The sequence below is a fragment of the Brachybacterium sp. AOP29-B2-41 genome, assembly GCF_052378395.1.
In the GTDB taxonomy this organism is placed as follows: domain Bacteria; phylum Actinomycetota; class Actinomycetes; order Actinomycetales; family Dermabacteraceae; genus Brachybacterium.
In genome coordinates this window covers 1-41028 of sequence record NZ_JBQSXR010000024.1, presented here as the reverse complement: position 1 = coordinate 41028, position 41028 = coordinate 1, and the positions used below count along the sequence as shown (strand labels likewise).

The window sequence follows — 41028 nt, the reverse complement described above, 5'->3', positions numbered from 1 at the left end:
GGCCCGCCTGCTCGTCACCGTGCCCGAATGGTTCGGCCGTCCCGAGTCGAACGCCGAGTACGTCGAGGCCGCCCGTACCAAAGAGACCTGGACCGTCCGCGACGCCTCGGATGTTGTCGTCGGCGTCACTCTGGTGGATCGTCACTTCCCGTCGGCCGCCGAGGTGCACCTGATCGTCGTGGAGCGCGCCGCGCACGGGGCTGGCATCGGTACGGCGATGCTCTCCGCCCTCGAGGCCGATGCCCGTGCCCGGGGCGTGCGGCTGCTGGAGGTGAAGACCCTCGGTGCATCGCATCCTGACCCTGCCTATGCACGCACCCGGCACTTCTACGAGAAGCAGGGCTTCCTGCCGCTGGAGGAGACCGAGCTGTGGGGCGAAGGCACTCCCTGCCTGATCATGGTGAAACCGCTGCCCACCGGTCGGATTCACGAGGGAGCGGAGCGACGTTGAGGCGTGCCCCTGAACCAGATGACACGCGGATCTGGAGCGCGAGGGCACGTCGATCGCGGTCACCGACCTCGGTGGCGAAGGGCCGACGCACTGACGCGATGGTTGCGGTGAGATCGCCCAGCTGGCCCCGCAGTGACCACGCACCCCGGGACCGCGCGGGTGACGATACTCGCGTGCCGTCTCAGCCCAGCGGCATCTGATCCTCGCCGAACTCGACGCCCTCCGACTCGAGCCGCTCGCGCGCGGCATGGTGGACGACCCCGCGACGCCTCGGGTCGGGCTCGAGGAGCCCGATCACCGTCTCGCGAGAGGTATTGGGGTGCTGCGCCACGACGACCCGGGTGCTCCAGAACTTGTCATGCGCGAATCGGGCGAGCAGTGCCGCGCTCGCGTGCCGATTCGCCGCCGCGTCATTGCGGATCGCCTGGTTGGTGTCGCTGAGGAACGGTGCGAGCTCCTCATCGGTGGTCGCGCTGGCGGCGAGCGCGTACCGCCGCTGCTCGTCCGCCACCTCCTCCGGCGTCTTCTTCTTCCGTGCCATCGGTCGTCCCCGTCTCGCGTCGGTCCGTCGGATGCACACCGTAACCCTTCGCACCGACGGGCGGACGAGACCGACTGCCGGAGACTGCCATCTGCGCGATAGCCTGGGGCGATGCGCTATGACTCCCTCGGCTCCAGCGGTCTCGTCGTCTCGGCACTCGGTATCGGATGCAACGCCTTCGGGCGCCGGATCGACCAGGACGCGGCCACCGCCGTCGTCCGGGCCGCACTCGATGAGGGCGTGACCTTCTTCGACACCGCCGACACGTACGGCATCGGCGAGTCCGAGACGATGCTCGGGAAGGCGCTCGGGGCTCGGCGCGAAGAGGTCGTGATCGCGACCAAGTTCGGCATGGACATGGGGGAGACCTATCCCGGAGCGCGGGCGAACCGAGCCAGCCGCGGCTACATCCTCCGCGCGGTCGAGGGATCCCTGCGCCGCCTCGGCACCGACCACATCGACCTCTTCCAGCTCCACTCCCCGGACCGCATCACACCCATGGAGGAGACGCTCGACGCCCTCGGCGACCTGGTCCGCTCCGGCAAGGTGCGCTACCTCGGCTGCTCGAACCTCGCGGCCTGGGAGGTCGCCGACGCCGCGCACCTCGCCTCTGCGGTGGGGGCGCCCGCGTTCATCACCGCCCAGAACGAGTACTCCCTGTACAACCGCAGCGCCGAGGCCGAACTGGTCCCCGCTCTCGAGCACTTCGGGATGAGCCTGCTGCCCTACTTCCCGCTCGCCTACGGGCTGCTCACCGGCAAGTACTCGCAGACGGGCGGCGCCCCCGAGGGCAGCCGTCTCGCCACCGAGACGGCCCGCTTCGACAACGCCCGCTGGGACGTGGTCGAGGGCTTCCGGACGCTCTCCGAGGAGTCCGGTCGCAGCATGCTCGAGATCGCGCTCGGAGGCCTGCGTGCCCAGTCCGCGGTGGACACCGTCATCGCCGGTGCGACCCGCCCCGAGCAGGTCGCTGCGAACGCACGCGCCGTGGAGTGGGAGCCGACGGCGGAGGAGCTCGACGCGATCGACACCGTCGTGGCCCCGGGTTCGGGCCCCGGCCACTCGACCTTCGCCGCGTCCCGCCGCTGAGCGGGGCGCGACTGCTTTCTCAGACTATGCTCGGGTGGTCGATCGTCAGCAGCGAGTCAGGGCGGATCTACCTCCAGCGCGTCATCGCCGGGGACGCCACTTCCCTCGGGTCCGGGGAGGTCACCGGCAGGTTCGAGACGATCAGCCACTGCGGGGATCTGGTGGTCGCCTCCACCGACCGTGCCGACCCTCGGGCGCGCCTCGGAGGGAGTGCGCGAGGCGGCTATGGTGAGCCGAGCTTCATCCGGCAGTGGGACCGCCCTGCCCGGGGCATCGAACGCCCTGATCGTCGGGACCAGAAGGACACCCGCCATGCGCATTGACGGCCTGTTCTCCCTGAGATCTGGCGAGGTCCTCCTCCCCGACGGGCAGCCTGCGACTCTCGAGGTGACCGAGCTCGGCACCCTCCGCGTGCCCTCGGGTCGGCTCGCCGTGTGTGATGCCTTGTGGCTCCAGTTCCCGAATGTGGTGCCCATCCCGCCTGGCGACCACCCCGTCGCGGTGACGATCGCCCGGGTCCCCGAGCACTACGAGTACCGCGGTTGTCGCGAGGTCTCGCTCAGCCTGATCCTCTCCGAGGAGCCGACCGTCTCCGTGCACCCGGCCGTCTTCGAGCGGGACAGCCTTGACCTGGACGAGCAGCCCATCGGCGGCATCGCTGGGGTGAGAGGCCTGTACGGCGTCGGGACGTCACGGTTCGCGACGGTGGCGATGGCGGACGCGGAGGCGAGTGCCCATAGCGTGCCGTCGGAGGCCGATCGCTGGCTGGAGGAGGTGCTCAGACCCGAGGGGGGGCGAGGGCTGGTACAGCCGGATGGACATCGAGGTCGACGGCCCGCTCGGCACGCTCCTCGCCGCCCTCCCGGGCGCGAGCGACGGCGAGAACATCGCGATGCTGATCGCGCGCGCCCACCGTCTCTTCCCCGTGCTCGAGACCCGTGACGCGCAGGGACGGGCCACCGGGATTCATATCGACCTGCTCGTGCTCGGAGAGCTGAGTGAGAGGCTCGGCGCCTTCGACAGGGCGAACGAGTACGCGGCCGAGCTCGTCGCCGAGGACGAGGCGGAGGCCCGGCGCCTCGAGGTACTGGCGGAGCCAGCGACCGGCCGTGGGCTCGGGGCGGCGCTGCGGAGGATCTTCGGTCGCTGAACGGCCACGGGGGAGGGGCGGTCTCAGAAGCGGCACGAGCGCTGCGGGCTGGACGCGCATCCGGACGCCTGGACCGGTACACCGCCCTCCCTCCTTACGATGGCCACATGTACACCCACGAGTACGACGCGCAGCTCAGCTGGACGGGAAGCACCGGTGAGGGGATCCGCTCCTACTCCCGCGAACATCATGTGAGCGTGGCCCCCGGGGTCGACATGACTCTCAGTGCCGACCCGGCCTTCCGCGGGGACCCGGCGCTGGCGAACCCTGAGCAGCTGCTCGTGGTCGCGGCGAGCTCCTGCCAGATGTTGTCCTTCCTCGGCGCTTCCGCCCGCGCGGGCGTCGACATCGTCTCCTACGAGGATGCCGCTTCCGGGGTGATGCCCGAAGACTCCGAGCCGATGTCGATCACCGAGATGGTGCTGCGCCCGCGGATCCGCGCCCGCGGCACGGACGCGGCGACGCTGCAGGACCTGGTCGAGCAGGCGCACGAGCGCTGCTTCATCGCGAACTCCCTGCGCAGCACGATCACCATCGAGCCGGAGTTCGAGATCATCGCCTGAGGTGTGCCGTTCGCGGAAAGCGTGGCCGATAGGCTCTCGGCTCCGCGCCCAGCATGCGCGGCGTACCCCTCGAGGAGCACCCTTGGAGCGACTGCCCACCGGGGCGAAGCCCGCCCGCCCGTCGGCCCCGCAGCCGTCATGCTGCGAGGCGGCATGAGCGGGTCCTCGGGCGGCGCGCGGATCCCGGCGAGGGATCTCTGGGTCCGGCTCCGCGCCGACGGCAGAGTCCTCCTCGAGCTCGTCGGGCGACGGGATGTTCGGCTGTGCTCCGCGGTGAGCATCGCTGAGGGGGCGGAGGAGATCGCGGAGATCCTCGTGTCCTGGGCGTGCGATGCGGGCGGGCCGGGCGGCACCTGGAGCCCCGAGCTGCTGCAGGCAGACGCGGAGGCCTTCTCCCGCCCCTCTCACCGGGCGCTGTTCATCTCCGATCAGCGCAACCAGGAGTGGAACCGCGCCAGGCTGCTGCCGGCGAAGGATGAGCACGGCTTCGCGGAGTTCTTCGGAGCTGTGCGTCCCACCGATCGTGCAGGCTGCGAGGAGTTCTGCAGAAAGTTGGCCGACGCGGTGCGCACTCGGTGCCGGAGCGGACTGTCACTGGCGGAGCAGCGACTCGCTGGCGGTGCATACCGCCCGGTGCTCGAGTCCTACGTCGATCAGCTGCGAGGACTGGCATCGGACCAGCAGGGCTATCACCGGGTCCCGAAAGAGCTGCAGATGCTCGTACGTGACGAGGGGTATCTCTTCCTCGCGGAGGACGTTCGAGTCCGCCGCCTCATGGCTGAGTTCTATGAGGTGCTCGAGGTCATGTACCAGCAGACTCAGGACCTCGATCGCGCGGGAATCGTCGGGCTGCGCGATCTGCCTCCGAGGCGCAGAAATGCATGAAGGAGCCGATGCCATGAGCCGAGCTCCCGCTACTGGACGCACTCCGGCGACCGAGCTCCGGGTGAGGCTCCGCGCAGACGGCAGGGTGCTCCTGGAACTGTTCGATGCACCCGGCCGCCTGCTGTGCTCCGCCGAAGGGCTCGCCGCAGAGGTCGAGAAGATCGCTGAGATCCTGACCTTCTGGGCGTGGGACCCAGGCCGGTCCGACGGCGCCTGGAGCCCGGAGCTGCAGCAGGCGGACGGAGTCGAGTTCCGCCGCCCCTACGGTGAGGGGCTCCTCATCGCCCATCGGCACCGGGCATGGCGCAACGGCGCCGATCTCCTGGAGTCGAAGGCCGACGTGCTGCAGTTCAGGGAGATCTTCGGAGCCGTGGGTCCTGCCGACACAGAGGCTTGCAGGATCTTCTGCGCGAGGCTCGCGAACGAGATCTCCCGACGATGCCGAAGCGCTCGGATCATGGCCGTGCAGCGGCTCGCCGGGAGCAAATATCTCAAGGTGCTCGATGCCTACGTCGAGCAGCTGCGGGCACTGGCATCTGACCAGCGTGGATATCGCCGGGTCCCCGAATCGCTGAAGCAGATCATCGAGAACGAGGAATATCTCCTCATCTCCACAGAGGCCCGCGCCAGGGAGCTCATGGAGGAGTTCTACGAGGTGCTCCATGTCCTGTATGGGCAGTGCCAGGACCTCGAGCGAGGGGGAGTGGTCGGTCTGCGCGACCTCCCGAAGAGACGCCGGCCGGGCTGTTGCACGCCTCCCTGCTGAGCTGGTGGGGGTACGAGCACGGTGGGAACTACTCCATCCTCTCCTCGATCGATCCCGAGGACCCGGACGGGACGGCAATGGTCGGTCAGCGTGGGATGAGCCGCATCGGTCGGGAGCAGTCGGCGAGACGCGGCCTCCTCGCCCGGGCCGCACAGCGGAGGGACACGTGGCTGGCGACGGAGCCAGCCTCGGGCAGGCTGTCGCGGCGACGGCCACGCCGCGGAGACAACGATTTGGTCAAGGTGACTGCGACCTCGGGGAATGCTGGGGCGGACCAGATACTCTCGGCGCTATGACGCAGACCACACCGGAGTCGGAGGGCGTCGCTGCCGCCGCCGCGACCTCGAAGCGCCCGCTCGTCGAACTGACGGGCGTCAACAAGCACTTCGGCTCCTTCCAGGCCCTCACTGACATCACCCTGACCATCCCCGAAGGACAGGTGGCGATCGTGATCGGCCCGTCGGGATCGGGCAAGTCCACTCTGTGTCGGACCATCAACCGACTCGAGACCATCGACGAGGGCGGGACCATCAGCATCGACGGCAAGGTGCTGCCCGAGGAGGGCAAGGCGCTCGCCACGCTGCGCGCCGAGGTCGGGATGGTGTTCCAGTCCTTCAACCTCTTCGCCCACAAGTCGATCCTGGAGAACGTCACGGTCGGCCCGATAAAGGTCAAGGGCATCAAGAAGGCTGAGGCCACCAAGGAGGCCATGGCGCTGCTGGAGCGCGTCGGGGTGTCCGCGCAGGCCAAGAAGATGCCGGCCGAGCTGTCCGGCGGTCAGCAGCAGCGGGTGGCCATCGCCCGGGCCCTGGCGATGAAGCCGAAGGTCATGCTGTTCGACGAGCCCACCTCCGCGCTGGACCCGGAGATGGTGCAGGAGGTCCTGGACGTCATGGTCCAGCTCGCCCGCGAGGGAATGACCATGGTCGTGGTCACCCACGAGATGGGCTTCGCCCGGAAGGCCGGGGACCGCGTCATCTTCATGGACGAAGGGCGGATCCTCGAGGACACCGATCCGGAGACCTTCTTCACCGACCCGCAGCACGACCGCGCCAAGAATTTCCTCGGAAAGATCCTGGCGCACTGAACACCCCGCGTGAATCGTCTTTTGCACCGCACCATCACTCCCCACCCAACTGGAGGAACCATGCGCAAGAAGCTCGCATCAGCAGCGGCGATCGCCGCCGCAGCCGTACTGGTCATGTCCGCCTGCGCCCCCTCGCAGTCCGGCGACGAGGGCGGTGGTGGCGGTGGCGGTGAGAGCGGCGGCGAGAGCCTCCGCATCGGCATCAAGTTCGATCAGCCGGGTCTCGGCTTCCGCGAGGGGGACGGCGACCCCACCGGCTTCGACGTCGAGGTCGCGAAGTATGTGGCCGGAGAGCTCGGCTACGGCGCGGACCAGATCGAATGGGTCCAGACCCCTTCGGCCAACCGGGAGAACGCCCTCGAGGGCGGCGAGGTCGACATGATCCTCGCGTCCTACTCCATCACCGACGAGCGTGACGAGCGCGTCGACTTCGCCGGCCCCTACTTCGTGGCCGGCCAGGATCTCCTGGTCCGCGCCGACGACACCGAGATCACCGGACCCGACGTCCTGGACGGCAAGAACCTCTGCTCGGTCACCGGCTCGACCTCCGCTCAGAAGATCAAGGACGACTTCTCCCAGGGCGTGGAGCTGGTCGAGCAGGGTGGCTACGCCGAGTGCGTCACCTACCTCGAATCCGGGCAGGTGGACGCCGTGACCACGGACGACATCATCCTCGCCGGACTCGCTGCCACCCCGGAGAACACCGGCAAGTTCAAGGTCGTGGGCAACACCTTCTCGGTGGAGCGTTACGGCGTCGGCATCCCCACCGGCTCCGACAAGTGCGAGGACATCAACGCCGCCATCACGAAGATGAAGGAAGACGGGGCCTGGCAGGAAGCGCTGGACACCGCCACCGAGGGCACCGGGTACACCCCCGACGAGGAGCTGAACAGCGGACCCGAGTCCGAGCTCGAGTCCTGCGACGACTGAGCGGCCCCGCCGCACCTCGCAGCTTCGCTGCACTTCGCAGTCTCGCTGCACTTCGCGGTCCCGCCGTACTGCGGGGCCCCGCCGCACCTCGTGACGGCGGCAGGAAGGGCATCTGCCCGACCTGCCGCCGTCCGCCCCGGCGCCGGACGGTCCCTGCCCTGGGCCATGGGCCACCCAGACAGGAAGCACATGAACGGATTCCTCGAACTCTTCGCCGAGTACGACGTGCTCGGCGCCTTCTGGATGAACATCAAGCTGACGGCGATAGCCGCCGTCGGCTCCTTCCTCCTGGGCACAGTCCTGGCTCTGTTCCGGATCTCGCCGGTGGCTTCCTTCCGCGCCGTCGGCACCGCGTACATCAACATCGTCCGCAACACCCCGCTGACGATCATCATGGTGCTCGGTGTGCTCGCGGTCTGGGGCCAGCTGAAGGTCGAGTTCTTCTCGAGCTTCGACCTGAACTTCTTCACCTACGCCGTGATCGCCCTGACGATCTATCACGCCGCGTTCGTCTGTGAGGCGATCCGCTCGGGCGTGAACACGGTGCCGCTCGGCCAGGTGGAGGCCGCGCGGGCCATCGGCCTCACCTTCCTGCCAGCGGCCCGGATCGTGGTGCTCCCGCAGGCGCTGCGCGGCGCGATCACGCCCCTGGGCAACACCCTGATCGCCCTGACCAAAAACACCACCGTCGCCGCTGCCGCCTCTGTGGCCGAGGCTTCGGGCCTGATGAGCACGATGATCGAGTTCAACCCCAACCTCATGGTCTACATCTTCCTCACCATCGCGATCGGCTTCTGCTTGATCGTCATCCCCATGGGCATCCTCACGACCTGGCTCTCCGACAAGCTGGCGGTGGCCCGATGAGCGCGCAGGCGGGCATCCTCTTCGACGCGCCCGGCCCGCGGGCCAAGCGCAATGTTCTGCTGACGAACCTGATCGCTCTCGCGGTGATCCTGGCGATCGGGGCGCTGGTGCTGCTGCAGCTGGATCGGCAGGGGCAGCTGGCGCCGCATCAGTGGGCGAACGCGCTGAACGGCAACGCGTGGACGAACTACTACCTCCCTGGTCTGCAGTTCACCCTGCAGTCCTCGGGCATCGCCGTGATCACCGCGACCGTCTTCGGTCTGGTGTTCGGCTTCCTGCGGCTGGCCCCGTTCGCGATCATCCGCGTCGCTTCGAGCGTGGTCGTGGAGTTCCTCCGCGCGGTGCCGGTGCTGGTGATGATGTTCTTCCTGTACTTCTTCCTCTCCCGGCGGATCGCGCCGACGGGGCTCTTCGCCTCGGAGGACTCCGCCTACTTCGCGGTGATCATCGGGCTGACCCTCTACAACGGGGCGGTCATCGCCGAGCTCATCCGCTCCGGAGTGCATTCGTTGCCGAAGGGGCAGCGGGAGGCAGCCGCCGCCGTCGGCATGACGCGCAACCAGTCGCTGCGGATCATCGAGGTGCCGCAGGCCCTCACCGCCATGCTCCCATCGCTGCTCAGTCAGTTCGTGGTGATCCTGAAGGACTCCGCGCTCGGCTTCCTGATCGGCTTCTACGAACTGCTGCAGTACTCCCGCCAGCTGGGCTCGGGCTACTCCAACATCTTCCAGACCCTCGTGGTCGCAGCGCTGATCTTCATCGTGATCAACTACCTGCTCACCAAGGTCGCGACCTGGCTGGCGGGGATGCTGTCCTCCCGTACCGGCGGCTCCACGGCCCCGACCACGTCCACCACGATGGTCTCCACCATGGGGCTGGACGTGAAGTGACGTGAGCGCCATGGTCTGCACCATGGGGCAAGACGCGACATGAGAGACCGCGGGACGGCGCCGAGCGTGCCGCAGATCCTGTGATCTCCCGCGCACCGTGCTCGACGAGAGGCCCGGCCATTTTTCTCCGTCCGGGGAGTCTCCTAGGCTTTCTCGACGATGGTCGCCGATACCCAGATTTCGACCGACGCCATGATCGACACCCCGCTCGACCGGCGTCCGCTCAGGGAACTCGATCTGAGCTGGTTCGACCGGGTGACGTCGGTCCCGGCTCTTCTCCTCGCCCTGGTCGCGGTGAGCCTGCTGGCGGTGGGCCCCCTGCAGGAAGTGGACCGGCTCCTGGCGCGGCGCTGGCTCGTGCAGATCGACCCGTCCTCCCTGGCGTTCGCCCAGAACGTGTTGGACCGGATCGCCGGCCAAGCCGTGTGCCTGCCCGTGCTGGCAATAGTCGCGATCGTTCTCGCACGACGACGGCGCTCGTGGCGACCGGTCGTGATCGCCCTGCTCGCCGAGGCGGGCTTCCTCGGCGGGGTGGGAACGCTCAAGGTGCTGCTCGGCCGCGGAGCGTCCTCCACGGGTGACCCCCGCTTCTTCGAAGCGGGCCTGCTCGAGATGGGCACCCTGGGGATCAGCTTCCCCTCAGGTCACGCCGCGGAGGCGGTGCTGATCTACGGCACGGCCGTGCACCTGATCTCGCACTACAGCAGCGCTTCCCAGCATGTGGTGCGGAACCTGCGCTGGATCGTGGTGCTGCTCTGCGTGAACTCCGTGAGCGTGTCCTTCCTGCTCGGCTGGCACTGGATGACCGACCTCAACGGCGGTCTCCTCGCCGGCGGTCTGCTCCTGCGACTGCTGGTCGAGGCGGATCGGCGCTCGGGGGACGCGACGGCAGCGCGGCGCACCTCACCGGGCGCTCACACCGAGCTTCCTGCCGATCGTCGAGTCATCCGCGAGCACGTCCAGCAGCAGGGCGGCCAGATCGCTGCGGGAGATCGACCCGCGCAGGGTTCCCTGCTCTGAGGGCTCGAGTGCGCGCCATGCCCCGGAGGCGTGCCCGTTCGTGAGACCTGTCGGACGCACCAGCGTCCAGTCCAGCCCGGACTCGACCACCGCCGATTCCTGCTCGTCATGGTCGGCCAGCGGCTTCGCGAGCAGAGTCTTCATGGCCCACCCGACGATGCCGGGCAGCTGAGAGCCGGAGTCTCCCGCTCCCAGCGAGGACTGCACGACGAGTCGGCGGGCGCCCGCGGCCTGCATCGCGGTGACCACCGCCCTGGTCACGGCGGCGCGCTGGTGAGGGACACCCTTGGCTCCGCCGACGGTCACCACCACGGCATCGGCGCCGGCCACGGCCTCAGCGGCGATTCCCGGCGCCAGGGCGTCGCCGGAGAGCGCGCGGGCACCGGCGGGAGCTGCGCCGCGGCGGGAGAGCGCGGTGACCTCATGGCCCTGCTCATGCGCCAGGGAGGCCAGCAGCGCTCCAGTGCCCGTCGAGACGCCGATCACAGTGATCTTCACAGAATTCCCCTCCCGTCATCGATGCCTGCGTGAATCGTAGCCACCCTGCTCGCAGGGTGCGGCGGGCTCACGGCGCGCAGTCGATGCAGGTGGTCGCCTCCGGTCGGGCCACCAGGCGTGCCGGCGCGATGGGGCGACCGCAGGCGCTGCACCGGCCGTCCTCGCCGCGCGACCAGCGAGCGTGCGCGTCGTCGATCGCGGCGAGAGTCTCGAGCGTGTTCTGGCGCAGGCCTTCGAGCCGGGACCACTGGGCGGACAGCGGGACCCCGTCGGGATCGTGCTCATCATCGTCGCTGAGGCCCTCGCGCGTGCGCCGCAGCGCGAAGAGCTCCTGCTCGATGTCCGTCAGGCGCGCGAGCGCCTCCTGCCGACGGGCCGCGATGCTCGCTGCCCGTGACGGTGACGAGTCCATTGCGAGCTCCCTTCAGGTCTGCGGCGAGAGGCTGCTGCCCCCGGTGCGCTGCTCCCAGTGTGCCCCGCCGTCGCGCTGATGACAGATCTTCCCTCGGCGGCTGGGTGCTCGTGTTGCCCCGCGCCCCCGCTCGCCGGGCGGGGCAGGCGAGAGCGCATGACTTCACCCGTGAGCGCGGGCGGGGAGAGGCGCAGGATCTGACTTCGAATGGCCCGCGCCGGGCCGTCGAACCGGCGGTGGCCTCAGGGCCGGATCGCCCGTTCCTCGGCCGCGTGGCCCGCTCGCAGATGCGCGACCTGGGACATCCGCAGCGGCTCGAAATAACTCGGCGAGCGGGCCGAGCGCAACGTCGTGGTGACGCACATATGGTCCCCGCTGTCGTCGAGAAGGGTGAGTCGCTCGACGAGCATCCGGTGCGGGCAGGCTTCGAGGAGGGGGACCCCGCTCTCGTCGATGCTGATCTCGAGCCCGGAGAACTTGTCCTCGTCCTCGCCGGAGAGGGTCCCGAAGCGCTTCGCGAGGTCGAGGTCCTCGGCGGTGAGGAAGTGGATCGCGAAATGGGTGGCCCGCAGCCCGACCCGGTAGGTGTGGTTCGCCTTGGACAGCCACAGGCAGTAGTGCGCGGCCGAGATGCTCGACTGCGCATGGAAGCCCACCAGGCAGCCGGCCTGCTCACCGTCGGCCGCGGTGGTGACCACGACCATCGCGGGATCGGCTGCGGCCATCAGCTGTGTGAAGGCGTCGTCATTCATCGGCTGAGCCCTTTCGCGGGAGTGTCTCGTAGCGGAGGAACAGCGTGTCCTCCTCGACCATCGCGGCCTTCAGCGCGAAGCTGCTGAGCGGTGCACCCGGAGGGGTGACGCTGACCGGCAGCGGGTCCCCGCCCATCAGGGGGGAGAGGGACAGGCACAGCTCGTCGAGGCGGTCGGCGGCGACCAGCTCGCCGAGCCATCGCGGGCCGCCCTCGCACAGCACCACCCGATCTCCGCGTTCGGCCAGTGCGCGCAGCGCGGTCGCCGGGTCGACCCGGTCCTGGCCGGCGATGATCACCGTCGCCGTCTCACGCACTGCGGCCAGGCGCCGCGGATCGGCGGCGGCGCAGCTGATGACGAGGGTCCGCGCGTCCGCGGGCGCGCCCGCGAAGACGCTCGCGGTGAGATCCAGGTCGAGGCTGCGGCTGACGATCGCGACCGGCGGGGTCGCGGAACGACCGCTGAGCCGACGCTGCTCGCGTGCCTGCTCGGACAGCCGGATCGGCGCGTAGCCCTCGCGGCGCACGGTCTCGGCACCGATCAGCACCACATCGGCGATCTGCCGCATGCGGCGGAACAGCGACTGGTCGGGGGCGGTGGACAGGGCCCCGACGCGCCCGTCGATCGCGGCGGTGCCGTCCAGGCCGGCCACCATGTGCCCGGTCACCCAGCATTCATGTCGGGGTCGGGAGCGGTCCACAGCGAGGTAAGGCTCGAGGGGGTCGGGAACGTGCGCGCCGTGCTCGAGGAGCTCCATCAGGGCACCCTACGCCGCCGGCTGCGGGACGCGATGACGGTGCAGCGGGGGGAGCGGGCGCTCAGCCTGTCGCGCTGGTCGCAGGCCAGGCGTTCGGCGCGCATCCTTCGAGGTCCATGGACTGCTGCAGCATCACGGGCGCGGGTTGCTCGGCTCCGCCGCACTGGGCATGGCTGTGGCCGAGGAGATGACCCACTTCGTGATTGATCATGTAGGCGCGGTACTCCGTGAGGTCGCCATAGGTCGGGGTGGCGTGGAGCCAGCGGTCCGAGTTCAGCGCCACGTCCGGGCCGATGCGGCAGCTCCAGGTCCCTCCGGTCTTCGCCGGCAGGCAGAGCGCATCCACGGTGGGCGGGGACCCCAGTGAGATGGTGAACTCGGCCTCCTCGGCTGTCGCCAGCTGATGGAACGCCACTCCTTCGAGCTCCTGCCAGCCACGGGGATCGGCGAGGACCCGGGCGATCTCCGCCGAAGCCTCCTCGGCACTGACTCCGATGCCGTCCTCGACCCGCACGGCGTAGGTGCGCACCGTCGCACCCTCCGCGGCTGCAGGCGCGGGGGAAGGCTGAGCGAAGGTCCAGGTGCCGGCGCCCACGGTGCCGGTGCGCACCATCGCCTCCTCGTCGGCCGGGCCGTCTCCTTCAGCCTCCGGGGTGCCTTCGGCCTCCGGGGTGAGCGTCTCCACGGTCGCTCCGCCAGCATCCGACGGGCCCTAGCCGCCGGCGTCGTCGGTCGCGGACGCGGTGCGGGAGCTCGAGCCGGGGTTCTGAGAGTCCTCGTCCCCGCCGAGTGCCCGGACCACGGCGACCAGCGCCAGGATCAGCAGCGCGACCAGCAGCAGCACCAGGCCGGAACGGACCAGCCGGCCGCGCCGGGTGAGCCGGAGCTGGGGACGAGGAGCGGAGGGCGGGGGCACAGGCTCACGCTAGAGGACCGGACCGGCTGCGCGACGGAGAAACGCGGGACCCGGGAAGCGGTCTCCACCCTGATAGCCTGGGGCGATGAGCTGCCGCGTCGTCGGCATCGACTCACCGTGCCCGCGACGCCGGGGCTCCTGGCCGCTCGATTCAGGCGGGGTCGGGAGATGCGGGGTCCGTGGTCGTGCCCTCTTCCCGCAGACGCGGTTCGACCCGCATCGACGGGTGATAGCCGGTCTTGTCCGCGTAGAAGTCACGGATCCGGTCCATGTCCGCACCGATGTCGCCGGTGAGTTCGAGGCTCGGGCCCAGTCCGGCGGTCATCGTGGTGCGGTCCACATATCCGAGCACCACCGGCAGCCCGGTGGTGCGGGCGATGCGGTAGAAGCCGGACTTCCAATGGGTGTGCGCGCCGCGGGTCCCGTCGGGCGTGACCACCAGGCCGAACACCTCACCGGCGTGCACCCGGGCCACCACTTCGTCGACCACCTTGCTCGGGTCCGAGCGGTCCACCGGGATCCCGCCCAGAGCCCGCATGATCGGGCCCCTCCACGAAGTGAACAGCGTGTGCTTCCCCAGCCAGCGCAGCGGCAGCCGCAACTTCCAGGAGATCGCGAGCATGAACGCGAAGTCCCAGTTGGAGGTGTGCGGGGCGCCGAGGATGACAGCGGGCTGGCGCGGAGCCGGTTCGGTGACGAGCGTCCAGGGGCTGAGGGCCCAGAAGGCGCGGGCGAGGAGGCGACGGAGCATGGGCTCAACCTAGACGAGGTGGGGGAGCCGAGGGAGCAGAACGCGCAGGCCGTCGCCGCATCTCCAGGAGATCACTCCCCTCCGGGCCGGCGCCTGGTGCGTTTGAGGTCCGCCCGTCGGCTCTTCGCCTCGAGCCGCCGACGTTTCGAGCCCTTCGTGGGGCGAGTCGCCCGGCGCACCACGGGAGGGGCGACAGCCTCCCGCAGCAGTGCTGCGAGACGCTCCCGTGCCGCCCGGCGGTTCTGTCGTTGTGAGCGCTGCTCCGATGCGGTCACGGTGAGGACTGTGCCCGCGAGCTTCCCGGAGAGCCGGGACAGGATCCGTGCCCGCTGGACCGCGTCGAGCGCGGTGGTGGTGGCGAGGTCCAGGCTCAGCTGCACCCGGGAATCGGTGGTGTTGACTCCCTGCCCGCCGGGGCCGGAGGCGTGGGAGAACTGCTCGTCCAGCTCAGCGGCCGGCACCCGCAGGCCGCGCGGTGCGCCGGGGCCCGGGGTGACCAGCAGATCGTCCATACCTCCAGTCTGGCCGACGGGCGGGCGGGAAGGCGCCGGCCGGAGCGTGGGATTGCACGCGTCGACCGCTCCTGACGCGAGCTGCCGGTCAGCGCGCGCCGCCAGTCACCGCGCACTGCTGGCCACCGCGGACTGCTGGCCACCGCGGGCCATGGACGCGGCGGCGCGCAGCGGGCACGATGGCCGTATGACTGAGTCAGCGGGGGCGGCGCACAGTCCAGAGTCGAGCGCCGAGGGGACGGCGCGCACTCGTCGCCCGGCGGTGGCATGGGATCCGGGCGCCGACACGCTCATCGCACTGCTCACCCTCCTGGGATTCTGGGCCTCCTACTGGGCGGGAACCACGATCCATTCCGTGTTCCTCTACGCCGGGATCCTGCTGCTGGGCACTCTGGTGCCGGCGTGGGTGGTGCTGCATCGCCGCCGCGAGGGGCTCGCGGGACTCGGCATCACCCGCCGCTTCCTGGCTCGGTCCCTGGTCATCTCCGCGGTGCTGGGAGTCGGCTCCGCCTATCAGCTGGTCATGCTGTCCGCCGAGCAGGGGATCCCGGTGCTCCCGCACCTGCTCGGGAACCTGATGGTGCTGTGGGAGCCACTGTTCGTCTTCGGCTGGCTCTTCCTACGCTGGGAGCGCGCCTTCGGCTGGCTGCCGGCGATCGGACTGACTGGCGCGGGCTTCACGCTCCAACACGTGGGCAGCGTCCCGCTGCTCGCGGCACTGAGCTTCGGCGCCTTCGCACTCGTCTTCGCCGTCGTGTTCGCCCTGGTGCGGAACCTGCTGATCCTGTGGCCGCTGTTCTACCCGGTCGCCAGCGGGATCGGCACTCTGCAGTCCGGCTTCGCGATGGACTGGGGCGACGTGGTGATCGGGGCGGCGCTGCTGGTGGTCCAGCTTGCGATCATCCTCGGGGTGTGGAGGACTCGCCGCCTATAGTCGCCTCGGCACCGCTCGTCGCTCCGGCACCGCTCGTTGCCTCGGCACCGCCGAGACCGGTATCGGTGCCGGTGAGACCGTCAGGAGTCGAGCAGGTGGAACCGATGACCCTTCCGTTCCAGCGCAGCGAGCGCGCGGCACCGATGGCACCCGCGCTCGCCGCCGCGCTGCGCGATGCCGATCTCGGCGTGCGCCGAGGCGTCGTGGAGCTCTCGGAGCCCTCGCCCCGCTGGGCCCGGACATTCGCCGGGCTGGTCGACGCGCTGACACCCACCCGCCCGGTCGACGCCCTCGCCCTCGAACACATCGGGTCCACCTCAGTGCCCGGCCTGCCCGCCAAAGCGATCCTCGACGTGGCGATCGGTCAGCGGCCCGGCTCGGACCCGCTGCCGCTGCACGGGTGGCTGATGCGCGCCGGGCATCTCTACCGCGGCGAAGCCGATGGGAACCGCCCCGATCGGATCTACGCCCTCGAGCTCGAGCCTGGAGTGCGGCTGGTCAATGTCCACGTGCTCGACCACGGTGATGAGCAGTGGCGCCGCTATCTCGCCTTCCGCGATCACCTGCGCACCCACCCGGCGGAGCGCGATGCCTATGCGAAGTGCAAGCGGCGCCTGGCCAGGGAGCACCCCGAGGACCGGCTCGCGTACGTGCAGGCCAAGGGCTCGTTCATCACCGGCCGAGATACCGGAACCTCCGAGGGGTAGCCGCGCGACCACCACCGGGGCACGATGGAGCCATGGCTGATTCGAAGAAAGTTCTGTCCTCCACCGAGATCGCCGACGCCGCCCTCGAAGGCTGGCAGCAGGACGGCGAGACGCTCACCGCCGGCTTCGCCACCGGTGATTTCGCCACCGGTCTCGATCTTGTGAACCGCATCGGTGCCGCCGCAGAGAAGGCGAACCATCACCCGGACCTCACCCTCACCTATCCGGAGGTCACGGTGACGCTGACGAGCCACGACGTCGGTGGCGTCACCAGCCGCGACCTGGAGCTTGCCCGCGTCATCAGCGGTTATGCCGCGCAGCTCGACATCGCCGCCTCGCAAGGCTGAACCGCCTCGCCCGGCTGAACCCGCCTCGCCATGCTGAACGGCCGTGCCAGGCTGAATGGCTGCGCCAGGCTGAATGGCTGCGCACAGCTGAACGGCCGCGTGACGCTGAACGGATTCGGGGCGGGGTGCAGCGAGCGGTGAGCAGGAGCTCGCCGCTCACACGCGATGCGCCCCGGCGACCCCGGTCTCGATCACGAAGGAGGCGTCCGTCTCGCGCGGCGCATCCGCAGTGGAGACGTACTCCACGGTGTGGAAATCAGCCCGGAACTGCTCGGGGGAGACCTCACAGGTGACATAGCCGCGACGATCCTGGCGGTAGTGCATGTACGGCATGTCGCTCTGCCACAGCTCGAGCTGGCCGTCGGAGACGTTCATCCCGTCGCCGTTGGAGGTGACCGAGGTGACCACCACCTCGCTTCCGAGGACAGGGCTCGCATCGTCCTCGAAGTCTCGGCGCAGGTCGTTGAGGTAGTGGCAGTGGACATCCCCGGTGAGGACCACGAAGTTCTCGATCTCACGCTCGGCGACGAGGCCGAGGACCCTGTCGCGGGACCCCTGGTACCCGTCCCAGCCGTCGTTGTACGCGCCGGGCCCGCCGACCTTGTAGTCCATGTTCGCGAAGAAGATCTGCTGCGGCACCACATTCCACACAGCGCGTGATTCCACCAGACTCTGCTCGAGCCAGCGGTGCTGCTCCTCGCCGAGCATGTCGGTGGCCCACTGCTCGGGGCCCACCATGTCCTTCTTCCCGCCGTAGGGCTGCGGGTCGCGGTACTGGCGGGTGTCCAGCACGCTGAACCGCGCGAGATCCCCGTAGTCGAATCCGCGGTACAGCGGCAAGGCGGTGTCCACCGGCTTGCGGAAGCGGCGCAGGGGCATGTGCTCCCAGTACGCCTGGTAGGCCGCGGTGCGGCGCGCTGTGAAGTCCGCGGTGGAGGCATTTCCCTGGCCCGGGTCGTCGTTCTCCGGGGACATGCCCGCGTAGTTGTTGTCCACTTCGTGGTCGTCCCAGGTCACGATCCAGGGCGCGGCGGCGTGGGCCGCCTGCAGGTCCTTGTCGGTCTTCTGCTGGGCGTGGCGGCGGCGATACTCGCCCAGGGTGTGAATCTCATCGCCCTCGTGGCGTCGCACCCCGCCCTGCTTCCCGGCCGCGTACTCGTAGAGGTAGTCGCCCAGGCAGAACACCACGTCCAGATCGTCCTGGGCCAGGTGCTTGTAGGCGGTGAACCACCCCTGCTCGAAGCTCGCACAGGAGGTGACGCCGAAGGAGATCGGGCTCAGGGATCCGGCCGCCGGTGCGGTGCGGGTGCGACCTGCGGGGGAGATCTCTCCACCGACCCGGAAGCGGTACCAGTACGGCGTCCCCGGTGCGAGCCCTCCCACCTCGACGTGCACGCTGTGGGCCTCCTCGGGCAGTGCCTGCACGGTCCCGCTCTGCAGGACGGTCGCGAAGTCGTCGTCCTCCGCGATCTCCCACTCGACCTCGACGGTGCGCTGCGGCATCCCGCCGTCCTCGAGCAGCGGTTCCGGGGCGAGGCGGGTCCACAGCACCACCGAGTCCGGCAGCGGATCACCGGAGGCGACCCCGAGGGTGAACGGTGCGGCGACCCGGCCGGCGGTCAGCGCGAGGATCGAGGCGGGGACGGCGAGACCCGCACCGAGCGCGGCACCGCCGATGAGCATGGTGCGGCGGCTGGGACGGGTGAGGAGAGGAAGGGGCACGGGTACTCCAGATCGGGAACGAGCCGTGTCGTCAACGGCCCCGACCACCGTAGGAGCGCACCCCTCCGCAGTTCACGGGAGGGACCATGACCATGCGGTGAACATCCTCGGAACGGCTGAGTTCAGGTTCCATCAGCACGGCGGCCTGCGCCCCGCCGGATGCGCCGAAAGGGTATTCCTGGGGGCCGATCGCGGCTACAGTTCGCGCACCAGGTCCGTCGTGCCCGATGACGAGCGCGGCGGGATGAAGGACCCCATACCCACGACGACGTGCGGAGGACCTCATGACACCGGATTCCCTCACCCTCTCCCCGGCGAGCCTCACCACGGTCGGGGTGATCGTGGTGATCGCCCTGATCGCGATCGCGATGGCCCTCCGATTCCGCACCGAGGTGCTGCGCGCCAAGACCGGCACCGACGCCATGAACGAGGTCGCCGCGGCGGTCCAGGAGGGCGCCGCCGCGTACCTCCGTCGTCAGCTGCGCACCCTGGGCGTCTTCGCCGTGCTCACCTTCCTGCTGCTCCTGCTGCTGCCCACCCACGGCGCCACCGGCACCGAGGGGATGCTGCTGCGCGTCGCCCGCTCGGTCGCCTTCCTGGTCGGTGCGGGGTTCTCGGGCCTGATCGGCTACCTCGGGATGTGGCTCGCAGTGCGCGCGAACGTGCGGGTCGCCGCAGCGGCGCACGAGGTCGGCCGAGATCCGGCGATGCTCATCGCCGTGCGCACCGGGGCCTGCGTCGGGATGGCGACGATAGGCTTCGGCCTGCTCGGCGCGGGGATCGTGGTGCTCCTCTTCCGCGGGGACGCCGCCCTGGTGCTCGAGGGCTTCGGCTTCGGCGCCGCGATGGTCGCGATGTTCATGCGCGTCGGCGGCGGCATCTTCACCAAGGCCGCCGACGTCGGCGCCGACCTGGTCGGCAAGCTCGAGAAGAACATCCCCGAGGACGATCCCCGCAACGCCGCGACCATCGCGGACAACGTCGGCGACAACGTGGGGGACTGCGCCGGGATGGCGGCGGACCTCTTCGAGTCCTATGCCGTGACCCTCGTCGCCGCGCTCATCCTGGGCCGGGCCGCCTTCGGGGAGGCCGGCATGGTCTTCCCCCTCATCGTCCCCGCGATCGGTGTGCTCACCGCCCTGATCGGCATCTACCTCACCACCCCGAAGCGGGGCCAGAGCGCCCTGACCACGATCCGCCGCTCCTTCCTGGTCTCCGCCGCGATCTCCGCGGTGCTGTGCACGATCGCTGCCTTCCTCTACCTCCCCGGCACCTTCGCCGAGCTCGGGATCGAGGAGACCACCGCCGCGATCGACGATCCGCGGATCATCGCTGCCGGAGCCGTGGCGATCGGCATCGCCCTCGGTGTGCTGATCCTCTACCTCACCGGCTACTACACCAGCACCGAGGACCGCCCCGTGCGCCAGGTCGCCGCGACCTCCCGCACCGGCGCCGCGACCGTGGTGCTCTCCGGCTTCTCCCTCGGGCTGGAATCCGCGGTGTTCACCGCGCTGGTCATCGCCGCCGCCGTGTTCGGCGCCTTCCTGCTCGGCGGCTCCGGCATCGCCGGCCTGTTCGCGATCGCGCTCGCCGGCTGCGGCCTGCTCACCACCGTCGGCGTGATCGTCGCGATGGACACCTTCGGCCCGGTGACCGACAACGCCCAGGGCATCGCCGAGATGTCCGGGGACGTCGATGTCGAGGGCGCCCAGGTGCTCACCGAGCTCGACGCCGTCGGCAACACCACCAAGGCCATCACCAAGGGCATCGCGATCGCGACCGCCGTGCTCGCCGCGACCGCCCTGTTCGGCTCCTACACCGACGCGATCCGTGATGTGCTCGGGGACCGCTACCAGGACTTCCTGGATCAGTCCGTCGTCTTCTCCCCGCAGACCCTGGTCGGCGTGATCATCGGCGGCGCCGTGGTGTTCCTGTTCTCCGGCCTCGCGATCAGCGCCGTCGGCCGGGCCGCCGGTGCTGTGGTGTATGAGGTGCGCCGCCAGTTCCGCGAGATCGCCGGGATCATGGAGGGCACCGCGAAGCCCGAGTACGGGCGGGTGGTGGACATCGTCACCCGCGACTCGCTGCGGGAGCTCGCCACCCCCGGCCTGCTCGCCGTCGCCGCCCCGATCGCCGTCGGCTTCGGCCTCGGAGCGCCGGCCCTCGCCGGCTATCTCGCCGGCGCCATCGCCACCGGCGTGCTGATGGCGATCATGCTCGCCAACTCCGGCGGAGCCTGGGACAACGCCAAGAAGCTCGTGGAGGACGGCCACCACGGCGGCAAGGGCTCGCTCGCACATGAGGCCACCATCATCGGAGACACCGTCGGCGATCCGTTCAAGGACACCGCCGGCCCCTCCATCAACCCGCTGCTCAAGGTGATGAACCTGGTCGCGGTGCTGATCGCCCCCGCCGTGGTCGGGATGAGCGCGCTCAGCGGCGAAGAGAACCCGCTGCGCTACCTGATCGCCGCCGCGGCCGTCCTCGCCATCGCCGTGACGGTGACGATCTCCATCCGCCGCGGCGTGGTCCTGGATGCCGAGGTGGAGAACGGCGCCAGGTCGGACCTCTCCTGAACCGAATCCCGGCGGTGGTCGCTCCGCTCGAGGACACCCCCGGGGCCGCCGAGACCGCCGAGGATCGACGCCTCGACGTCCGGGAGGGCGAGCCGGGCTCAGGCCCGCGTGACTCGCCCTCGAAGGGGTAGCGCCGGAGTGCTTAGCATGAGCCCATGAACCACTTGCCTGCCAGCAGCTCCGCCGATGCAGCCGCAGCCGACTCCCGTCGCGTCCAGCAGGAGCGGCAGCGCTTCTTCATCGCGTTCGCCGTGATGGAGGGGATCGTGCTCGCGCTCGCGGCCGTCCTGATCTATGTCCTCGAGCTGATCGACCCCGCGCTGGGGCACTGGGTGCTCATCGCGATCGCACTCCTCGGGGGCGGCATCCTCAGCACTTACCTGGTCATCTCCATGCGCCCGAGTCGGCAGGGGTCGGCACCTGTGTCCGGTGCTGGGGATCGCAGCGTGTAGACGAGGGGACGGTTCCGAGGTCCGTCAGGAGTCCGCCCTTGTCGAAGAGCCTCGGGTTCGCCGCGAACCGGGGCCCTCCGGCACGGCGCAGATCCATCGGCATCTCGCGGGGGCCGCGAGCGCAGGCGCGGCGCGGGGAGCTGCTCGGCGCCGGGCCGCATCGTCCCGACGGCCGGGCTCACGGCGCGCAGTCGATGCACCTCGTCGCCTCGGGCCGGGCCACGAGCCGGGCCGGAGCGATGGGCCTGGGCCGACCACACGGTAAGGGCCTTGGTCCCTGAGGTACGCCCTGCCTTCTTACTAACATGACAACATGATCGAGAACTCAAAACTCACCGTCATCGGAGCCGGCGCCGTCGGCTCCAGCGTCGCCTACGCGGCCCTCATCCGCGGGTCCGCCCGCCACGTCGCGCTGTATGACATCAACGCCGAGAAGACCGAGGCGGAGGTGCTGGACCTCGCCCACGGCACTTTGTTCACCCGCGGCGGCGACATCATCGGCGGCTCGGACATCGCTGTGGCCGAGGGATCGCACGTCGTGGTCATCACCGCCGGTGCCAAGCAGAAGCCCGGCCAGACCCGCATCGAACTGGCCGCGACGAATGCGAAGATCGTCCGCTCCCTCATGCGTCAGACTCTCGAGGTCGCGCCCGACGCCGTCTTCGTCATCGTCACCAACCCCTGCGACGTGCTGACCATGCTCGCCCACGAGGGCTCCGGGCTCCCGGCCGAGCGCGTCTTCTCCTCCGGCACCGTGCTGGACTCCTCGCGGCTGCGGTGGGAGATCGCGCGCCGCACGAACGTGGCGTCCACCAGCGTGCACGCCCAGATCGTCGGCGAGCACGGGGACACCGAGTTCCCGCTGTGGTCCGCCGCCCGCATCAATGCGGTGCCGATCCTCGACTGGACCGGCGAGGACCGGACGCCGATGTTCACCCCCGAACAGCTCGACCAGATCGCGGTCGACGTGCGCGACGCCGCCTACAAGGTCATCCAGGGCAAGGGCGCCACGAACTACGCCATCGGCCTGTCCAGCGCCCGCATCGTCGAGGCGATCCTCGGCGACGAGAACGCCGTGCTGAACGTCTCCACGGTGCTCTCCGACTTCCACGGCATCGACGGCGTCGCGCTGTCCGTGCCGAGCATCGTCAACTCCTCCGGCGCCCACCCCATCTACGAGACCCCCTTCGACGAGCAGGAGATCGCGAAGCTGCGCGAGTCCGCCGCGGCGCTCGAGAAGGTCGCCGCGGACCTGCGCGACTGATCCGCCGTCGCGATCCACGGGAGGAGCGAGGGACTCCCGCGGATGACCCCACCCCCGACCCCCGGGGACCGCGATCCGGTCGCCGCGGGTCGATCCCCTCGTGCCCGCCGGCGTGACACCGTCCCCGGCCCCGATCCAGAGGAACCCCGCACATGTGGATGCAATCCATCGACCCCCTCGGCAACCTGACGCTCTCCGCGCTGGTCGCCGCCCTGCCCATCCTCGTCTTCCTCCTCCTGATGGTGGTCTTCAAGCTCTCGGGAGTGATCTCGGGACTGATCGCCCTGGTGGTCGAGGTGCTCGTCGCACTGCTCGTCTTCGGCATGCCGGCCTCGGCCGTGGCCGGCGCCGGGCTCTCCGGCCTGCTCACCGCGATCTGGCCGATCGCCTACATCATCGTGATGGCGGTGTGGCTCTACCGCCTGGCCGTGTTCTCGGGCCGCTTCGACATCATCCGCTCCTCGATCGGAGCGATCTCCGCTGACCAGCGGGTGCAGGTGCTGCTGATCAGCTTCGGCTTCGGCGCCTTCCTCGAGGGGGTGGCAGGCTTCGGCGTCCCCATCGCGATCTGCGCCGCCCTGCTGGTGCAGCTCGGTTTCACGCCCATCAGGGCCGCGGTGATCTCGCTGGTCGCGAACGCCGGTGCCGGCGCCTACGGCGCGATCGGCATCCCGGTGCTGGTCGGCGCCCAGGTGACCGGCCTGGACGTCATGGAGCTCTCCCGCGCTCTGGTCATCGTGCTGCAGCCGCTGACGTTCCTGATCCCGTTCTTGCTGGTGGTGATGATGGACGGGCTGCGGGGACTGCGCGAGACCTTCCCGCTCACCCTGGTGGTCTCCGTGGTCTTCAGCGGGGTGCAGGGCGGGGTGCTGTGGTTCCTCGGCCCCGAACTGGCGGACATCGGCGCGGGCCTGGCGGCGATGGTGGCCGTCTTCGCCGTGAGCCGGGTGTGGAAGCCGCGACGGATCTACCGCGAGAACGACTCCCCGATCCCCGAGGCCGAGAAGCACAGCTTCCACGAGGTGGTGGTGGCCTGGAGCCCCTTCTACATCCTCTCCGGCTTCATCCTGCTATGGTCGCTGCCCCCGGTGAAGGAGCTGTTCGCCACCGGCGCCCTCGCCGCCACCACCCTCCGCGTCCCGCTGCCCGGCCTGACCGGGGAGGTCTCCACCGCCGCCGGCGACCTCGTCGAGTACACCTGGAACGTCTCGATCCTCGGCGCCACCGGTACCGCGATCCTGCTCGCCGTGATCCTCTCCTTCCTCACCACCCCGCAGGTCTCCCTGCGCGAGCTGCTCCGCGAGCTGGGCGGCACCCTCAAGAGCCTGGGCAAGGCGATCGTGCTGATCGCTGTGATCCTGGTGCTCGCCAACATCGCCAACTACTCCGGGGGCTCGACCTCGATGGGCTCGGCGCTGGCCGCCGTCGGACCGCTGTTCCCGCTGATCGCTCCCGTGATCGGCTGGATCGGGGTGTTCCTGACCGGCTCCGTCGTCAACAACAACACCCTGTTCGCTCCGCTGCAGGTCGCCACCGCCGAGGGCATCGGGGCGGCGCCCGCGCTGCTGGTGGGCGGCAACACCGCCGGCGGCACCACCGCGAAGGTCATCTCCCCGCAGTCGATCGCGATCGCCGCTGGCGCGGTGGGCCTGTCCGGCCGGGAGGGCGAGATCCTGCGCCGGGCGATCGCTCCGAGCCTGGGGATGCTGGCCGTCATCTGCGTATGGAACTTCGTGCTCGCGCTGCTGCTGTGAGCGGCGGCGTGGTGCCGGTGCGCGTGGTCTCCACCTGCAGCAGCCGTCCGCGCCAGGTATTCGGCAGCGGGGTCGAGGCCTCCGAGCACATCGACCGGCTGCGCGGCGATCAGGGCTGAGGCACCCGGCCCCGGCACCGCAGTCGTCGGTCCTCGTCACCGCAGCCGTCGGTCCCCCGTGAGCAGCAGTCGCAGCCAGTGGTGGCCGTATCCGCCGACGTCCAGGGTGAGCCGCCCCTCCTGACCGATGGTGTGCCGCTCGCCGCTGAAGAGGTCGAGCACCTCGGTGCCGTCCTCGACCTCGGCAACGTGGACGGTCAGCGTGGTGGCCGCGGGTGCGAGGTTGTGCACCAGCACGGAGGAGGAGGTGCCGCCGCCGAAGGGGTTCCAGGTGCAGCGATGCACGAGCACCGCGGGGGCGTCCGACGCGAGGACCTCGTAGTCGCCCATCCCGACCTCGGGGCATTCCCGGTAGCGGCGGGCGAGCTGCCCGATGAAGGACAGCAGCGAGTCCGGGTCGGAGCGCTGATCCTCGGCGTTGACGTGCTCTGCCCCGTAGGGTCCCCCGGTCACAGGGGCGACGAGAGCGGACGGCTTCGCGACGGAGAAGCCGCCGTTCTTGCCCGCCGTCCACTGCATCGGGGAGCGCACCGAGAGTCGACCGGGGATGTCGAGGTTCTCGCCCATGCCGATCTCCTCGCCGTAGAACAGCACCGGCGTGCCGGGCAGGGCGAACAGCAGCGAGTAGACCATCGTGAGCCGCCGAGGATCGCCGTCGAGCATCGGAGGCAGCCGTCGCCGCAGCCCGCGACCGTACAGCTGCATCTCCTCCTCGGGCCCGAAGGCGTCGAAGACCTCCTGGCGCTCGTCCTCGCTGAGCTTGTCGAGCGTGAGCTCGTCGTGGTTGCGCACGAAGGTCGCGAACTGCCGGGTGGGCTTCAGCGACGGCCGACGGTTCAGTGTGCGCGCCATCTCGGTGGCATCATGCCGAGCCAGCGACAGGTACATCCGCTGCATCAGCTCGAAGTCGAACATCATGGTCAGCTCATCGGCGTCGTCGCCCCCGAAGAACGCCATCTGCTCCTCGTAGGGCAGGTTCACCTCGCCGAGCAGGATCGCATCGCCGCGTCGGCGGCCGATGAAAGCGGAGAGGCTGCGCAGGTACTCGTGGGGGTCGGAGTAGTCGGCGGAGGCGTCCGGCACGATGCCGCGGCTCTCGATGAAGTACGGCACCGCGTCCACCCGGAAGCCGTCCAGGCCAAGCTGCAGCCAGAACCCGATGATCTTCGCGACCTCCTGCTGCACCGCCGGATTGGTGATGTTGAGGTCCGGCTGCTCGGAGTAGAAGTTGTGCAGGTAGTACTGGCCGGCCTTCTCGTCGTAGGTCCACAGCGAGTCCTCTGCGTCGGGGAAGACCACCTGGTCGGAGGTGTCCTCGGGCGGCTCGTCCCGCCACACGTAGTAGTCGCGGTACGGGCTGTCGCGGGACGAGCGAGCCGCTGTGAACCACGGATGCTGGTGGGAGGTGTGGTTGACGACCAGGTCCATGATCACGCGCATCCCGCGGTCCTTCGCCGTGCGGAGCAGCTCCACCAGGTCGCCGTGGTCGCCCAGACGGGGATCCACGCCGTAGTAGTCGATGATGTCGTAGCCGTCGTCACGGCCCTTGGTGGGGTTCAGCGGCATCAGCCACAGACAGGTCACCCCGAGTCCGGCCAGGTAGTCCAGACGCTGCGAGAGGCCGTCGATGTCGCCGACGCCGTCGTCGTTGCCGTCGAAGAACTTCTCGATGTCCAGGCAGTACACGACGGCGGACTTCCACCATTGGTCCGAGGTCTCGGTCTTCAGCACGGGGTCTCCTCACGGGGACGGGAACGGGGCCGGGGTGCGGGGCCCTCACTGCGGGCGGTCGGTCACCGCAGCTGGGGCAGGACCTTCTCGCCGAAGGCCTCCAGGAACGGTCGCTGCTGCTGGCCGACGTGGTGCAGGTACACCTCGTCGAAGCCGAGGGACGCCAAGTCGTGGATCTGCTCGGTGAGCTCGCCGAGGTCGGAGGAGACCAGCACCGCCTCGCGCAGCTGCTCGGAGCCGACTCCGTGCTCGCTGACCGCGTCGTAGGTCGCCACGCGAAGGTCGGTGGAGGCGGGGGAGGGGAAGATGTTGGAGCGCCACTGGTCGTGCGCCACAGCGAACGCCTCCTGTTCGGTCGGGGCCCAGGCCAGGTGGACCTGGAGGATGCGGTGCGGCGCGCCACCGGCATCCGCCCAGCGGTCGAGCATCTCGCGCAGCAGGGACGGATCCTGGTTGATGGTCGCGAGCCCGTCGGCCCAGCGCGCCCCGCGCATCGCGGTGGCCACACTGATCGCCGGCGCGATCAGCGGCGGCCGCGGCTCGGCGAGCTCCCAGACGGTCGCCTCCTCGACCGTGACCAGGCCGTCGTGGGAGACCGTCTCGCCGGCGAGCAGACGACGGATCACCTCGACACTCTCCTCGAGGCGCTGCTGTCGGACGTCCTTGCGGGGCCACCCCTGCCCGGTCACGTGCTCATTGGCGAACTGGCCGGTGCCCAGCGCGGTCCAGAAGCGTCCCGGGAACATCTGCCCGAGGGTGGCGATCGCCTGGGCGACGATCGCGGGGTGGTAGCGCTGCCCGGGGGCGGTGACGGTGCCGAAGGTCAGCTCGGTGGTGGCGAGCGCCGCGCCCAGCCAGGGCCAAGCCATCCCGGCATGCCCCTGCCTCTGCGACCACGGCTCGAGATGGTCCGAGCACATGGCCGCCTGGAATCCGACCTGCTCGGCCAGCTGGACGTCCGCGAGCAGCTGGCGCGGGGAGATCTGCTCGTGGGAGGCATGGAAGCCGTAGACAGTCATGTCGTCGTTCCTAGCAGAGCGCGGCACCGTTCGGAAGTGGTCCGACCGAGAGGCCGGGGAGCCGGGACTCAGCCCGCCGCGGCCTCCAGACGCGCGATGTCGAGCTTGACCTGGGTCATCAGCTCGGCGGTCACCGCCTCGGCGTGGGGCCCGGTGAGCAGGGCGGTGAGCTGCTGCGGCACGATCTGCCAGGACAGCCCGAACCGGTCGACGCACCACCCGCATTGCGACTCGCGCCCGCCGCCGCGACGAGCGCCTCCCACAGCCGGTCGATCTCCGCCTGCGAGTCGACGGTGACCACGATCGAGACCGCTTCGGAGAGGGGGAACTGCGGCCCGCCGTTGAGCAGCATGTACGGGACACCCATGAGTTCGATCTCCACGGTCAGCGCCTGACCGGTCATATCGGGACCGTCCGGTGGTCCGCCGCCCGCCTCGTAGACGCTGCGGCCCAGGAGCTTCGAGCCGGGCAGCAGGGAGACGTAGAACTCGGCGGCCTCGTCGATGTCGCCATCGAACCAGAGACAGGTGCTCACTGTGGTCATGGCGGCATCATCCTCCCTGACCTCGTGGCTACGGAACGGTCAGCACGAAAGATCTGGGAAGGTCGCCTCCTGGTTGACGGTGACGGTGATGTGTGGCATCAGTCCTGAGCGGGATGAGCAGGAGCGGTCACTCAGACCGCGGTGACCAGCCCAGCAGCGGACCGAGCCGCGTTGCGATATCGGTGAGGATCTGCACGTAGTCCTCGTGCTCGAAGCTGAAAGGGAGGGCGAAGGCGACCTCGTCCACCTCGCGGAATCCGGCGTGAGCCCAGAGCTGCTCGGCGATCTCCTGGCTGGTGCCCAGGAGATCCGGGGCGAACATCATGCCGCGGGGTCCCTGCGGGCTGTGGGTGCGAGGCAGTCGCTCCTGGACATAGTCCCGGTACTTCTCCCGCTGCTCCGGGCTCGCCGAGTCCGTGGGGATGACGACCAGGCCCTGGGAGACGCGGGCAGCGGCATTCGGGGCATGTGCCGTGGCGGCCTCCCTGAACGCCCGGATCTGAGCGGCCTGGACGGCGGCGAAGTCCGGATCCTGCCCCTGGTCGGGGAAGATGACGCTGCTGCTGAGCAGGTTCAGCCCATGCTTCCCGGCCCAGGCCGCTGAGCTCATGCTGCCGGCCCCGTACCAGAGCCGGTCTCGCAGCCCGGGGGAGTACGGCTCGACCCGGGAGGAGTACTCCTCGACCACGCCCTGCTTGCCGGAGAGGTCCCGCACCGGCTCACCGGCGAGGAAGCCGGCGAGCTGCTCCACCCGGGCCTTGCTGAAGTCCTCGAGCTCTGCGGTGTGCGGGTAGAGAGCATGCTTGAGGGTCTCGTACTGCATCGGGGTGCCCACGCTGACCCCTGGATTGATCCGGCCCCCGGAGAGCACGTCCACCGTGGCGAGATCCTCGGCCAGCCGCAGCGGGTTCTCCCAGCCCAGCGGGGTCACCGCGGTGCCCAGCTCGATCCGTCGGGTGCGCTGACTGGCCGCGGCCATCACGGCCACGGGGGAGGAGATCCCGAACTGCAGGTGGCGGTGGCGCAGCCAGGCGCTGTCGAACCCCAGCTCCTCACCGAGCTCGATGATCCGCAACGTCGACTCGTGCCCGGCGGCGGGGTCCTCCGGATCGAACAGCCCGATGGTGAGGAAGCCGAGGCGCTGCAGAGACTGGGAACGATCGGGCATCGGGCACCTGTTTCGAGAGGGGAGAACGGGGTGTGGCCAGAGTCCGCATCGTATCGAGCGCGGTCTGGGTCTGGGTCTGGGTCTGGGTCTGGGCCTGCCCGCCCGGTAGCCGGTACGGTCGAGGGCGACCACCATCAGGAGGTGCAGATGCTGAACTGGCTGTTCCGCGCACGACGGATTCGGGGCGATGTCCGTGCCGCCCAGCGAGGGCCGGAAGCGATGGGGGAGCGTGCGGGCCGACGCGCCGCGCACCGCCTGCTCTCACGCCTGCTGCGCTAGCGCCCTCGTCCGGGCGCCGCAGCCGACCGACGGGGAGTGACCTGGTCCCCGTCGGCCGGGCGACGATCAGGCGCCGACGGACACCGTGGAATGGACGGGCACCGGGGAATCGACGGACTCTGTGGAGTCGACGGATGCCGTGGAGTCGACGGGCACCGCGGAAGCGAAGCTCGCTTCCGGGGACTGGCCGCTCACCGTGCCGATCGCCCACTGGAACCCCGGCTCGGTGCCGTTGACCTCCCACGCGCCGATCTCTTTGGCCTTGTACACCCACGGATTATGGGAGGCGGCGGTGCGAGCGTTGCGCCAGTGGCGATCCAGCGCCGCAGTCTCGCGCACGGCGGATGCTCCCAGGGCGTCGAACAGTCGGGTCGCCGCCTCCGGCACCAGTCGCGAGGTGACGACCTGGGCACGGGCCGAGGCGATCTCCGCCTCGACCACGGCGGCGCGCGCCTGTTCTCCTCCGTGCAGCGCGGCGTCGTGCGCCGCCTGCACGGCGTCGGCCACCTGAGCGGTGAGGGCGCTCGCGGTATGCGCGACGGCCGAGATCTCCCCGACCACCTGGAGGATCTGCGGATCCTCCCGGACCCGATCGGCGTTGCCGTGACTGTAGGTGCGGGTGCGGGCGGCTACTGCCGCGACCGCATCCGTCTCGATGGCAGAGGCGATCCCCGCCTGCACGGCGAGCAGCACCAGCTGGTAGACGGCCGTCTGGTAGTCGAAGCGATCGGCGAAGGGGATCACATCGCGGGCCTCGAGGCGGGCGTGGTCATAGATGATCGTGCCGGTGCCGGTGAGCTTCTGGCCGAAGCCGTCCCAGTCATCGCTGATGCGCACCCCGGGCTGGGCGAGCGGGACCACGGCGATGTGCTGGCCGCCGTCCGCCGCTTCGACCAGGGTGTCGGAGTAGTCGGCGTAGATCGAGCCGGTCGTGTAGAACTTCTGCCCGGTCACCCCAGCGTGCTCGCCGTCGACAGTGAGCCGAGTGCCGAAGGAGCCACGTTCCACCGAGCCGATCTCCGACCACGCATTGCCGATCACCGCGCCGTCGGCGATCTTCGCGAGCCACCGATCGCGGAACTCGGTGTGCGGAGTGACCAGCAGATCCTCGACGAAGGCGATGTGTCCGCGCCAGATCTGCGGGAGGTTGGAGTCCGCGGCGGCCAGGTCGACCAGCAGCGCGGTCAGCTGCGGGATCGTCGCGCCGAGGCCCCCGGCGTCCACGGGGAGCCGCACGCGCCCGAGACCGGCGTCGGCGAGGGCGCGCACCTCGGCCACCGGCAGGGTCCGGTCCCGTTCCCGGTCCAGGGTGCCGGCGGCGATGGACGTCAGCACGGGGGAGAAGCGGTCACGGAGCTCAGCGATCGTGGTCATAGCGGGCCTTTCGTGGACTCTTACGGTGGGTGATGGCCGACTGTAGGAGCCGCAGAGCGTGGAGGCCAGAGAGCTGTCGCATGCCGTCATGTGGTGACTTCCGGGGTGACGCCCGGGGATGCATCGCAGACGAAGCCGCCCGGTTCTTCGCAGAGCTCTTGGACGGTCTGAGCCCGCGGCGTGACAATATGGTCACGGCGCCGTCGCGTCGAGGCGCCCTCGTCAGTCCCGCAGGGATCTGCCGTCGGGGCCGCCCCAGGTGTCCAGCACCTCGAGCACCCGGCCGACGAGCTCTCCGAGCGAGCTCGTCTCGTGCAGGGCGGGGGACTGCGGATGAGGGATGCCGAGGACCCAACCGGCGCTCGACTCCCCGTCCGTCTTCGCGACGACGATGCCTGCCCCGTGGGGCAGCGGGATGCGCAGCAGGGGCCGCTCCTCATCGAGCATGAGCCGGCCGTCCAACTCGGGACGGGCTCTGACGAGAGCATCGTGGATCCGTTCACGCTCGAGCCAGTCGCCGAAGGCAGCTGCCATGTCGTGGGTGAAAAGCATGCAGGTCCTTCCACAGGGGCGAGTGATCGCGGTGGCCGGGAGCGGCCGTCGCGGGGGAGCTGCCTGCCGATGCTGCGCAGGAGCACGCCCCCATCATGCGCCAAAAGTCGGACATTTCGGATAAGTGTCCACGTGATGCCATGGCGTGAGGTGGCTCTCGTCGGTCGCGAGCGGTCAGCCCCGCAGGCGGGGCTCCGTCCCGTCGGGAGTCGGAATCGGCAGGGCCAGCAGATCGAGCGTCAGCGCCACCACGTCGTCGGCGGAGTCGAGCTCGTGGAGCACCGGTGCTGAAGCGTCCGAGATCCCCACGACCCACGAGGTCGGCTCTGCCTCATGCATCCTTGCCATGACCACCACCGCTCCGCTCTTGCGAGGGATCCGCAGCAGCGGCCGCTGGGCGTCGAGCATCAGGGTGCCGGCGAGCTCGGGCCGAGCGGCGATGAGGGCGCGCCGGATCCGGTCGCGCTTGATCCAGTCGCCGAAGGCGACGGCCAGGTCAGGGGTGAAGCGCATGAGGGGTCCTTCCGCAGAGGCGAGCTCGCGACTGGACCGGGTGGGTCGGCGCGAGGGAGGTGCGTCGTCCCTCCAGCAGTCCGACACCTGTCCACAATGCAGCCGATGGCTGACAAGTGAACTACCGCAGGGCGAGCAGAAGGGTCATCACCCGGAGCTCCACGCGGCAGCGGCGGCGAGTGCTGCTCGCCGCAGTGGGAGAATGTGCGGATGACCGCCACTCTCGTCGCCCACGGCCTTGCCGGCGGGTACGGCCACCGTGTCCTGTTCGAGGATCTCGACCTCACCGTCGCGCCCGGGGACGTGATCGGCGTGGTGGGTGCCAACGGTGCTGGCAAGTCCACCTTGCTGCGCCTGCTCGCCGGGGTCAATGCCCCGCACGCCGGTGCCCTCTCCCTCTCGCCGTCGGACGCCTTCGTGGGTTGGCTGCCGCAGGAGCACGAACGCCGTGACGGCGAGACCGTCGCCGGCTACATCGCCCGCCGCACCGGCTGCGCGCAGGCCACCGCGGAGATGGACGCGGCGGCCACCGCCCTCGGGCAGGAGTCGCCGCGCGGCGGCCCCGACCCGGCTGATGTGTACGCCACCGCCCTGGAGCGCTGGCTCGCCAGCGGCGCCGCAGATCTCGAGGAGCGGATCCCCGCGGTGCTCGCGGATCTCGGCCTGCCCTACGGCGCACAGGGTGTGCAGCACACCGAGATGACCTCGCTCTCCGGCGGTCAGGCCGCCCGGGTGGGACTGGCCGCGTTGCTGCTGAGCCGCTTCGACCTGGTGCTGCTCGATGAGCCCACCAACGACCTCGACCTCGACGGCCTTCAGCGGCTCGAGACCTTCGTGCAGGGACTGCGCGGGGGAGTGGTGCTGGTCAGCCATGACCGGGAGTTCCTCGCCCGCTGCGTCACTGATGTGCTCGAGCTCGACCTCGCCCAGAATTCTCACCGGCTCTACGGCGGCGGCTACGACGCCTACCTCGAGGAGCGGGCCACGGTGCGCCGCCATGCCCGTGAGCAGTACGAGGACTTCGCCGCGACGAAGGCCGATCTCGTCTCCCGGGCACGTACCCAGCGCGAATGGTCCAGTCAGGGCGTGCGCAACGCGATGAAGAAGTCCCCGGACAATGACAAGCTCCGTCGCCGCGCGCAGTCCGAGTCGAGCGAGAAGCAGGCCCGCAAGGTGCGCCAGATGGAGAGCCGGATCGCGCGCCTGGACGAGGTGGAGGAACCCCGCAAGGAATGGCAGCTGCAGTTCACGATTGGTGCCGCACCGCGTTCGAGCAGCGTGGTCGCCACCCTCACCGGCGCGGTGGTGAGGCAGGGCGACTTCACCCTCGGACCGATCTCGACCCAGGTCGCCGCCGGGGAGCGGATCGGGATCACGGGGCCCAACGGAGCGGGCAAGTCGACGCTGCTGCGGGCGCTGCTGGGCAGGCGCGCGGTGGACGAGGGGTCGTCGTCGCTCGGCGCGAGCGTGCGGATCGGCGAGATCGACCAGGCCCGCTCGCTGTTCATGGGGTCTATCCCGCTCGCTGACGCCGTCGAGGCCCAGCTGCCGGAGCAGTCCCCGGCTGAGGTGCGCACCCTGCTGGCGAAGTTCGGGCTCCGCGCCGACCACGTGGGCCGTGCCGCCGCTGAGCTGTCACCGGGGGAGCGCACCCGTGCCGCCCTCGCCCTGCTGCAGGCCCGCGGCGTGAACCTGCTGGTGCTCGATGAGCCCACCAACCATCTCGACCTCCCCGCGATCGAGCAGCTCGAGCAGGCGCTGGAGTCCTATGAGGGCACCCTGCTGCTGGTCACCCATGACCGGCGCATGCTCGAGACAGTGCGCACCGACCGCCGTTGGCACGTCGAGAGCGGGACGCTCGCCGAGCTGTGAGATCGCCGTCTCCTGTCCCGGGCAGCGGATTCGCTGATTACAGTAGGCGCTCGAATGCCTGCGGCGTGCGACGCGCAGCGGTCGGAAAACAGCCGGCGACTGCACGCGATGACTCCGTCTCGCGGCCCGCCGTACTGGAACCGTCCCGCCTTCCCCACCCGAACGGAGTCACGACGTGACGAACCTGGACGAGCCCACCGCCCCGAGGGAGAAGGGCGAGCGCGGCGGATCCCCAGGGCGCCCACCCGGCAACCCGCTGGCGAGCTTCGACTACTCCCGCCCCCAGTACCCCCATGACATCCACCCGGCCCTGGTGCCGGGGATCGGCATCGACGAGCAGCGCCGTCGCTACAGCATCGACAAGATCGTGTTCGGCGTCGCCGGCGTCCTCGCCGTCGCCTTCGTGATCTGGGGGATCGTCAGCCCCACCAGCGTCGGCGACGTCGCGAACGTCGCCTATGCCTGGGTCATGACCCACCTCGGCTGGCTCTTCAACGCCGTCGCCACGGTGGTGCTGGTGACCCTGCTGATCCTGGCCTTCTCCCGGTACGGGAAGATCCCGCTGGGCAAGGACGGGGAGACCCCGGAGTTCTCCACCTTCTCGTGGGTGGCGATGCTGTTCGCCGCCGGCCTCGGCATCGGCGTGATGTTCTGGGGACCCTCGGAACCGCTGACATACTTCCTCACCCCGCCGCCGCTGACGAACGAGCCCGAATCGGTCGAGGCGCTGCACACGGCCCTCGCCCAGACCTATTACCACTGGGGCTTCCACGCCTGGGCGATGTACGCCCTGGTGGGTGGCGCGGTGGCGTACGCGGCCTATCGCCGAGGGCGCACCCTGCTGATGTCCTCGATCTTCGAGCGCCTGTTCGGCAAGAAGCACTCCGAGGGCTGGGCGGGGCAGCTGGTGGACATCTTCGCGATCATCGCGACGCTGTTCGGTACCGCCGCCGCGCTCGGCATCGCTGTGCTGCAGATCGGCGAGGGCTTCGTGATCGTCTCGGGTGCCTCGGAACTGACCAACACCATGATGATCGTGATCATCGCGGTGCTCTCGGTCGGCTTCGTTCTCTCGGCGGTCTCCGGCGTCTCCCGCGGCATCCGCTACCTCTCGAACACCAACATCGTGCTCACGATCGGCTTCGCCGCAGCGCTGTTCATCCTGGGTCCGACCCTGTTCCTGCTGAACCTGCTGCCCTCGGCCGTGATGGAGTACCTCGGCTCGCTGCTCGAGTTCATGGGGCGCTCGGCCTCATGGGGCCAGGACACCCTCGACTTCCAGTCCGCCTGGACCGTGTACTACTGGGCCTGGTGGATCTCATGGTCGCCCTTCGTGGGCATCTTCATCGCGCGCATCTCCCGCGGCCGCACCATCCGCCAGTTCGTGCTCGGCGTCATCCTCATCCCCTCCTCCCTGCTGTTCCTCGCGTACGGGATCATGGGCGGCACCGCGATCTCGATGTACCGCGACGGCTCGCTGGGCCAGATGGACTCGGTGAACCCGGCCCAGGTGCTGTTCACGATGGTGGAGAACCTGCCCTTCGCCGAGTTCCTGCCGATCCTGATCATGTTCATCCTGGGGATCTTCTTCATCACCGCAGCGGACTCCGCCTCCGTGGTGATGGGCATCCTCACCACCAAGGGCAGCCAGAGCCCGCCGAAGCCGGTCGTGGTCTTCTGGGGAGTGGTGATGGGCGGCATCGCGGTGGTGATGCTGCTGCTGGGCGGTGAGACCGCGCTGCAGGGGCTGCAGTCGCTGGTGATCATCACCGCCGTGCCCTTCGCCGTGGTGATGCTCCTGATCATCGTGGCCTGGCTGCGGGAGCTGCGCAGCGACCCCCTCACCCTGCGCCAGCAGTACGCCGCGGCGGCGATCGACAACGCCGTCGTGGACGGCGTGGACAAGTTCGACGACGACTTCAGCCTGCAGGTGGTCCGCACCGAACCGGGTGAGGGCGCCGGCGCCGTGGTCGACTCCACCGACGGGGAGTTCACCGAGTGGTACCAGCGCACTGACGAGAACGGCGAGCCTGTCGGCTACGACTTCGACACCGGGGAATGGGCCGACGGCTGGATCCCTGAGACGGGGGAGAGCAAGGTCGTCTCCGTCGACGATGCGGATCCTGCTGACCAGGCGGACGCACTTGAGGATCCGAGCGGCACGGGGTCAGACCCCGAACCTGTCCGCTGACCGTCCAGGGGTGTCAGGCGGCAGGGTCCTCGTGCGCCAGCTCCTTGAAGCGGCTGCGATGGAAGACCACTGCCTCGGCTTCGGGGGTGCTGTCGATGGAGAGCACCTCGAGCAGCACCAGGTCGTGGTCCCCGGCCCGCATCTGGTCGTGCACCTGCACGGTCATCCAGGCGGGGGCGTGCTGCAGGGTGAGTGCGCCGTGGGGATCCACCGTCACGTCGATGCCGTCGAAGCGTCGCTCCCGATCGGTCGCCGAGAGCTGGCGCGCGAACGGCGCCTGAGCACGGCCCAGCACCGTGACCCCGAGATGCCCCTGTTCGTGCAGGGCCGGCCAGGTTTTCGAGCTGTGCTGCACTGCGAGGGACACCAGCGGCGGATCCAGGGAGACGCCGACGGTGAAGGTCGAGGCGATCAGCCCGTGTCGGACTCCGCCGATCTCGGCGGCCACCAGGACCAGGCCCTGCGGGAAATGGGAGAACGCCTCACGGAGCGCGATGTCGGACAGCATGGCTTTCACTGTAGGCCTCCCACCGCCTCCGAGTCAGGGGAGGAGTTCCATCGCGGACGCGCGGCGTCACGCAGCGTCATATGCGGCGCGCACCTGACCCCCGCGGGAATGACCCCGCGGGGAATGCTCCGCCGCCGCGACGCGTTGTCCCCGCATGCGTGCAATGACCTACTCCGAATACGGCGACCCCTCCACCCTTGAGCTCACCGACGCCCCGCGGCCCACTCTCGGCCCGGGCAACGTGCTGATCCGAGTGGAGCGTGCTTCCGTCAACCCGGTCGACTGGAAGGTGATGAGCGGCGGCCTGGACTCCCTCATCGATGCGGTCTTCCCGGTGATCCCGGGCTGGGACGTGGCCGGAGTGGTCGAGGCCGTCGGCCCCGACGCCCCCGAGTTCACGCCTGGCGACCGCGTTGCGTCGTACGGCCGCAAGGACGTCATCCACGGCGGCACCTTCGCCGAATACGTCGCGCTGCCGGCCACCTCGGTCGCCCAGATCCCGGAGGGCGTCCAGTTCGAGGCCGCCGCGGGCTTGCCGCTGACCGGGCTGACGGCGCTGCGCAGCCTCGACACCCTGGAGCTGACGGCGGAGGACACCCTGCTCATCCATGCCGCCTCCGGCGGCGTCGGCTACCTCGCCGCGCAGCTCGCCCGTGAGCGGGGCGCGACCGTGATCGGCACCGCCTCCGAGCGCAACCACGGGAAGCTGCAGGCCATCGGCGTCACGCCCGTCTCCTACGGCGAGGGCCTGGTCGAGCGGGTGCGCGAGATCGCGCCCGACGGCGTGAGCACGGTCGCGGACTTCGTGGGCGGGGTGCGTGAGGAGACCCTCGCGCTCCTGGCCGACGGCGGCCGGCACGTCTCGATCGCCGACCCCTCGGTCGAGGAGGTCGGAGGGCGCTGGGTCTGGGTGCGGCCCGACGGTGCGCGCCTGCGTGGCTTGCTCGAAAAGGTCGCGGCCGGCGCGCTTCACGTCGAGATTGCCCGCACCTTCCCGCTCGCCGAGGCGGGGGAGGCCTTCGAGGCGAGCATGGAGGGATCGGAGTCCGGCAAGCTCCTCATCGACGCGACCCGCTGAGCCTCGCGGACGAAGGACGGCCCTGCACCGCGCGGTGCAGGGCCGTCCTCGTCTTCGGCTTGGGCCGGGCCGTCCTCCATCACCAGCTCCGGGCCGGGCCGACGGGTCTTACCGGTTCTGCCGAGCCTGTTCTGCCGAGATGGGCTCATCCCTCGGGTTCGGCCTCGCCCATCGCGCTGATCTGGAAGGTCGCCCCCTCGGGGTCGGCGATCGTGGCGATGGTCCCGAAGGGGGAGGGCGTCGGGCCGTCCAGCACCGTTCCGCCGAGCTCCTTCACCCGGGCGATCGCCGCGTCGCTCGAGCCGACGCCCAGGTAGACGCGCCAGCCGGTGGCGTCCTCGGGCATCGTGGCAGTCGCGTCGCACAGCCCCCAGCTCGCGCTTTCGCCGGGGCCGTTGGTGGCGTAGCGGAAGTCTGGCCCGGACATCTCCTCCGCCATCGGCACCAGCTGGGCGTCGAACACTTCGGTGTAGAACGCGGCGGCTTCGTCGTACTTGTGCGTCATCAGCTCGAACCACACCGGCGAGCCGGGCGTGCCCGTGAATTCGTAGCCCTCGAGGTTCCCCGCCTGCCACAGGCCGATAGACGCGCCAGTGGCATCGAGGACCACCGACATCCGCCCCGAGTCGCTGATCGCATCGGGCGGGACGATGACCGTGCCGCCGGCCGCAGTCGCCTTCGCGGTGCGGGCATCGGCGTCGTCGACTGCGAGGTAGACGCCCCATTCAGGCGGCAGCGGATCACCGGCCGGGCAGGTCATGCCCGAGACGTTCATCAGGCCGCCCACCAGGGAGCCGCTGTTGCGGATCAGGTGGTAGTGGTTGAAGCTCGCACCGAGGTCCTCGAACTCCCAGCCGAACAGGCCTCCGTAGAAGGCTTTCGCCGCGTCGGTGTCGGTGATGCTGAGATCGAGCCAGGTGCTGGTGCCGGTGCTGCGAGTCATCATTCCTCCTGGGGTGCGTTGGGCCCGTGGGCCCTGGTGCCTCCAACCTAGAGGGAGCGGGTCGCGCAGGAGTGTCCGATCCTGCGCACCTGGAAGGTGACCCGGGGTGCATGAGCAGGGTGCGCCACCAGGGTGTGCGGCCAGAGATGCGTGGCTCCGTGCCGGGATGCTCGACGGCGAGGGCGGTCCTGCGCCACCCGGGACTCAGCGATGGCAGAGGCTCGGCAGGGCCGAGAGCAGAGGCGGCCGCATCGCCGACCCTCCCGCGGCGAACTCGAGCGTCACCTCACCCGGAGCGGTGAGAGGTGCGGGGTGCACCGCCACCACGGGCTGCTCCGGCACCAGCATGTCCAGCGGGTCGGAGTGCGCGGGCACCAGGAATCCGAGGAGGAACGGGGCCCCCTCGCACAGCGGCAGATCCAGATGGGGGACTCCGGAGACGAGGGCACCCGAAAGGGGCAGTCCGATCGGCGCAGGCTGCGGGTACCAGCCCACCCACACCGAGGCGTCGCCGCGCGTCTGCGCCGTCGCGGGGAGCGACAGGTGCACACGGACTGACTGAGGGTGCGGGCGCAGCAGCGCGAAGGGGCGCGGCGGCCGATCGCTGATCCGGTCGGCGAGTCGGCGCAGCTGCCCCGGCGCGATCCCGACGGTGCTGCGGAAGCGGCGGCTGAAGCTCGAGAGGGAGTCGAAGCCGACGGCGCTGGCCACGTCGATCACCGCATCGTCCCCGGCCAAGAGCATCCGCTTCGCGGTGTCGATCCGCAAGGCAGTGAGGTACTGGCCTGGACCGATACCCATCCGGGCGCTGAAGATCCGAGAGAAATGGAAGGGGCTGTACCCGGCGTGCGCGGCCAGGTCGGCGACGTCCAGGGTGGCGGCATTCTCGTGCGCGAGGCGCAGCACGGAAGAGAACCTATCCTCCGCGACAGCAGGCGTGAGCGTGGTCACAGTGCAGAGTGTACGGTCCCGGCTGGACGTTGCAGAAGGGTCTCGCGGGACACCGGGACACCGGGACACCGGGACACCGGGACATCGGGACGGCGGAGGCGCGGTGCCGGTCGAGGGCCGGCGCCGCGCCTCCGCGCTCACGTGCTGAGGATGCCCCGGGCCGCCGCGCGACCCCGGACCGTGCTCAGGCTGACTGCTCGCCGCGGATCAGCTCCGCAGCGCGTTCACCGATCAGCATCGTGGTGATGTTGGGGTTCACTGCGACCAGCTGCGGCATGACCGAGCCGTCGACCACCCGCAGGCCCGTCACCCCCTTGACCCGCAGCTGCGGATCCAGCGGCGACATGTCGTCATCCACTGCCCCCATCCGGCACGAGCCGGCGGGGTGGTAGACGGTGTTGTGGGTCTTGGAGACGTAGTCGGCGATCTCCTCGTCGGTCTGCACGTCCTCACCGGGGAACAGCTCCCGGCCGCGGAACGCATCCATGCCCGGCTGCGCGACGATCTCGCGGGCCTTGCGGATCCCGGCGACGGCCACGCGCATGTCATGGCCCTCCTCGTCCGTGAAGTAGCGCGGATCGACCTTGGGCTTGTCGCGGTAGTCGATCGAGCGCAGGCGCACCGTGCCGCGCGAGCGGGCATGGGTGACGTTCGGCGTGAGCGCGAAGGACTCCGGCGAGGTGGGGTAGCCCTGGCGCCGGGTGTGCATGTCGAAGGGCACCGAGCCGTAGTGCATCATCAGGTCCGGCAGGTCCAGGCCCTTCTGGGTGGTGGCGAAAATCCCGATCTCCCACCACTGGGTGGTCTCCCGGGTCATCTTCTGCGTGGACTCCCACGAGATGACCGCTTCCGGGTGGTCCTGCAGGTGGGAGCCGACTCCGGGGGAGTCGACCCGCACCTCGATACCCACCTCGCGCAGGTGGTCGGCCGGGCCGATGCCGGAGAGCATCAGCAGCTTGGGCGAATCGATCGCCCCGGCGGAGAGGATCACCTCGCGGCGGGCATGCATGATCGAGGAGCGGTCGAAGGCGTTGTCGATGTACTCCACGCCCGTGGCCCGCTGCTCCTCATCGAAGAGCACCTGCATCGCCTGCAGGCCGGTCAGGACATGCAGGTTCTCCCGCTCCAGGTTCGGATGCAGGTAGGACACCGAGGAGGAGGCGCGGGTGCCGTCGGCCTGACGATTCACCTGGAACCAGTTGGCGCCGTTGACCACCGTCTCGAAGTCGTTGAACGTGGCCGTCGGGATGCCGGCCTGCTCGCAGGCCTCCAGCAGCGCGACCCCGACCGGGTCCTCGGGCGGGACGTCCATGAGGTGCACCGGACCGTCGGTGCCGTGGCCCTCACCGGAGCGGTCCAGGTTCGTCTCCAGACGGGCGATGAGAGGCATGACCGTCGCGGCGTTCCAGCCCTCCGCGCCGAGCTGCTCCCACAGGTCCATGTCCTCCGCCGGCGGGTGGAAGGCGATGCAGGAGTTGTGGGACGAGCAGCCGCCCAGCACCTTCGCGCGGGAGTGGCGCATGAAGGAGTTGCCGTTCTCCTGCGGCTCGATCGGGTAGTCCCAGTCCAGCCCGGACTGCAGCAGCTCGGGCCAGC

45 protein-coding genes and 1 pseudogene are annotated in these 41028 nt (G+C 69.7%); 24 read left to right on the top strand and 22 right to left on the bottom strand.

What is annotated here, in order from left to right:
- Positions 1-451, top strand: a 451-nt coding sequence (locus ACT3T9_RS16930; protein ID WP_444607116.1) for a GNAT family N-acetyltransferase, incomplete at its 5' end; no start/stop codon positions are given.
- A gap of 181 nt (positions 452-632) precedes the next feature.
- Here ACT3T9_RS16930 and ACT3T9_RS16925 read toward each other — a convergent pair.
- Positions 633-992 carry a hypothetical protein gene (locus tag ACT3T9_RS16925; protein ID WP_441445676.1) on the bottom strand — a complete coding sequence of 120 codons (360 nt, stop codon included), beginning with the start codon at positions 990-992 and terminating at the stop codon, positions 633-635.
- Between the two features lie 111 nt (positions 993-1103).
- Between ACT3T9_RS16925 and ACT3T9_RS16920 the strand changes: the two genes are divergently transcribed.
- From ACT3T9_RS16920 to ACT3T9_RS16870, 11 genes are all read left to right on the top strand, one after another.
- Positions 1104-2081 carry an aldo/keto reductase gene (locus ACT3T9_RS16920; RefSeq protein WP_444592494.1) on the top strand — a complete coding sequence of 326 codons (978 nt, stop codon included), beginning with the start codon at positions 1104-1106 and terminating at the stop codon, positions 2079-2081.
- Positions 2082-2107: 26 nt separating this feature from the next.
- Positions 2108-2404: a hypothetical protein gene (locus tag ACT3T9_RS16915; protein WP_444592495.1), complete on the top strand. Its 297-nt coding sequence runs from the start codon at positions 2108-2110 to the stop codon at positions 2402-2404.
- A gap of 491 nt (positions 2405-2895) precedes the next feature.
- Positions 2896-3231, top strand: coding sequence for a hypothetical protein (locus ACT3T9_RS16910; RefSeq protein ID WP_444592496.1), 336 nt, complete (start codon positions 2896-2898; stop codon positions 3229-3231).
- Between the two features lie 107 nt (positions 3232-3338).
- Complete coding sequence (locus tag ACT3T9_RS16905) at positions 3339-3794, top strand: OsmC family protein (RefSeq protein WP_444592497.1); 456 nt, start codon at positions 3339-3341, stop codon at positions 3792-3794.
- Positions 3795-3947: 153 nt separating this feature from the next.
- Positions 3948-4679, top strand: a complete 732-nt coding sequence (locus ACT3T9_RS16900; protein ID WP_444592498.1) for a hypothetical protein — start codon at positions 3948-3950, stop codon at positions 4677-4679.
- 13 nt (positions 4680-4692) lie between these two features.
- The gene (locus tag ACT3T9_RS16895; protein ID WP_444592499.1) at positions 4693-5445 is read left to right on the top strand and encodes a hypothetical protein; all 753 of its coding nucleotides are present in this window, start codon (positions 4693-4695) and stop codon (positions 5443-5445) included.
- A 292-nt stretch (positions 5446-5737) separates the two neighbouring features.
- Complete coding sequence (locus ACT3T9_RS16890) at positions 5738-6532, top strand: amino acid ABC transporter ATP-binding protein (RefSeq protein WP_444607115.1); 795 nt, start codon at positions 5738-5740, stop codon at positions 6530-6532.
- 60 nt (positions 6533-6592) lie between these two features.
- Complete coding sequence (locus ACT3T9_RS16885; RefSeq protein ID WP_441445686.1) at positions 6593-7462, top strand: glutamate ABC transporter substrate-binding protein; 870 nt, start codon at positions 6593-6595, stop codon at positions 7460-7462.
- Between the two features lie 189 nt (positions 7463-7651).
- Positions 7652-8326: an amino acid ABC transporter permease gene (locus ACT3T9_RS16880; RefSeq protein ID WP_441445687.1), complete on the top strand. Its 675-nt coding sequence runs from the start codon at positions 7652-7654 to the stop codon at positions 8324-8326.
- Entirely contained in the window at positions 8323-9216 is an 894-nt protein-coding gene (locus ACT3T9_RS16875; RefSeq protein WP_444607114.1) for an amino acid ABC transporter permease, read from the top strand. Before ACT3T9_RS16880 ends, ACT3T9_RS16875 begins: the two co-directional genes overlap by 4 nt.
- A gap of 159 nt (positions 9217-9375) precedes the next feature.
- On the top strand, positions 9376-10236 hold the full coding sequence (locus tag ACT3T9_RS16870) for a phosphatase PAP2 family protein (RefSeq protein WP_441445689.1): 861 nt from the start codon (positions 9376-9378) through the stop codon (positions 10234-10236).
- Here ACT3T9_RS16870 and ACT3T9_RS16865 read toward each other — a convergent pair.
- The 8 genes from ACT3T9_RS16865 to arfB all read right to left on the bottom strand — a co-directional run bounded on the left by ACT3T9_RS16865 (position 10120) and on the right by arfB (position 14834).
- Positions 10120-10734, bottom strand: coding sequence for an NAD(P)-dependent oxidoreductase (locus tag ACT3T9_RS16865; RefSeq protein WP_444607113.1), 615 nt, complete (start codon positions 10732-10734; stop codon positions 10120-10122). The two genes, ACT3T9_RS16870 and ACT3T9_RS16865, sit on opposite strands and share 117 nt — an antisense overlap.
- A 67-nt stretch (positions 10735-10801) precedes the next feature.
- Positions 10802-11146, bottom strand: coding sequence for a TraR/DksA family transcriptional regulator (locus tag ACT3T9_RS16860; RefSeq protein WP_441445691.1), 345 nt, complete (start codon positions 11144-11146; stop codon positions 10802-10804).
- Positions 11147-11388: 242 nt separating this feature from the next.
- Positions 11389-11898: a flavin reductase family protein gene (locus tag ACT3T9_RS16855; RefSeq protein ID WP_441445692.1), complete on the bottom strand. Its 510-nt coding sequence runs from the start codon at positions 11896-11898 to the stop codon at positions 11389-11391.
- Complete coding sequence (locus ACT3T9_RS16850) at positions 11891-12655, bottom strand: dihydrofolate reductase family protein (protein ID WP_441445693.1); 765 nt, start codon at positions 12653-12655, stop codon at positions 11891-11893. Before ACT3T9_RS16850 ends, ACT3T9_RS16855 begins: the two co-directional genes overlap by 8 nt.
- 61 nt (positions 12656-12716) lie before the next feature.
- Positions 12717-13340: a DUF3152 domain-containing protein gene (locus tag ACT3T9_RS16845; protein WP_441445694.1), complete on the bottom strand. Its 624-nt coding sequence runs from the start codon at positions 13338-13340 to the stop codon at positions 12717-12719.
- 27 nt (positions 13341-13367) lie between these two features.
- Entirely contained in the window at positions 13368-13571 is a 204-nt protein-coding gene (locus ACT3T9_RS16840) for a hypothetical protein (protein ID WP_441445695.1), read from the bottom strand.
- A gap of 151 nt (positions 13572-13722) precedes the next feature.
- Positions 13723-14322, bottom strand: coding sequence for a 1-acyl-sn-glycerol-3-phosphate acyltransferase (locus ACT3T9_RS16835; protein ID WP_441445696.1), 600 nt, complete (start codon positions 14320-14322; stop codon positions 13723-13725).
- A 71-nt stretch (positions 14323-14393) separates the two neighbouring features.
- On the bottom strand, positions 14394-14834 hold the full coding sequence (arfB, locus tag ACT3T9_RS16830; RefSeq protein WP_441445697.1) for an alternative ribosome rescue aminoacyl-tRNA hydrolase ArfB: 441 nt from the start codon (positions 14832-14834) through the stop codon (positions 14394-14396).
- A gap of 187 nt (positions 14835-15021) precedes the next feature.
- Between arfB and ACT3T9_RS16825 the strand changes: the two genes are divergently transcribed.
- From ACT3T9_RS16825 to ACT3T9_RS16815, 3 genes are all read left to right on the top strand, one after another.
- On the top strand, positions 15022-15768 hold the full coding sequence (locus tag ACT3T9_RS16825; RefSeq protein WP_441445698.1) for a hypothetical protein: 747 nt from the start codon (positions 15022-15024) through the stop codon (positions 15766-15768).
- Between the two features lie 104 nt (positions 15769-15872).
- Positions 15873-16475: a GrpB family protein gene (locus ACT3T9_RS16820; RefSeq protein WP_442331894.1), complete on the top strand. Its 603-nt coding sequence runs from the start codon at positions 15873-15875 to the stop codon at positions 16473-16475.
- A 32-nt stretch (positions 16476-16507) separates the two neighbouring features.
- Entirely contained in the window at positions 16508-16822 is a 315-nt protein-coding gene (locus ACT3T9_RS16815) for a 4a-hydroxytetrahydrobiopterin dehydratase (RefSeq protein ID WP_441445700.1), read from the top strand.
- Between the two features lie 156 nt (positions 16823-16978).
- On the opposite strand, the gene ACT3T9_RS16810 is transcribed toward ACT3T9_RS16815, so the two are convergent.
- Positions 16979-18544, bottom strand: coding sequence for an alkaline phosphatase D family protein (locus ACT3T9_RS16810; protein ID WP_441445701.1), 1566 nt, complete (start codon positions 18542-18544; stop codon positions 16979-16981).
- Between the two features lie 284 nt (positions 18545-18828).
- Here ACT3T9_RS16810 and ACT3T9_RS16805 point away from each other — a divergent pair, with 284 nt between their 5' ends.
- Positions 18829-21120, top strand: a complete 2292-nt coding sequence (locus ACT3T9_RS16805) for a sodium-translocating pyrophosphatase (RefSeq protein ID WP_441445702.1) — start codon at positions 18829-18831, stop codon at positions 21118-21120.
- Positions 21121-21275: 155 nt separating this feature from the next.
- Positions 21276-21572 (top strand): hypothetical protein, encoded by a 297-nt coding sequence (locus tag ACT3T9_RS16800; protein WP_441445703.1) that lies wholly within the window; start codon positions 21276-21278, stop codon positions 21570-21572.
- A gap of 178 nt (positions 21573-21750) precedes the next feature.
- Here the strand turns inward: ACT3T9_RS16800 and ACT3T9_RS16795 are convergent, their stop codons facing one another.
- The gene (locus tag ACT3T9_RS16795) at positions 21751-21879 is read right to left on the bottom strand and encodes a TraR/DksA C4-type zinc finger protein (RefSeq protein ID WP_441445704.1); all 129 of its coding nucleotides are present in this window, start codon (positions 21877-21879) and stop codon (positions 21751-21753) included.
- A gap of 6 nt (positions 21880-21885) precedes the next feature.
- Here ACT3T9_RS16795 and ACT3T9_RS16790 point away from each other — a divergent pair, with 6 nt between their 5' ends.
- From ACT3T9_RS16790 to ACT3T9_RS16780, 3 genes are all read left to right on the top strand, one after another.
- Positions 21886-22836 carry an L-lactate dehydrogenase gene (locus ACT3T9_RS16790; protein ID WP_441445705.1) on the top strand — a complete coding sequence of 317 codons (951 nt, stop codon included), beginning with the start codon at positions 21886-21888 and terminating at the stop codon, positions 22834-22836.
- 152 nt (positions 22837-22988) lie between these two features.
- Positions 22989-24590 carry an L-lactate permease gene (locus ACT3T9_RS16785; RefSeq protein ID WP_441445706.1) on the top strand — a complete coding sequence of 534 codons (1602 nt, stop codon included), beginning with the start codon at positions 22989-22991 and terminating at the stop codon, positions 24588-24590.
- The gene (locus ACT3T9_RS16780) at positions 24560-24709 is read left to right on the top strand and encodes a hypothetical protein (RefSeq protein WP_441445707.1); all 150 of its coding nucleotides are present in this window, start codon (positions 24560-24562) and stop codon (positions 24707-24709) included. Before ACT3T9_RS16785 ends, ACT3T9_RS16780 begins: the two co-directional genes overlap by 31 nt.
- Positions 24710-24745: 36 nt before the next feature.
- Here the strand turns inward: ACT3T9_RS16780 and ACT3T9_RS16775 are convergent, their stop codons facing one another.
- From ACT3T9_RS16775 to ACT3T9_RS16760, 4 genes and pseudogenes are all read right to left on the bottom strand, one after another.
- A complete protein-coding gene (locus ACT3T9_RS16775; protein ID WP_441445708.1) occupies positions 24746-26440 on the bottom strand; it encodes an alpha-amylase family protein in 1695 nt (564 codons plus the stop codon).
- Positions 26441-26502: 62 nt separating this feature from the next.
- Complete coding sequence (locus tag ACT3T9_RS16770) at positions 26503-27459, bottom strand: TIGR03885 family FMN-dependent LLM class oxidoreductase (RefSeq protein ID WP_441445709.1); 957 nt, start codon at positions 27457-27459, stop codon at positions 26503-26505.
- 68 nt (positions 27460-27527) lie between these two features.
- Positions 27528-28003, bottom strand: a pseudogene (locus tag ACT3T9_RS16765) (VOC family protein).
- A 127-nt stretch (positions 28004-28130) separates the two neighbouring features.
- The gene (locus tag ACT3T9_RS16760) at positions 28131-29171 is read right to left on the bottom strand and encodes an LLM class flavin-dependent oxidoreductase (protein WP_441445711.1); all 1041 of its coding nucleotides are present in this window, start codon (positions 29169-29171) and stop codon (positions 28131-28133) included.
- A 141-nt stretch (positions 29172-29312) separates the two neighbouring features.
- Between ACT3T9_RS16760 and ACT3T9_RS16755 the strand changes: the two genes are divergently transcribed.
- Positions 29313-29450: a hypothetical protein gene (locus ACT3T9_RS16755; RefSeq protein ID WP_441445712.1), complete on the top strand. Its 138-nt coding sequence runs from the start codon at positions 29313-29315 to the stop codon at positions 29448-29450.
- 66 nt (positions 29451-29516) lie between these two features.
- Here ACT3T9_RS16755 and ACT3T9_RS16750 read toward each other — a convergent pair whose 3' ends face one another.
- The 3 genes from ACT3T9_RS16750 to ACT3T9_RS16740 all read right to left on the bottom strand — a co-directional run bounded on the left by ACT3T9_RS16750 (position 29517) and on the right by ACT3T9_RS16740 (position 31889).
- Positions 29517-30824 carry an acyl-CoA dehydrogenase family protein gene (locus ACT3T9_RS16750; protein WP_444607112.1) on the bottom strand — a complete coding sequence of 436 codons (1308 nt, stop codon included), beginning with the start codon at positions 30822-30824 and terminating at the stop codon, positions 29517-29519.
- Between the two features lie 222 nt (positions 30825-31046).
- On the bottom strand, positions 31047-31376 hold the full coding sequence (locus ACT3T9_RS16745; RefSeq protein ID WP_442331893.1) for a hypothetical protein: 330 nt from the start codon (positions 31374-31376) through the stop codon (positions 31047-31049).
- A 174-nt stretch (positions 31377-31550) separates the two neighbouring features.
- Positions 31551-31889 (bottom strand): hypothetical protein, encoded by a 339-nt coding sequence (locus tag ACT3T9_RS16740; protein ID WP_441446327.1) that lies wholly within the window; start codon positions 31887-31889, stop codon positions 31551-31553.
- Positions 31890-32099: 210 nt separating this feature from the next.
- Between ACT3T9_RS16740 and ACT3T9_RS16735 the strand changes: the two genes are divergently transcribed.
- Together ACT3T9_RS16735 and ACT3T9_RS16730 are read left to right on the top strand one after the other, a co-directional pair.
- Positions 32100-33761, top strand: a complete 1662-nt coding sequence (locus tag ACT3T9_RS16735) for an ABC-F family ATP-binding cassette domain-containing protein (protein ID WP_444607111.1) — start codon at positions 32100-32102, stop codon at positions 33759-33761.
- A gap of 184 nt (positions 33762-33945) precedes the next feature.
- Positions 33946-35952, top strand: a complete 2007-nt coding sequence (locus ACT3T9_RS16730; protein ID WP_444607117.1) for a BCCT family transporter — start codon at positions 33946-33948, stop codon at positions 35950-35952.
- Positions 35953-35965: 13 nt separating this feature from the next.
- Here the strand turns inward: ACT3T9_RS16730 and ACT3T9_RS16725 are convergent, their stop codons facing one another.
- Complete coding sequence (locus ACT3T9_RS16725) at positions 35966-36460, bottom strand: flavin reductase family protein (RefSeq protein WP_444502220.1); 495 nt, start codon at positions 36458-36460, stop codon at positions 35966-35968.
- A gap of 163 nt (positions 36461-36623) precedes the next feature.
- On the opposite strand from ACT3T9_RS16725, the gene ACT3T9_RS16720 reads away from it, so the two are divergent.
- Positions 36624-37538: an NADP-dependent oxidoreductase gene (locus ACT3T9_RS16720; protein ID WP_444502221.1), complete on the top strand. Its 915-nt coding sequence runs from the start codon at positions 36624-36626 to the stop codon at positions 37536-37538.
- Positions 37539-37683: 145 nt separating this feature from the next.
- Here the strand turns inward: ACT3T9_RS16720 and ACT3T9_RS16715 are convergent, their stop codons facing one another.
- From ACT3T9_RS16715 to ACT3T9_RS16705, 3 genes are all read right to left on the bottom strand, one after another.
- On the bottom strand, positions 37684-38484 hold the full coding sequence (locus tag ACT3T9_RS16715; RefSeq protein WP_444607110.1) for a VOC family protein: 801 nt from the start codon (positions 38482-38484) through the stop codon (positions 37684-37686).
- A gap of 201 nt (positions 38485-38685) precedes the next feature.
- Entirely contained in the window at positions 38686-39432 is a 747-nt protein-coding gene (locus tag ACT3T9_RS16710; protein ID WP_444607109.1) for a helix-turn-helix transcriptional regulator, read from the bottom strand.
- Between the two features lie 184 nt (positions 39433-39616).
- Positions 39617-41028: GMC family oxidoreductase (locus ACT3T9_RS16705; RefSeq protein WP_444607108.1), on the bottom strand; the 1412-nt coding region annotated here is incomplete at its 5' end.

Coding starts and splice junctions, on each gene's coding strand:
- ACT3T9_RS16925 (WP_441445676.1), bottom strand. CDS start 992: ATGGCACGGAAGAAGAAGACGCCGGAGGAGGTGGCGGACGAGCAGCGG.
- ACT3T9_RS16920 (WP_444592494.1), top strand. CDS start 1,104: ATGCGCTATGACTCCCTCGGCTCCAGCGGTCTCGTCGTCTCGGCACTC.
- ACT3T9_RS16915 (WP_444592495.1), top strand. CDS start 2,108: ATGCTCGGGTGGTCGATCGTCAGCAGCGAGTCAGGGCGGATCTACCTC.
- ACT3T9_RS16910 (WP_444592496.1), top strand. CDS start 2,896: ATGGACATCGAGGTCGACGGCCCGCTCGGCACGCTCCTCGCCGCCCTC.
- ACT3T9_RS16905 (WP_444592497.1), top strand. CDS start 3,339: ATGTACACCCACGAGTACGACGCGCAGCTCAGCTGGACGGGAAGCACC.
- ACT3T9_RS16900 (WP_444592498.1), top strand. CDS start 3,948: ATGAGCGGGTCCTCGGGCGGCGCGCGGATCCCGGCGAGGGATCTCTGG.
- ACT3T9_RS16895 (WP_444592499.1), top strand. CDS start 4,693: ATGAGCCGAGCTCCCGCTACTGGACGCACTCCGGCGACCGAGCTCCGG.
- ACT3T9_RS16890 (WP_444607115.1), top strand. CDS start 5,738: ATGACGCAGACCACACCGGAGTCGGAGGGCGTCGCTGCCGCCGCCGCG.
- ACT3T9_RS16885 (WP_441445686.1), top strand. CDS start 6,593: ATGCGCAAGAAGCTCGCATCAGCAGCGGCGATCGCCGCCGCAGCCGTA.
- ACT3T9_RS16880 (WP_441445687.1), top strand. CDS start 7,652: ATGAACGGATTCCTCGAACTCTTCGCCGAGTACGACGTGCTCGGCGCC.
- ACT3T9_RS16875 (WP_444607114.1), top strand. CDS start 8,323: ATGAGCGCGCAGGCGGGCATCCTCTTCGACGCGCCCGGCCCGCGGGCC.
- ACT3T9_RS16870 (WP_441445689.1), top strand. CDS start 9,376: ATGGTCGCCGATACCCAGATTTCGACCGACGCCATGATCGACACCCCG.
- ACT3T9_RS16860 (WP_441445691.1), bottom strand. CDS start 11,146: ATGGACTCGTCACCGTCACGGGCAGCGAGCATCGCGGCCCGTCGGCAG.
- ACT3T9_RS16855 (WP_441445692.1), bottom strand. CDS start 11,898: ATGAATGACGACGCCTTCACACAGCTGATGGCCGCAGCCGATCCCGCG.
- ACT3T9_RS16850 (WP_441445693.1), bottom strand. CDS start 12,655: ATGGAGCTCCTCGAGCACGGCGCGCACGTTCCCGACCCCCTCGAGCCT.
- ACT3T9_RS16835 (WP_441445696.1), bottom strand. CDS start 14,322: ATGCTCCGTCGCCTCCTCGCCCGCGCCTTCTGGGCCCTCAGCCCCTGG.
- arfB (WP_441445697.1), bottom strand. CDS start 14,834: ATGGACGATCTGCTGGTCACCCCGGGCCCCGGCGCACCGCGCGGCCTG.
- ACT3T9_RS16825 (WP_441445698.1), top strand. CDS start 15,022: ATGACTGAGTCAGCGGGGGCGGCGCACAGTCCAGAGTCGAGCGCCGAG.
- ACT3T9_RS16820 (WP_442331894.1), top strand. CDS start 15,873: ATGACCCTTCCGTTCCAGCGCAGCGAGCGCGCGGCACCGATGGCACCC.
- ACT3T9_RS16815 (WP_441445700.1), top strand. CDS start 16,508: ATGGCTGATTCGAAGAAAGTTCTGTCCTCCACCGAGATCGCCGACGCC.
- ACT3T9_RS16805 (WP_441445702.1), top strand. CDS start 18,829: ATGACACCGGATTCCCTCACCCTCTCCCCGGCGAGCCTCACCACGGTC.
- ACT3T9_RS16800 (WP_441445703.1), top strand. CDS start 21,276: ATGAACCACTTGCCTGCCAGCAGCTCCGCCGATGCAGCCGCAGCCGAC.
- ACT3T9_RS16795 (WP_441445704.1), bottom strand. CDS start 21,879: ATGTTAGTAAGAAGGCAGGGCGTACCTCAGGGACCAAGGCCCTTACCG.
- ACT3T9_RS16790 (WP_441445705.1), top strand. CDS start 21,886: ATGATCGAGAACTCAAAACTCACCGTCATCGGAGCCGGCGCCGTCGGC.
- ACT3T9_RS16785 (WP_441445706.1), top strand. CDS start 22,989: ATGTGGATGCAATCCATCGACCCCCTCGGCAACCTGACGCTCTCCGCG.
- ACT3T9_RS16780 (WP_441445707.1), top strand. CDS start 24,560: ATGGAACTTCGTGCTCGCGCTGCTGCTGTGAGCGGCGGCGTGGTGCCG.
- ACT3T9_RS16770 (WP_441445709.1), bottom strand. CDS start 27,459: ATGACTGTCTACGGCTTCCATGCCTCCCACGAGCAGATCTCCCCGCGC.
- ACT3T9_RS16760 (WP_441445711.1), bottom strand. CDS start 29,171: ATGCCCGATCGTTCCCAGTCTCTGCAGCGCCTCGGCTTCCTCACCATC.
- ACT3T9_RS16750 (WP_444607112.1), bottom strand. CDS start 30,824: ATGACCACGATCGCTGAGCTCCGTGACCGCTTCTCCCCCGTGCTGACG.
- ACT3T9_RS16745 (WP_442331893.1), bottom strand. CDS start 31,376: ATGCTTTTCACCCACGACATGGCAGCTGCCTTCGGCGACTGGCTCGAG.
- ACT3T9_RS16740 (WP_441446327.1), bottom strand. CDS start 31,889: ATGCGCTTCACCCCTGACCTGGCCGTCGCCTTCGGCGACTGGATCAAG.
- ACT3T9_RS16735 (WP_444607111.1), top strand. CDS start 32,100: ATGACCGCCACTCTCGTCGCCCACGGCCTTGCCGGCGGGTACGGCCAC.
- ACT3T9_RS16725 (WP_444502220.1), bottom strand. CDS start 36,460: ATGCTGTCCGACATCGCGCTCCGTGAGGCGTTCTCCCATTTCCCGCAG.
- ACT3T9_RS16720 (WP_444502221.1), top strand. CDS start 36,624: ATGACCTACTCCGAATACGGCGACCCCTCCACCCTTGAGCTCACCGAC.
- ACT3T9_RS16715 (WP_444607110.1), bottom strand. CDS start 38,484: ATGATGACTCGCAGCACCGGCACCAGCACCTGGCTCGATCTCAGCATC.